General features: G+C 66.3%; 48 protein-coding genes and 1 tRNA gene (2 of these 49 running past the window's edge). 31 read left to right on the top strand and 18 right to left on the bottom strand.

Annotated features, from left to right (window positions below; genetic code table 11):
- The 6 genes in view from ACIBK2_RS01770 to ACIBK2_RS01745 are tightly spaced (at most 39 nt apart) and all read left to right on the top strand, a layout consistent with a single transcriptional unit that may run on beyond the window.
- A protein-coding gene (locus ACIBK2_RS01770; RefSeq protein WP_396962518.1) for a beta-ketoacyl synthase N-terminal-like domain-containing protein crosses the window boundary here: on the top strand, nucleotides 1–2,418 show its 3' end. The gene continues 7,173 nt to the left of window position 1, outside the view; 2,418 of the gene's 9,591 nt are visible here — the last part of the coding sequence; its start codon lies off the left edge, out of view; its stop codon occupies nucleotides 2,416–2,418.
- Nucleotides 2,415–7,403, top strand: a complete 4,989-nt coding sequence (locus ACIBK2_RS01765; RefSeq protein WP_396962516.1) for a thioester reductase domain-containing protein — start codon at nucleotides 2,415–2,417, stop codon at nucleotides 7,401–7,403. The genes ACIBK2_RS01770 and ACIBK2_RS01765 overlap by 4 nt, the downstream gene beginning before the upstream one ends.
- Before the next feature lie 30 nt (nucleotides 7,404–7,433).
- On the top strand, nucleotides 7,434–8,645 hold the full coding sequence (locus tag ACIBK2_RS01760) for a cytochrome P450 (protein WP_396962514.1): 1,212 nt from the start codon (nucleotides 7,434–7,436) through the stop codon (nucleotides 8,643–8,645).
- A complete protein-coding gene (locus tag ACIBK2_RS01755; protein ID WP_396962512.1) occupies nucleotides 8,642–9,406 on the top strand; it encodes a thioesterase II family protein in 765 nt (254 codons plus the stop codon). Before ACIBK2_RS01760 ends, ACIBK2_RS01755 begins: the two co-directional genes overlap by 4 nt.
- 9 nt (nucleotides 9,407–9,415) lie before the next feature.
- Nucleotides 9,416–10,924, top strand: coding sequence for an FAD-dependent oxidoreductase (locus ACIBK2_RS01750; protein WP_396962510.1), 1,509 nt, complete (start codon nucleotides 9,416–9,418; stop codon nucleotides 10,922–10,924).
- Nucleotides 10,925–10,963: 39 nt separating this feature from the next.
- Nucleotides 10,964–12,676 carry an MFS transporter gene (locus tag ACIBK2_RS01745; protein ID WP_396962508.1) on the top strand — a complete coding sequence of 571 codons (1,713 nt, stop codon included), beginning with the start codon at nucleotides 10,964–10,966 and terminating at the stop codon, nucleotides 12,674–12,676.
- A 216-nt stretch (nucleotides 12,677–12,892) separates the two neighbouring features.
- Here ACIBK2_RS01745 and ACIBK2_RS01740 read toward each other — a convergent pair whose 3' ends face one another.
- From ACIBK2_RS01740 to ACIBK2_RS01730, 3 genes are all read right to left on the bottom strand, one after another.
- Nucleotides 12,893–14,173 carry a tyrosine-type recombinase/integrase gene (locus ACIBK2_RS01740; RefSeq protein WP_396962506.1) on the bottom strand — a complete coding sequence of 427 codons (1,281 nt, stop codon included), beginning with the start codon at nucleotides 14,171–14,173 and terminating at the stop codon, nucleotides 12,893–12,895.
- 52 nt (nucleotides 14,174–14,225) lie between these two features.
- The gene (locus tag ACIBK2_RS01735; protein WP_396962504.1) at nucleotides 14,226–14,453 is read right to left on the bottom strand and encodes a helix-turn-helix transcriptional regulator; all 228 of its coding nucleotides are present in this window, start codon (nucleotides 14,451–14,453) and stop codon (nucleotides 14,226–14,228) included.
- Between the two features lie 474 nt (nucleotides 14,454–14,927).
- Nucleotides 14,928–15,004 (bottom strand) — tRNA-Pro (locus ACIBK2_RS01730).
- Between the two features lie 260 nt (nucleotides 15,005–15,264).
- On the opposite strand from ACIBK2_RS01730, the gene ACIBK2_RS01725 reads away from it, so the two are divergent.
- Nucleotides 15,265–15,987 (top strand): ANTAR domain-containing protein, encoded by a 723-nt coding sequence (locus ACIBK2_RS01725; protein ID WP_396962502.1) that lies wholly within the window; start codon nucleotides 15,265–15,267, stop codon nucleotides 15,985–15,987.
- A 2-nt stretch (nucleotides 15,988–15,989) separates the two neighbouring features.
- Here ACIBK2_RS01725 and ACIBK2_RS01720 read toward each other — a convergent pair whose 3' ends face one another.
- The 5 genes from ACIBK2_RS01720 to ACIBK2_RS01700 form a co-directional block, all read right to left on the bottom strand.
- Nucleotides 15,990–16,712: a PAS and ANTAR domain-containing protein gene (locus ACIBK2_RS01720; protein ID WP_396962499.1), complete on the bottom strand. Its 723-nt coding sequence runs from the start codon at nucleotides 16,710–16,712 to the stop codon at nucleotides 15,990–15,992.
- 166 nt (nucleotides 16,713–16,878) lie between these two features.
- Complete coding sequence (locus ACIBK2_RS01715; RefSeq protein ID WP_396962497.1) at nucleotides 16,879–17,160, bottom strand: hypothetical protein; 282 nt, start codon at nucleotides 17,158–17,160, stop codon at nucleotides 16,879–16,881.
- A gap of 13 nt (nucleotides 17,161–17,173) precedes the next feature.
- Nucleotides 17,174–17,824, bottom strand: coding sequence for a class I SAM-dependent methyltransferase (locus ACIBK2_RS01710; RefSeq protein WP_396962495.1), 651 nt, complete (start codon nucleotides 17,822–17,824; stop codon nucleotides 17,174–17,176).
- A gap of 50 nt (nucleotides 17,825–17,874) precedes the next feature.
- Nucleotides 17,875–19,314: an MFS transporter gene (locus ACIBK2_RS01705; protein ID WP_396962493.1), complete on the bottom strand. Its 1,440-nt coding sequence runs from the start codon at nucleotides 19,312–19,314 to the stop codon at nucleotides 17,875–17,877.
- 54 nt (nucleotides 19,315–19,368) lie between these two features.
- A complete protein-coding gene (locus ACIBK2_RS01700; RefSeq protein ID WP_396962491.1) occupies nucleotides 19,369–19,983 on the bottom strand; it encodes a VOC family protein in 615 nt (204 codons plus the stop codon).
- Nucleotides 19,984–20,092: 109 nt separating this feature from the next.
- Between ACIBK2_RS01700 and ACIBK2_RS01695 the strand changes: the two genes are divergently transcribed.
- Complete coding sequence (locus tag ACIBK2_RS01695; protein WP_396962489.1) at nucleotides 20,093–20,755, top strand: hypothetical protein; 663 nt, start codon at nucleotides 20,093–20,095, stop codon at nucleotides 20,753–20,755.
- Here the strand turns inward: ACIBK2_RS01695 and ACIBK2_RS01690 are convergent.
- Nucleotides 20,740–21,639, bottom strand: coding sequence for a LysR family transcriptional regulator (locus ACIBK2_RS01690; protein WP_396962487.1), 900 nt, complete (start codon nucleotides 21,637–21,639; stop codon nucleotides 20,740–20,742). The two genes, ACIBK2_RS01695 and ACIBK2_RS01690, sit on opposite strands and share 16 nt — an antisense overlap.
- Before the next feature lie 71 nt (nucleotides 21,640–21,710).
- Between ACIBK2_RS01690 and dapA the strand changes: the two genes are divergently transcribed.
- Nucleotides 21,711–22,616: a 4-hydroxy-tetrahydrodipicolinate synthase gene (gene dapA, locus ACIBK2_RS01685; protein ID WP_396962485.1), complete on the top strand. Its 906-nt coding sequence runs from the start codon at nucleotides 21,711–21,713 to the stop codon at nucleotides 22,614–22,616.
- Between the two features lie 27 nt (nucleotides 22,617–22,643).
- A complete protein-coding gene (locus ACIBK2_RS01680) occupies nucleotides 22,644–24,179 on the top strand; it encodes a DHA2 family efflux MFS transporter permease subunit (protein ID WP_396962483.1) in 1,536 nt (511 codons plus the stop codon).
- A gap of 51 nt (nucleotides 24,180–24,230) precedes the next feature.
- Here the strand turns inward: ACIBK2_RS01680 and ACIBK2_RS01675 are convergent, their stop codons facing one another.
- The 3 genes from ACIBK2_RS01675 to ACIBK2_RS01665 all read right to left on the bottom strand — a co-directional run bounded on the left by ACIBK2_RS01675 (nucleotide 24,231) and on the right by ACIBK2_RS01665 (nucleotide 29,390).
- Nucleotides 24,231–27,707 (bottom strand): DNA-directed RNA polymerase subunit beta, encoded by a 3,477-nt coding sequence (locus tag ACIBK2_RS01675; RefSeq protein ID WP_396962481.1) that lies wholly within the window; start codon nucleotides 27,705–27,707, stop codon nucleotides 24,231–24,233.
- Between the two features lie 320 nt (nucleotides 27,708–28,027).
- The gene (locus tag ACIBK2_RS01670) at nucleotides 28,028–28,813 is read right to left on the bottom strand and encodes an alpha/beta fold hydrolase (RefSeq protein WP_396962479.1); all 786 of its coding nucleotides are present in this window, start codon (nucleotides 28,811–28,813) and stop codon (nucleotides 28,028–28,030) included.
- Between the two features lie 10 nt (nucleotides 28,814–28,823).
- Complete coding sequence (locus tag ACIBK2_RS01665) at nucleotides 28,824–29,390, bottom strand: TetR/AcrR family transcriptional regulator (protein WP_396962477.1); 567 nt, start codon at nucleotides 29,388–29,390, stop codon at nucleotides 28,824–28,826.
- 88 nt (nucleotides 29,391–29,478) lie between these two features.
- On the opposite strand from ACIBK2_RS01665, the gene ACIBK2_RS01660 reads away from it, so the two are divergent.
- Nucleotides 29,479–30,195 (top strand): SDR family NAD(P)-dependent oxidoreductase, encoded by a 717-nt coding sequence (locus tag ACIBK2_RS01660; RefSeq protein WP_396962475.1) that lies wholly within the window; start codon nucleotides 29,479–29,481, stop codon nucleotides 30,193–30,195.
- Here ACIBK2_RS01660 and ACIBK2_RS01655 read toward each other — a convergent pair whose 3' ends face one another.
- The gene (locus tag ACIBK2_RS01655; protein WP_396962473.1) at nucleotides 30,196–30,678 is read right to left on the bottom strand and encodes a cation:proton antiporter regulatory subunit; all 483 of its coding nucleotides are present in this window, start codon (nucleotides 30,676–30,678) and stop codon (nucleotides 30,196–30,198) included.
- Between the two features lie 115 nt (nucleotides 30,679–30,793).
- Here ACIBK2_RS01655 and ACIBK2_RS01650 point away from each other — a divergent pair, with 115 nt between their 5' ends.
- Nucleotides 30,794–32,011: a hypothetical protein gene (locus ACIBK2_RS01650; RefSeq protein ID WP_396962471.1), complete on the top strand. Its 1,218-nt coding sequence runs from the start codon at nucleotides 30,794–30,796 to the stop codon at nucleotides 32,009–32,011.
- Between the two features lie 3 nt (nucleotides 32,012–32,014).
- Here the strand turns inward: ACIBK2_RS01650 and ACIBK2_RS01645 are convergent, their stop codons facing one another.
- Nucleotides 32,015–33,523, bottom strand: a complete 1,509-nt coding sequence (locus ACIBK2_RS01645) for a putative glycoside hydrolase (RefSeq protein ID WP_396962469.1) — start codon at nucleotides 33,521–33,523, stop codon at nucleotides 32,015–32,017.
- 204 nt (nucleotides 33,524–33,727) lie between these two features.
- Here ACIBK2_RS01645 and ACIBK2_RS01640 point away from each other — a divergent pair, with 204 nt between their 5' ends.
- Nucleotides 33,728–34,729: a polysaccharide deacetylase family protein gene (locus ACIBK2_RS01640; protein WP_396962467.1), complete on the top strand. Its 1,002-nt coding sequence runs from the start codon at nucleotides 33,728–33,730 to the stop codon at nucleotides 34,727–34,729.
- 104 nt (nucleotides 34,730–34,833) lie between these two features.
- Here ACIBK2_RS01640 and ACIBK2_RS01635 read toward each other — a convergent pair whose 3' ends face one another.
- The 3 genes from ACIBK2_RS01635 to ACIBK2_RS01625 all read right to left on the bottom strand — a co-directional run bounded on the left by ACIBK2_RS01635 (nucleotide 34,834) and on the right by ACIBK2_RS01625 (nucleotide 38,670).
- Nucleotides 34,834–36,912: a family 2A encapsulin nanocompartment cargo protein cysteine desulfurase gene (locus ACIBK2_RS01635; RefSeq protein ID WP_396962465.1), complete on the bottom strand. Its 2,079-nt coding sequence runs from the start codon at nucleotides 36,910–36,912 to the stop codon at nucleotides 34,834–34,836.
- Complete coding sequence (locus tag ACIBK2_RS01630; protein WP_357383968.1) at nucleotides 36,884–37,816, bottom strand: family 2A encapsulin nanocompartment shell protein; 933 nt, start codon at nucleotides 37,814–37,816, stop codon at nucleotides 36,884–36,886. Before ACIBK2_RS01630 ends, ACIBK2_RS01635 begins: the two co-directional genes overlap by 29 nt.
- A 134-nt stretch (nucleotides 37,817–37,950) precedes the next feature.
- Entirely contained in the window at nucleotides 37,951–38,670 is a 720-nt protein-coding gene (locus ACIBK2_RS01625) for an SDR family NAD(P)-dependent oxidoreductase (RefSeq protein ID WP_396962462.1), read from the bottom strand.
- A gap of 75 nt (nucleotides 38,671–38,745) precedes the next feature.
- Here ACIBK2_RS01625 and ACIBK2_RS01620 point away from each other — a divergent pair, with 75 nt between their 5' ends.
- A complete protein-coding gene (locus tag ACIBK2_RS01620) occupies nucleotides 38,746–39,285 on the top strand; it encodes a MarR family winged helix-turn-helix transcriptional regulator (protein WP_396962459.1) in 540 nt (179 codons plus the stop codon).
- 38 nt (nucleotides 39,286–39,323) lie between these two features.
- Here the strand turns inward: ACIBK2_RS01620 and ACIBK2_RS01615 are convergent, their stop codons facing one another.
- The gene (locus ACIBK2_RS01615) at nucleotides 39,324–40,829 is read right to left on the bottom strand and encodes a PucR family transcriptional regulator (RefSeq protein WP_396962457.1); all 1,506 of its coding nucleotides are present in this window, start codon (nucleotides 40,827–40,829) and stop codon (nucleotides 39,324–39,326) included.
- A 162-nt stretch (nucleotides 40,830–40,991) separates the two neighbouring features.
- Between ACIBK2_RS01615 and uraD the strand changes: the two genes are divergently transcribed.
- The 17 genes from uraD to alc form a co-directional block, all read left to right on the top strand.
- Nucleotides 40,992–41,504, top strand: a complete 513-nt coding sequence (gene uraD, locus ACIBK2_RS01610; RefSeq protein ID WP_396962455.1) for a 2-oxo-4-hydroxy-4-carboxy-5-ureidoimidazoline decarboxylase — start codon at nucleotides 40,992–40,994, stop codon at nucleotides 41,502–41,504.
- Entirely contained in the window at nucleotides 41,501–41,800 is a 300-nt protein-coding gene (gene uraH / locus ACIBK2_RS01605; RefSeq protein ID WP_396962453.1) for a hydroxyisourate hydrolase, read from the top strand. The genes uraD and uraH overlap by 4 nt, the downstream gene beginning before the upstream one ends.
- 3 nt (nucleotides 41,801–41,803) lie before the next feature.
- Nucleotides 41,804–42,679 carry a factor-independent urate hydroxylase gene (gene pucL / locus ACIBK2_RS01600; RefSeq protein ID WP_396962451.1) on the top strand — a complete coding sequence of 292 codons (876 nt, stop codon included), beginning with the start codon at nucleotides 41,804–41,806 and terminating at the stop codon, nucleotides 42,677–42,679.
- A 2-nt stretch (nucleotides 42,680–42,681) separates the two neighbouring features.
- Nucleotides 42,682–43,551: an FAD binding domain-containing protein gene (locus ACIBK2_RS01595; protein ID WP_396962449.1), complete on the top strand. Its 870-nt coding sequence runs from the start codon at nucleotides 42,682–42,684 to the stop codon at nucleotides 43,549–43,551.
- Nucleotides 43,551–44,024: a (2Fe-2S)-binding protein gene (locus tag ACIBK2_RS01590; RefSeq protein WP_396962447.1), complete on the top strand. Its 474-nt coding sequence runs from the start codon at nucleotides 43,551–43,553 to the stop codon at nucleotides 44,022–44,024. Before ACIBK2_RS01595 ends, ACIBK2_RS01590 begins: the two co-directional genes overlap by 1 nt.
- On the top strand, nucleotides 44,021–45,364 hold the full coding sequence (locus tag ACIBK2_RS01585) for an 8-oxoguanine deaminase (RefSeq protein ID WP_396962445.1): 1,344 nt from the start codon (nucleotides 44,021–44,023) through the stop codon (nucleotides 45,362–45,364). Before ACIBK2_RS01590 ends, ACIBK2_RS01585 begins: the two co-directional genes overlap by 4 nt.
- Before the next feature lie 46 nt (nucleotides 45,365–45,410).
- A complete protein-coding gene (locus ACIBK2_RS01580; RefSeq protein WP_396962443.1) occupies nucleotides 45,411–47,744 on the top strand; it encodes a xanthine dehydrogenase family protein molybdopterin-binding subunit in 2,334 nt (777 codons plus the stop codon).
- Between the two features lie 126 nt (nucleotides 47,745–47,870).
- Complete coding sequence (locus ACIBK2_RS01575; RefSeq protein ID WP_396962441.1) at nucleotides 47,871–49,313, top strand: NCS2 family permease; 1,443 nt, start codon at nucleotides 47,871–47,873, stop codon at nucleotides 49,311–49,313.
- Between the two features lie 13 nt (nucleotides 49,314–49,326).
- Nucleotides 49,327–50,394 carry an XdhC family protein gene (locus ACIBK2_RS01570; RefSeq protein ID WP_396962439.1) on the top strand — a complete coding sequence of 356 codons (1,068 nt, stop codon included), beginning with the start codon at nucleotides 49,327–49,329 and terminating at the stop codon, nucleotides 50,392–50,394.
- A 144-nt stretch (nucleotides 50,395–50,538) separates the two neighbouring features.
- On the top strand, nucleotides 50,539–50,919 hold the full coding sequence (locus ACIBK2_RS01565; RefSeq protein ID WP_357383995.1) for a gamma-glutamylcyclotransferase: 381 nt from the start codon (nucleotides 50,539–50,541) through the stop codon (nucleotides 50,917–50,919).
- Entirely contained in the window at nucleotides 50,916–51,716 is an 801-nt protein-coding gene (locus ACIBK2_RS01560) for a hydroxypyruvate isomerase family protein (RefSeq protein WP_396962437.1), read from the top strand. Before ACIBK2_RS01565 ends, ACIBK2_RS01560 begins: the two co-directional genes overlap by 4 nt.
- Nucleotides 51,717–51,789: 73 nt before the next feature.
- Nucleotides 51,790–52,665 (top strand): NAD(P)-dependent oxidoreductase, encoded by an 876-nt coding sequence (locus ACIBK2_RS01555; protein ID WP_396962435.1) that lies wholly within the window; start codon nucleotides 51,790–51,792, stop codon nucleotides 52,663–52,665.
- Nucleotides 52,666–52,676: 11 nt separating this feature from the next.
- On the top strand, nucleotides 52,677–52,814 hold the full coding sequence (locus ACIBK2_RS01550) for a hypothetical protein (RefSeq protein WP_396962433.1): 138 nt from the start codon (nucleotides 52,677–52,679) through the stop codon (nucleotides 52,812–52,814).
- A gap of 2 nt (nucleotides 52,815–52,816) precedes the next feature.
- Nucleotides 52,817–54,622, top strand: a complete 1,806-nt coding sequence (gene gcl, locus ACIBK2_RS01545) for a glyoxylate carboligase (RefSeq protein WP_396962431.1) — start codon at nucleotides 52,817–52,819, stop codon at nucleotides 54,620–54,622.
- Nucleotides 54,619–55,800, top strand: a complete 1,182-nt coding sequence (locus ACIBK2_RS01540; RefSeq protein ID WP_396962429.1) for a glycerate kinase — start codon at nucleotides 54,619–54,621, stop codon at nucleotides 55,798–55,800. Before gcl ends, ACIBK2_RS01540 begins: the two co-directional genes overlap by 4 nt.
- Nucleotides 55,793–57,118: an allantoinase AllB gene (allB, locus tag ACIBK2_RS01535; protein WP_396962427.1), complete on the top strand. Its 1,326-nt coding sequence runs from the start codon at nucleotides 55,793–55,795 to the stop codon at nucleotides 57,116–57,118. Before ACIBK2_RS01540 ends, allB begins: the two co-directional genes overlap by 8 nt.
- On the top strand, nucleotides 57,111–57,671 hold the 5' portion of the coding sequence (gene alc, locus ACIBK2_RS01530; RefSeq protein ID WP_396962425.1) for an allantoicase. 468 nt of this gene lie beyond the right edge of the window; 561 of the gene's 1,029 nt are visible here — the first part of the coding sequence; its start codon is at nucleotides 57,111–57,113; its stop codon lies off the right edge, out of view. The genes allB and alc overlap by 8 nt, the downstream gene beginning before the upstream one ends.

The following is a 57,671-nucleotide window of genomic DNA, read 5'->3' as shown; positions in this document are numbered from 1 at the left end:
GCGATCGCAAAGTCGCGTGGCATGCTCGCCACGCGCATCCAGCAGGACTACGCGTTCCACAGCTACCAGATGATTCCGTTGCGTGAGCGGTTGATCGGCGAGATCAGCTCGATCGGCGTCGAAGCCCCTCGAATCGCGTACTACTCGACCGTCACCGGTCAGCGGGTCCCGGCCACCTTCCGCCACACCGCCGACTACTGGGCCGACAACCTGTCGAGCGCGGTGTTGTTCCAGGATGCGTTGGTGGCGGCGGGGGAGGCAGCCGAATCGGTAACCGTGGTGGAAATCAGTCCGAACGCGGTCCTGCGCAGCAGCATCGCGCAGTCTTTGTCGGGGGACGTCGAGACAGTGGCCTCGATGAAGCGGGGCGTTCCGGCAAGCCACAGCATGCTCACGGCGGCGGGCGCCCTGCACGTGCGTGGTCATCGCCTTGACCACGACCGGCTGCAACCGAGGACAGCACGCCGTGCGGAACTGCCGACCTATCGGTGGCAACGACAGCGGCACTGGCTCGATTTCGGGACAGGTTCATCTGTAGTGAAGGCGGCTGCCCCGGACATGCTGGGGCGCAATGTCTACGACGTGTACTGGCTCGACGTCGACCTTGTCGCCGACCAGCCTGATACGGCGGGAAGTTGGCTCGTGGTCGGCCAACCTTGCGCAGCCCAGGACACGTTGGTCGAGTTGCTCCACGACCGCGGCGCGTCTGTTATCGAGGCGGCGTTGTACGATCCCGAGCTGCCGATGGACGGCGACCAGATCCGTGAACACATGGCGGCGTTGGTGGCTGACTGTGGCCCGGTGCATGGCGTGATCCAGCTGGTGGCTGCCGTTGACGTCGCGACTGCGGGGTTCGACACCGTGGTCACCGTATCCTGTGCGGCGGCACTCGCGACCGCTACGGCGCTGGCAGCACGTGGTTCCGAGGCGAAGCTGTGGCTGCTGACCAGCGGCGCCGTCGAAGCGGGGTCGGCGCCCATCACCCTCGAACAGGCACCGGTGTGGGGTCTGGGCCGGGTGATCGGGCTCGAACACCCGGAGATCTGGGGCGGTCTGATCGACTTGGATCCGACTGCCGCCGTAGCGGATTCGCTACCCGCTGCCCTCGACGATGTGATCGGCGGTGATGGCGAAGACCAGATCGCTTTGCGGGCAGGCCGGCGGCTCGTCGCCCGGCTGCGACGGTCGGATCTGCCTTGTCCGACGACACCACCGATGACACTCGCCGACGACCGGACCTACGTGATCACCGGCGGCCGAGGAACGCTGGGTCTTCGCATCGCCGAATGGTTGACTCGTCGGGGTGCGCGGGAGCTGGTCCTGCTCGGACGGTCGCCGCTCCCGGAGTCGGCACAGCCCGACACTCACACCGGTCGAGTTCTTGCAACAATCGAGCGGCTACGTGCCAAGGGCGTCACCGTGCACACCCCGAGTGTCGATGTCGCCGATCAGACACAGATGGATCACCTGTTCGCCGCAGACCGACCGTGGGCGCGGATCGCGGGTGTGGTGCATGCCGCAGGCGCGTTCACCCCGTCCCCGATCAACCAGCTCGACTGGCCGACATTCCAGGAAACCTTGACCGCTAAGGTCAGTGGCACCCGCGTCATCGAAAACGCTTGCGTAGACGCAGATCTGGACTTCCTGGTGCTATATTCCTCGGGTTCGTCGGTGTGGGGATCGGCGTTGGCTGGGCACTACGCCGCCGCCAACTACTACCTGGACATGACCGCACATCGCCGCTCCCGCGCCGGTGCGGCGACCTATGCGGTCAACTGGGGTTGGTTCGCCGACAGCCGCATGGGGGCGCACCATGACGTCTACTTCGAATCGATGGGCTTGTCGGCATTGCCCGACGTGGTCGCCTTCGAAGCCCTCGATCGGCTGATCGGCTCCGGCATCGCACAACTGACCGTCGCATCGGTGGACTGGGCACAGTTCAAGCCAGTCCTCGAGGCCAAGCGAACCAGACCGCTGCTCGCCGAGTTCGAGGCCCTCGCCACCGAGACGAAGGCCACCACCGAGTTCCGCGCGAGTCTGAGCGGCGCGGCATCACCGGCCGCGCGGTCGCGACTGATGGCAACCGCCCTGCAGCGCGAGGTCGCCCAGGTGCTGGGTCGTGATCTGAGCAGCCACCTCGACCCGGATCTCGGCTTCTTCTCCGCCGGAATGGATTCCATCGCCAGTGTGGCGCTCAAACGGCGACTCGACCTCTTGCTCGGCGTATCGGTCCCAGCGACCGCCGCGTTCGAACACCCGACCGTCAACACCCTGAGCATCTATCTGCTACACGACCTGCTCGATTTCCGCGACGCCACCGCCGGTGATGTGGTGGAGCACGCCGACAACGCCGAACTCGAACCGTTGTCCGCCGACGAACTGCTCGAACTGCTGGATCAGGAGCTGGAAAAACCATGACAACTGAGTCTCTGAGCCAGGTCTCGGCCTCCACCACCCGCGGGACTCAGGACCGCGACGACATCGTCCGCCGCGCGCTCATCGAATTGCGCACTACCAAACGGGAGCTCGCGCAGGCCCGCTCCCGCCTGTCGGAACCGGTCGCGGTGGTCGGTATCGGTTGCCGTTTCCCCGGTAGTGTCTCGGGGGCCGACGAATTCTGGGAGTTGTTGGTGTCGGGTGCCTCCGGTATCGGGGTAGTGCCCGCGGATCGATGGTCGGTCGATGAGGTTTTCGATGCCGATCCCGGCGTCGCAGGACGCACCTATTCACGTCACGGCGGGTTCTTGGCAGGCGTGGAGGAATTCGACGCGGCGTTGTTCGGGGTGTCACCGCGCGAGGCGGCGGCGATGGACCCGCAGCATCGGTTGATGCTCGAGGTTGCGTGGGAGGCGTTGGAGCATGCGAGCATTGCTCCGGATTCGCTGCGCGGATCATCGACCGGGGTGTTCGTGGGTATGGCGTCGGGTGACTATGCGCAGCTCGGTTTGTCGGCAGGCGGGTTGGCCGGAGTCGACGCCTATGCCGCGACGGGTAACTCCTCGAATTTCGGGGCGAACCGGTTGTCGTACACGCTGGGACTGCAAGGCCCCAGCGTGGTTGTGGACACGGCATGTTCGTCATCGTTGGTGGCGTTGCATCTGGGTTGCGCCAGCGTCCGCTCGGGGGAATCGGATGTGGTGCTCGTCGGCGGTGTGAACGTGATGTCCTCCCCGGTGACGACAGTCGCGTTGTCGAAGGGGCGCATGTTGTCGGCGTCGGGGCAGTGCCACACCTTCGACGCCGCCGCCGACGGGTATGTGCGTGGTGAGGGCTGCGGCGTCGTGGTCCTCAAGCGGCTGTCCGCCGCGCTGTCGGATGGCGATCGGGTGTTAGCGGTGGTACGGGGCACCGCGGTAAACCAGGATGGCAAGTCCTCAGGTGTGACGGTGCCGAATGGCCGCGCACAGCAAGATGTCGTTCGTACCGCGCTGGGTGCGGCAGGGGTGTCCGAGTCCGAGGTCGGTTATGTGGAGGCACACGGAACCGGGACACCGTTGGGCGATCCCATCGAAGTGCGGGCGTTGGCCGCGGTGTTCGGGCCCGATCGTGACGCTGAGGATCCGTTGGTGATCGGCTCGGTCAAAACCAATATCGGTCATCTGGAAGCGGCCGCGGGAATCGCCGCGCTGATCAAGACGGTGCTGGTGCTGGAACGCGGTGTCATTCCGCCACACCGGAATCTGGTCGCGCTGAATCCGCACGTCGACTGGTCGGCGATCCCGGTGCGAGTGGCCACCGCGTCCACCCCTTGGTCTGGGGTGGACCGGGTGGCCGGAGTGTCGTCGTTCGGATTCGGTGGCACGAACGCGCACGCGGTGCTCGGTGTCGCACCGGATCGAACTGATTCCGGCGCGACCCGGGCCGGGGCGCGAGTCTGCGTTGCTGTCAAGGTTTCCGGCAACAGTGTTGGGGCCGTTCGTAAATCGGCTGCACTACTGGCTGACTTCGTGACCCGGCGCCCGGAGATCGATCTGGTGCAGGTAGCACGTGCGGCCAACGTCGGTAGGGCGGATTTGGCGGAACGCGCCGCGGTGGTCGCGGGGACGCGGGCTGAATTGCTCCAAGGTTTGCGGACTCTCGCCGAAGCCGGGGTCGATGCCACCGTACTCGCACCCGAGCACGTCTCCGGCCGACCGCGTACGGCGTTCGTCGTCGGCGGCGACGTCGCACACCCTGGCGGAATCCTCGCCGGCGTCTATGGGTTCGATCCCGCCGTCACGACGGCGGTGGACGGCATCGTCGAAGCGACCGAGTTTCCGTTGTCGGTACTACTGGAGGACAGCGCCGAGCATCGCGCATTGCTGGCCGACCCTGCGATCGGTCGACTCGCGGACTATGTGGTTTCTGTCGCCCTCGGCCTATGGTGGCGTGCGCGCGCGGTAGAACCGGAAGTGATCGTCGGCCATGGCTTCGGCAGGTACGCGGCCGCGGCCCTGGCCGGAGTCTTCTCGGTTGTCGACGGTGCCAACCTCGTCACCGCGAACGCCGGCGCGGCCGCCACGGAGATCACGGAGCTGTGTGCCGGGATGTCCTTCGTCCTGCCGCGCATCGACCTGCTCCTCTCAGACAACCGAGAACTCGACGCGGCGCTGCTCACGACACCTGCTTTGTGGGCCGAGTGGGGCCGTGCGCCCATCGAATTCAAACCTGCCGCGGTCGAGATCACGGCGCGTGGCATCGACACGGTGATCGATCTAGGCGTCGGCGCCCTGATGGGGGCTTTCGACGACGTCGAGCACGTGGGCCCTCGGATATTCACCCTCGACCAGGACGATCCGCAACGGGCGATGGCCCGCGCAGTCGCATCGCTGTGGCGGGCAGGCGCGGCGATCGACTGGAAGGCGGTCACTCCACGACCAGCCGAGCCGATCACTCTGCCGCACTATCCGTTCCAGCGAGAGCGGTACTGGATCGACGCTACGGCTGCGTCCACCCCGCTGGTTTCGCGGCCGTTGGAACCTCGATTCGTCCCGCTGGCAACGGGTGGCCTGGTCGCGGAAACAACCGTTTCCGTCGCTGGCCTTCCGTTCCTCGGCGAACACATGGTGTACGACGAGCACGTCGTGCCCGGTGTGGTGTTCATCGAACTGGTGCTGCGCGCAAGCACCGAACTACTGGGTACCGAGGTTCAGATCGACTCGATACAGATCAAGCGCCCTCTGGTGCTGCACCCTGATGCGACAGCGACGGTGCAGGTCTCGGTTACCGGCGCCGACAATGCCTACATCGCCACCGTGCACAGTCGAGGAGTCGACGGTGGCTGGCACCTGCATCTGTCGGCGCAGGTCCGGTCCAGTGTGGATCAGCAGATCGAACCGCTGCGGCTTGCCCGCCCCGCCCAGAGCGACGACCTGCCGCACTACGGCGCGCACGACTTCTATAGCGACTTCTGGCACCCACAGTTCCGGCTCGGTGCCAGCTTCCAGCTCATCGACGACGCTCGCGGCGGATCCGGTTGGGCCGCAGCGTCATTTATGATGCCGGCGAGTGACACTCGGGGCGTCCGCGCGGGAGTCCGTCCCGAACTATTGCTGCTGGATGCGGCAGTACAGTTGGTTGCCCTGGCAGCGCACGACCCGGCCTCGGAGGCAGGGCCGGAGCGGCCATTGCGACTGGGCACTGGGTATCGACGCATGGCCATGAGAACCTCGGTTCCCGAGGGCCCGATCCGGGCGACGGCAACCGCTGTGGTCGAGCCGAACGGACAGCTCCTCGGTGACGTCACCCTGGTCGACAGCGACGGAAAGCACCTAGGATTCCTGGAAGGCGTATCGTTCGCCCAGGTCAACCAGGCAATGCTGACCCGCATGGCGGCAGCGGTTCACAGTGGCGAAGGCTCCGCCGGGCGAGCCGTTCCATGGGTCGCGGTGGACGCCACGGCCATCGCGGCGTTACCGCGCACCGAACGGGTCGATCGGGTGACAGAGTTTCTGCGAGCGGCGTTGGCCCGCATCACCAAGGACGATGCGGCGAACTTCACCGCAACGGAATCGCTGGTCGAGCGTCTCGATTCGCTGATGCTCATCGAACTGAAAGACATTATCGAGCAAGGCTTCCCGCTAGAACTCGACACCGAGACGTTGTTCGATGCGTCCTCGTTGCGGGGATTGGCCAGCTGGATCGCAGACCAGTTGCCGAGCATATCGACCCCTGAACGGTTGAAAGCGTCGGCGACTGTCGAACAACCCGCAGCCACTGTCCGGCGACCGCGGCGCGGGCGGTCGCGCCTGATGACAGTCGAACAGATGTCGGCGAAAGCCGTCCTCGACGCCGACATCACCGCTACCGGCACACCCGACCCCGACGCGCCTGCTGCGACGCTGCTCACGGGGGCCACGGGCTTCGTCGGCGCCTATCTCCTGGATGAGCTACTGCGCACCACCGAAGGTGATGTGGTGTGCCTGGTCCGCGCTGAAAACGAAACACACGCCGACGAGCGGATCGCTGCCAACTTGGCCAAGTACGGCCTCGACAGCGCCGCCTATCGTGACCGCATTGTCCCCCTGGTCGGTGACCTAGCCGAACCTCGGTTCGGGTTGTCGCAACCGGCATTCGAAGCGGTTCATGGGCTCGTCGGTCGAATCGTGCACTGCGGCGGCATGGTGAAGTGGACCTATCCCTACGAAGGCCTGGCCCCGGCGAACGTCGCGGGCACAGTCGAGGTGCTGCGGCTGGCCACCGTCGCGGCACCTCGGCCGGTGCACTTCATCTCGACCGTCGGAGTGTTCTCCTCACGCACCTACACCGCCGACACTGTCGAGGAGACAGCGGAACTCGACACCAGTGGACCGCTCGCGGTCGGCTACGCACAGTCGAAGTGGGTGGCGGAGAAGCTGATTCGGCTCGCGCAAGAACGCGGGGTGCCGACGACCATCCACCGGATCAATACCGGCGGCGACAGCATCACCGGAGCGTTCAACCGGCAGGACCACCTCAGCATGATGATCAAGGGTTGCGTCGAAGCGAGCATCGCGCCGACCGAGACGCCGATGCCCCTGCAGCCTGCCCCGATCGACTACGTCGCTCGCGGAGTCGTCGCGCTCAGCCGCGCCGATTCCGCGATCGGTGGCACCTTCCATCTGGTGCACCCGCAACAGCTGACCTGGGGCGAATTGTTCGACCACATCGCCGCCTACGGATACCGGTTCGAAAGGCTGCCGTTCGAAGCATGGCGCGACCAGGTGGTCAATCGTCGCGCGGGCACGATGGCGTTGGTAGGCCTGACACCGTTCCTGCACGAGGCGGTCGACGACGTGCGGCTTCCATTCTCGGAGTCGGACCATACGAGGGCGGCGCTGCGCGAACTCGCTATCGAATGTCCACCGTTGGACCGCGCTCTGATCCACCGCTACCTCGAAGCCTTCGTCACTTCAGGGTTCCTGCCCGCACCGTCCGAACCCTGAGTATCCCCATCCTCGAGAAGGAGAATTACTATGTCGACTGCGTTGATTGATCTGGCCAGTCCTGAATACCGGCTGAGCCCCTGGGACATCTATCGGCGACTGCGTGACGAGCACCCGGCGTACTACATGCCTGGGGGCAGTTGGGACGGCGAAGACCTTTACGTGCTCAGCCGGTACGAGGACGTCGGCTTCGCACTCAAGGACAAGACCCAGTTCTCCTCGCAGATCCAGCAGGACAACTACATGAACCTGCCCATGCTGGTGAACCGAGACGCCCCCGAACACACTCGCCTGCGTCACTCGACCAACCGCGCCTTCAACGCCCGGTTGGTACGGCAGCTCAGCGGCTGGGTCCGCACTTTGGTCGACGAACTGCTCACCGAGCTATACCGACACGACTCGGTCGAGTTCGTCGACGCCTACTCCACGGCGCTACCGCTGCGTGTCGTAGGCGGCATGCTTGGAGTCCCGCTCGACCGCAAGGCAGATCTGCGGCGCTGGTCGCAGGCGGTGATGAATTCCTTCGCGGTGTCGGCAGGCCTCGACCCCGACAAGGTGCCCGGCTTCTTCGAAGACATCGTCGAGTTCAGCAACTACATGGAAGAACTCGCCCACGATCGCCGCGGCAAACCGAACCGCGGCGACATCCTCGGCGAACTGGTCGAGGAGCACGAAAGCGGTGCGTTGACGCGCGACGAAATGGTCACGATGGCCTGGTCGTTCATCGCCGCAGGCCACGAGACCACTATGAACCTGCTTGGTGGTGGCATCGAGCTGCTTCTGCGTGACCCCGGCCTCGCCGCCGAATTGCGCGCCGATCCGAGCAAGACCGCCGCGTTCATCGAGGAGTACTTGCGATTGAACAGCCCGACCCAGTGGCTGCTGCGTCGGACCGCGACAGAGGTCACCCTGCATGACACAACCATTCCCGCCGGTGCGCTGATCCACGTGGTGCTTGGGGCCGCCAATCGTGACCCACGACAGTTCGCCAACCCCGACGAGCTCGACTTGACCCGACCAAATGTCAACCGACACTTCGCCTTCGGTGCGGGCACGCACTTCTGCCCGGGCGCTGCTCTGTCACGCCTGTTGGCCGAAACGACGTTCACGGCGTTCTTGCCGGTGCTCGACCGCTTCAGCCTCGATGTCGAGCGGCCCGCGCAGTTGCGCAAGCAGCAGGGCTCCTATGGGTTCTCCCAGATGTGGATGAAGGTGCATCCGCAGGCAGAACAGGCTCTGTGAGTACCGACCTGGCGGTTCGGTGGTTGCGGGAGTTCGGGCGAAGCGCGCCAGGCCAGCCGGTGCTCGTGTGCCTTCCGCACGCCGGTGGAACGGCGGCCTTCTTTCGACCGCTGTCGGTGACGCTCGCCCAGACGCACAGGGTGCTTGCTGTGCAGTATCCCGGGCGACAAGATCGTTTCCGCGAACCGCTGATCGGGGACCTCGAGTCGTTGGCGAGCGCACTCGCCAACGTGCTGCGAACCAGCGTGGTAGGCCCGTTCGAACTGCTCGGTCATAGTATGGGCGCGCTGATCGGCTTCGAAGTCGCGCGCTTGCTCGATACCGAGGTATCCACGCGGGTGCGACACCTGACGGTTACCAACGCGCGCCCGCCTGCGACGTTCTCGCTGCGTCCCTATCTGCACGAACTCGGCGACGCACGGTTTGTCGACCGGGTCATCGCGTTGGGTGGGACGGAGTCGAGCATCTTAGACAATCCCGAGTCCCGGGCGATGTACCTACCGGCGCTGCGCAGCGACTATCGCGCGGTCGAACGCTACCGGGCGGCCGAATCAGCAACTGTCGGTTGCGGAATCACCGCGATAGCCGGGCTGCGAGACCCCCTCGTGTCGGCGGCTACCGCCGAAGGCTGGCGAGCCCACACCCGCGGGCGATTCAGGGTGCGCGTAGTGGACACCGATCACTTCGGAGTCCACCGCAACCCCACTCGGCTCGCCACCGAACTGCTGGCCGGAGCGAGCCTTCGGCAGAAAGACGCTTGAGTGAGACCTATGAAGTTGACCCGCCGCGAAGTCCTGCTGACGGCGACCGGTGCGTTTGCGGCGGCCGCGCTGCCAATCGTGCGGGCACCGATGAGCCGGGCCCGATCAGGGGCCGATGTAGTGATCGTCGGCAGTGGGTACGCGGGTGCGGTCACCGCACTTCGACTAGCGCAGCACGGAATTGCCTGCACCGTCCTAGAACGGGGACGGCGATGGCCGATCAGCGCGGCAGGCGTCACCTTCGCGACCGCAGCGAATCCCGATGCCCGCGCGCTCTGGCTGCCGGGAGTGGCGACGGGGGTACTCGAAGTCGTCGCCGGATCGGGTATCAACTGCTTCGCGGGTGCGGGCGTCGGCGGGGGTTCGTTAGTGAATTACACGGTGATGATGACTCCGGAGGAGGGCCTGTTCTCGGCCAGTTTCGGGGATCGGCTCGACTACGACGAGATGGTCAGCCACTGGTATCCACGCGCGCGTGACCTCATCGGCTGCAGCCCGATTCCCGATGATGTCCTTGCTGCCGACCAATACTCGGCCGCCCGCGCCTTCGACGAGGTGTCTCGTCGCGCGGGCCTCGAAGTGCGGCGAGTGCCGATGGCCACGGACTGGGATGTGGTGCGCGAGGAGATCCGCGGCCGAATCGGTCCGTCGGCCACTGTCGGGGACTGCATCCTCGGGGTGAACAGCGGCGCCAAGCTCAGTGTCGATCGCACAATCCTTGCTGCGGCCGAGGCGACGGGACTGGTCACCGTCCTTCCCCTCCACTCGGTGACGGACGTCCGCGCTGACGGCGATCGTTACACGCTCACGTGCGCGGTTCTCGATGCCTCCGGCGAGACGCGCACTACGACCGAATTCCAGTCCAGCACTGTGGTCTTCGCCGCGGGTTCAGTCGGCACCTCGAAGCTGTTGGTCCGTGCAAGGGCCCGAGGCGATCTGCCCCATCTGACCACCGATGTTGGGCGGTACTGGGGCTCCTCGGGTGACCACGTAACCCTCCGGCTCGGCAGGACCGCAGACGGACAGGGCGGACCGGCGCACATCGTCGCGCTCGACTGGCACAGCGGCCCAACACCGACCACCCTGCTGAATTTCCCCCTCGGCGTGCCCGTCCTTGGTGGCCTAAGCCAAAACGCCTTGGCGGTCAGCATCACCCCACCATCGGGCTCGCTGGTGTACGACTCGGCCATCGATCGGGTCGAGTTGCGCTGGCCGACTGAAGCCCCCGAGATCGCCCGGGTAACAAAGGATATCGGCACCATCCTGGCCAAGATCGACGCGGTGAGTTCGGGCTCGGCCCCTGCGCTCGCCCTACCTGCAGTGACCTCACACCCGTTGGGTGGTGCGGTGCTCGGCACGGTGACTGACAGCTACGGGCGTATCGACGCGCACCCCGGCCTGTACGTCGTCGACAGCTCACTCATTCCCGGTTCGACCGGAGCGGTCCCGCCGGCATTGACGGTGACCGCTCTGGCCGACCGATGCGCGAGCGCGCTAGTCGCGGACCTGACTCGTTGACCCCCTCGACTCGCACACCGATACGCAGATGGAGATACCGTGACAGTGTCCGTGGACGTCACTCCCGAAACTGACCGCCGTGCCGCAGGCTGGACGTTGGCGGCGGTGGCGATCGCGACCTTCATGCTCATGCTGGACCTCACCGTCGTGAACGTGGCGCTCTCAGACATTCGGGCCACGTTCGATTCCAGTTTCACCGAGCTGCAATGGATACTCGACGCCTACGCACTCGGTTTGGCAACGGTGCTGCTCGCTGCCGGGTCGCTGGCCGACCGTATCGGTCGGCGCCGCGTATTCCAGTACGGCATGGTCGTTTTCACCCTCGCTTCCCTGGCGTGTGGGCTGGCCACCAGCGACACCGTATTGATCGGCGCGCGGTTCGTACAGGGGCTCGGCGGTGCGGTTTTGTTCGCAGTCGGCCCCGCCCTACTCGGGCACGAGTTCCGGGGCAAGGACCGAGGCCGCGCGTTCGGCGTCTTCGGCGCAGTCGTCGGGTTGGCAATCGCGTTCGGCCCGTTGATCGGCGGTGTGCTCACCGAGACGTGGAATTGGCGCTGGATATTCCTCGTCAATGTGCCCTTCGCGGTGGTCGCGTTGCTGATCGGCCAGCAGCGGATGCGTGAATCCTCCGATAGGGACGCGCCGAGAGTTGATTGGTTCGGCATGGTGACGTTCTCCTCGGCGCTGTTCTTCCTCGTTTTCGCGCTGATGCGAGGTGAGACGAGCGGCTGGACCAGTGTGCCGGTCGTCGGCAGTTTCCTCGCGACGGTGGGATTGCTAGTCGTGTTCGCCATCATCGAGCGGCGGCGTGGCACCGAGGCGATGGTCGATCTGTCGCTGTTGCGAAACCGGACGTTCAACGGCCTGTCGATCGTAGCAACGCTATCGGCCATGTCGGTGATGCCTGCCCTGTTCCTGCTGATCTCTTATGTCCGCAATGTGCTGTCCTACACAGCCTTCGACAGCGGAATAAGGTTCTTGCCACTGACATTAACGCTGTTCGCCGCCGCAGTGGTCGCCGGAATTCTCACCGCCCGCGCCAATCCAGGGCTGCTGGTCGGTGCGTCGCAGCTGTTCATCGCCGCCGGTTTGGTTGCGGTGCTGTTGGTCGACACGGAATCGGATTGGACCGCGCTGATCCCCTCGATGCTGCTGATCGGCTTCGGCATGGGTTTGTTCAACCCGCCACGCGCCGCGATTGCGATCGCGGTGGTCACCCCGGACAAGGCGGGGATGGCATCGGGCATCAACGAGACAATGCAGCAGGCGGGCATGGCCATCGGAGTCGCCGCGCTGGGCTCGCTGTTCCATAGCCGGGTCGAGACGGCGTTCCATGAGACCGAGGTAGCCGGCCTCATGGGTGCTCGCGCTGGCGAGGCCGCGGAGGCAACCGCCGTCGGTGCGGGCCAGCAGGTCATCGACGCGGTGCCCGCCCCCATGGCCGCAGCAGTGGCCGACGCCGTCCGCAGCTCGTTCATTGCCGGTCTGCATGAAGTCCTGGTCGGCGCGGCGGTCGTCGCCGGGTTGGCCGGCATCGTGGCGCTGCTATCGATTCGTCGACGGGATCTGGACGCGAACGCGCTCGCCGCGCCCGGGGTGCCAGCCGAGGTGAAAGACAGCCACCCCCGACACAACACGGCCCAGGTTCGAGCGAATAAGGGGGGCGGCGGGCGGCCGCACTGGGCGTTCAGGACGTCATCGCGTTCACCTGGCGACCCCCGCGACCGTGGCTGCCGCGGCCTCGGGAAGTGACATCGTTCGCGGCGACATTGCGGAGATAATATTGATACCCATTGCCTGCCACGACTTTATGGAGCGTCGTGGTCATACCTCCGGCAAGCATTATTGCGGCCACAAAGTCCGGGGGGTTGGACTTTTCCGCAGGTCGATTTGTGTGTTTAGCGCGTATGTCCCCCTTCCGACATGACCACTGCGCCCACGATCATTCGATCGATGGGCAGGCGAGTGCTAGTTCGCCGAACGGCGGCGGAAGGGCAGGACGTTATCCGGGAGAGCTGACGGAAAATCTTGCGGGACAGCGGAAGCGACGTTCATCGGGTCGGTGCCGTCATCGGTGAGGTAGTCGCACAGCAGTTGTCCGTCCTCGGTCAGGTTGGTGTGGTCGGGTCGGATGTAGCGTTCGGTGACTCGAGAGTCGGCGTGGCCGGCGATCTGTTGCAGGCGGTGCAGGGGTACTCCGGCGTCGGCGTACCAGGTGAGTCCGGTATGGCGCAGGGTGTGACGCACGAGGTGTTCGTATCCGAGATCGGCGACGACTTGGTCCCAGTGGGTGGCGTCTCGGAGCGTGGCGGTGGTGATTCGTCCGCCGCGGGGGCCGGTGAACAGGCGCGCGTCGGGGTTGTTGGCGTGTGGGGCGATGAGTTCGGTGACCAGTGGTCGGATTTGGTCGATGATGGGGACGTAGCGGGCGCGGTTGCCCTTGGTGCCTTTGTCGCTGAGGCCGCCGGGGCCGGGTGTTGTTTGTCGTCGGACCGTCCAGACCCATGTTTCGGTATTGATGTCGCGGACGCGGCACCCGGAGACTTCGCCGATGCGTGCGGCGGTGCAGGCGCTGAACATGACGACATGGCCCCAGCCGCGGTAGGTCCCGTGGGAGGCGGCGACGAGTGCGTCGCACAGTTCGACGAGCGCCTGCCAGTGGGGAAGGGCAAGTGCGCGTGGGTCTTCGAGTTCGTCTTCGATCTGTTTGTAGAGGGCTTGCCAGCCGCGGACGCGGGCGGGATTGAGGTCGACCAAGCCGTCGCGTCTGGCTTGCTCCATGAGTCGGACCAGGACCGCGATGGTGTTCTTGACGGTGGACTTCGAGCAGCGGTCTTCTTCGATCCAGTGCACGAGGGCACGGTCGACGATCCCGTTGGTGATTGTCGGCACGAGCAGATGACCGAGGGTCGGCAATACACGCTTTCGCCACCCGCACAGGTACGGGTCGGTCGTTTTCGGTTCGAGTCCTTTGAGGGCAAGTTCCAAGTTGGCTGTGCCGTAGTCGGCCAGTGAGATGTTTGCTTTCCGGGGGTCGAGGCCGCGTTCGGAAAGCCTCCGCATCCGGTCGATCCAGTCCTGGGCGAGCTCTCTTGTTTCGAAGCTCTCGGACTTGGACCGACGTTCCTTCGTTGCCGGGTCGTGCCAACGCAGCCGTGCCCGGAAAGGCTTGCCGCCCCTTTTGGTTTGGAGGGTTTCGATATCGGGGGTCAGTTTGATTCCGATGGGGGTTTCGATGGCGCCATTCATCGCGTGACACCCCCTTCGGTGCCGCCCGGGGCGTTGCGCGGTCGGGGACTCCTCACTCCACCGGCTTGATGTGGCGCGCCTCGAGGTAAGCCTCCAGCTCGCTCTCTGGATACTTGGCCACACGTTCGGAGATCCGAACGAATCCTGGTCCCTCGACCGGTGTTCCGCGTTGCCATCGTCGCAACGTCGACGCGTCCACACCCAGAATCCGAGAAACCTGCCCCGTCGTATACATCCGCTGCTTCAGCAGTGACAGAGGTTCGTGATCCGACTCGGCCATGGCATACCCCCTCGTATGATCGGGCGGGGCGCTGAGAGCCGAAGACATCGATAGTCTTGGGCGAATGTCCGCGCCGATCGACGTTGGACACCAGTTCTCCCGCAGACATCCAGCCGCGGACAAGTCGGCCGAAGGAGATGGGATCGACCACTCTCAGTGAGATCACGAGGTGGTCGGCTGGCGCTGCATCCGGCTCCGCTGGTGCGGTTACCGGGAAACACCCACAGACAGGGCGCTCTAGCAGGGTATGCCGACGGCGAGAACCCGCGCAACCTTCCGGCACCCATCCGGTGTTGCTCGCCGGTGAAGGTGCTACTCGAGCGCGGCCACCACTTGGTCCAAGACCTGGTGACTGCCCGTTAGACCCGTTGACTACGTCTCTACCTGCAAGGACCGTTGGACCCGGGGCTTGCGCCCTGGTCCAAGATTGGTCCATGAAACCAACGAGGTCAGAGGTGGAAACCACCTCTGACCTGGTCGGGCTGACAGGATTTGAACCTGCGACCACCTGACCCCCAGTCAGGTGCGCTACCAAGCTGCGCCACAGCCCGTTCTGCGCCCGTTGCTGGGCGCTCGAAGAGATTACCTCAGGTTGGGCCGGGGGAGCGAATCGCCTGGTTAGCGGCGTGGCGGTGGGGTGGTGGGTGGGGTGAAAGGTGGTCGGGCGCAGGGGGTGTGATGGCGTCCGAGGGGGTGGGTGTGACGGGGGTCCGAGGGGGCGGGGGGATTGGCGGCGAGCAGTGGGGGCATCCCGAGGAGACGGAAAGTGTCGGGGCCTTCGGGCCCGGCGGAGTGGAAGGAGACGGCGGGTATGAGTCGGGAGCGGCGACTGGTCGAGGCGTTTGTGCAGCTGGCGGACTCGTTGGTGGAGGACTACGACCCGGTGGATGTGGTGCAGGAGCTGCTGGATCGTGCCGTCGACCTGCTACCTGTCGATACTGCCGCGGTGTTGCTGGCGGGGCAGGATGGTGAGTTGAAGGTGTTGGCTTCGACGAGTGAGGCGACGCGGTGGCTGGAGTTGCTGCAGATTCAGGCGCAGGACGGGCCGTGTGTGCAGTCGTATCGCAGTAGTGAGCGGGTGATTGTCGAGGACCTCGAGGAGGCGCGTGATCGGTGGCCTGCGTTCGCCAAACAGGCTCTGCTGGACGGTTTTCGGTCGGTGTATGCGTTGCCGCTGCGGTTGCGGATGGACCGGGTTGGCGCGCTGAATTTGTTCAGTGCCGGCGAGGAGCATTTGACCGAGGACGATTTGCTGGTCGGGCAGGCGCTGGCTGATATCGCGAGTATCGCGATTTTGCAGGCTCGGTTGCTGGCCGACCACAAGACAGTCAACGGGCAGTTGCAGCTGGCGTTGCAGAGCCGGATTGTGATCGAGCAGGCCAAGGGCATGTTGGCTGCGAACGGTGATCTCGATCCGGAGGCCGCGTTCGATGCGCTGCGTGGTTATGCCCGTCGCACGCGGGGGCGGCTGCCGGAGCTTGCTCGGGCTGTGGTCGACCGCGCGATCGACCCGAGCAAGATCCTCGAGCGTTGAGCTCACATGCGTTCGTGCACGGTCAGTAGCAGGTGGTCGAATCGGGTGCGCAGTTCGACCATCGGCCCGTCCAGCGTCGTGACCTCGGACACGAGCTGGGCGGCCAGTGCCCGCAATTTGGTCCCGGTCTCCTGGGAGCGCCAGATGAGCACCCGAAATGCCTGGTCGGCGGTGATCCCGTAGATGAGCATCAGCGCACCTTTGGCCTGCTCGATCTCGGCCCGCGCGGAGTACAGCTCGGGCAGCGCGCCGTCGAGGGTCTGCCTGCGGTCTTCTTCGAGCGCGTTGGTGATGTCGACGTAGTACCCCGAGGTGCCGACGATGGTGCCGTTGTCGTCGACCATGTCGTCGCCGACGACGAGGACGTGGTGCACGCACCCCTTGGTGTCGATGATCCGGTGGCGGCTGCAGAACGGCTCGCCCGTCTCGACGGTGCGGGCGATGATGTTCGCCACCTGCTCGCGGTCCTCGGGATGTTTGTGCGACAGCAGTAATTCGGTGGATGGCCGGACGGTCCCTGGCTCGTAGCCGTGGATGACCGCGACCTCGTCGGACCATTCCCAGCGCTGATCGGCCAGCCAGAAGCGAAAGGTGCCCGCGCTCTGCGCCCGTCCCGCGCCAAGCACTTCCTCGACCGGTCGAACCGTCGCCGACCCAGCAGCCCCGACGAGCACCGGGCTCGACGTTTCGTCGCCCCCACGTGCGACATCAACAGACTGATCCAACGACCTGCCCCTCTCAACCTAAGACCGATGTCAGTATCAAATTCGGTCGGCTGACGGGGTCTGGGGCAGCACGGTCCGGTCGACAAGAGTACCTGGGCGCACCGACTGTTCGTCAGCGAGGCGGGTCGCGGTCGAGAAAGGGGCGTGACCTGGCGAAACGTCGGGCTCAGACGTACCAGTGGGCCGTGCGCGCGACGTCGTATACCCGGTCGAAGATCCGGCCGTGCCGCACTCGCGCGGTGTCGAGCAGCTGCTCGCCGACACCGATCCGGCGCAGGCCGGGCCATGCGACGGTGTCCCGAAAGCGATAGTGCTGCCGCTGGATTCGACCGATGAAGCCCTCGATTCCGGTGTGCATCCGGATCCGGGCGGCCCAGGCGGCGGGGATGGGCGCGGGCAGTCGGTCGATCCGCGCCGTCAGGTGCTGGGTCGAGCTGGGTTGTGGCACAGTGATTCTCCGATCAGGCGCGCCGGGCGACGGTGAGCACGTCGGGCACGAACGGCTCCGGGAGCGGCCTGCGCACCGCGCGCTGTTCGGTGACCCGGAATCCGGCCGCCTCGACCAGCAGCCGCATCTCGTTGGGCGGTGGGAAGTAGGCGACGCTCTGAATCGGTGTGGGTTGCAACAACTGCGCGAACCGGTGCCGCGGATTGATCAGCACGATCGCGAGTAGTCCACCGGGGGAGAGGATTCGGTGGAACTCCGCGAGCGCCGCCGGATGGTCGAAGAAGTGGAAGGCGTGGGTCGAGACGACAGCATCCACCGCGCCGTCGGGCAGCCCTAGGTCCTCGGCCCGCCGGTTGATCCAATTCACCTGGCCGGAGCGCGCTTTCGCCTGCCGCAGCATGCCGGCGGAGGCGTCGCAGCCGTACACCACGTCGGGTTTCAGGTCCTGCTGGATGCGTGACGCGAGAATCCCTGTGCCGCAACCGACATCGGCCACCCGGCGAATATCGTCGCGCCGCAGCTTGGCGATGATCTCGTCCTGCGGCGGCCGGTAGGCGACCCGCTGTACCAGGGGAATGTTGTACACCCGGGCGAGCCGATTCCACCCCTGAGTGACGAGGCTGTTGAAGGCGCGGGTCGGTGCGTGCGGCATGGCGGCTGACATCGGTGTCCCTTCGGCGTAACTGGCCTCAAGACTAAATTGTCTGAGACAATTTAGGAAGCCTTGGCGGCGCTCAACGGTTTCGCGATGTCCTCGAGCGAACGCCCTTCCGCCTTTACGCCGTACGCCAGCTCGACGAGCCCGGCGGCGAACATCGCGGCGGCCCCGATCGCGAAGGCGAGCGCGGTCTTGCCCAGATCACCGTCGGCGGCCAGCTTCGAGAACACCAGCGGCCCGGCCACGCCACCCGCGACGGTCCCGATGGCGTAGAAGAACGCGATGGCCATCGCGCGCGTCTCCATCGGAAAGATCTCGCTCACCGTCAGATAGGCCGCGCTGGCGCCGCACGAGGCGACGAACAGCACCGCGGTCCAGCACGCGGTCAGCGTCACCGCCGACAACGCCCCGGCCGCGAAAAGCCATGCCGTGCCGAACAAGAGCACCGCCGAGCCGATGTAGCAGCCCGCGATCATCGGCTTGCGCCCCACCGTGTCGAACAGCTTGCCGAGCAGCAGCGGCCCGAGGAAGTTGCCGAAGCAGATCACGGCGAAGTAGTAACCGACGCGATCGTCGGCCACGTGGAACGACTTCGACAGGATGAGCGCGTAATTGAAGGTGATGGCGTTGTACAAAAACGCCTGCCCGATGAACAGCGAGAGCCCGAGCACGCCGCGCGTCGGATACTGCTTCACCAGCACCTCGGTGATCTCCCGGAAGCTGATGGTGCGCCGCTGGTGAATCTCGATCCGCTGATCCGACACGTCTTCCAGCTCGCGACCGGTGTCGGCGCGGACCTGCTTTTCGATATCGGCGACCGTCCGCTCGGCCCCGTCCTCGCGCTCGTGGATGAACATCCACCGCGGACTCTCCGGCACGTGTCGGCGCACCACCAGAATGACCAGCCCGAATATGGCACCGAGCGCAAAGGTTAAGCGCCAGCCGATATTCGCCGGAAACAGGTTGGTGTTCAACGCCACGATGGACAGCAGCGAACCGCCGACCGCGCCGAGCCAGAACGTCCCGTTGATCACAATGTCGATGCGCCCCCGATACTTTCGCGGGATGAGCTCATCGATCGCGGAGTTGATCGCCGCGTACTCGCCGCCGATGCCGAATCCGGTGAGGAAGCGGAACGCGATGAACCACCACATCGAAAACGACAGTGCCGTCATCGCGGTCGCGAACAGATACACGGCAAGGGTGATCAGGAACAGCTTCTTGCGGCCGAATCTGTCGGTGAGCCAACCGAAGAACAGCGCGCCGCAGCCGGCCCCGGCGACGTACATCGCCGCCGCGAGCCCGGAAACCTGTGCCGCAGTGATGGTTATGCCGCTACCCGGCTCAGAAAGCCGGCTGGCCACGCTGCCGACGACGGTGACCTCGAGGCCGTCCAGGATCCAGACGGAGCCGAGCCCGATCACCACCATCCAATGCCAGCGCGACCACGGCAATCGATCCAACCGCGCCGGAATATCGGTCGATATCGTCTTCACAGGCCACCCACCTTCGGTCAGTGCCGACCGGTTACCCGAGGTGAAGGCAAATATTCAGAGCAGTGTGAGGCTGCCGCTCGGTCCGTCGAGGGTGGCGATCAAGCCAGGTCGCAGGCCCGGCCGCACGGTGAGATCGGCCGACAGCGCGCGCAACCGAGCCGAGGTCTCCACGGGATCCGGATGCACGGCCTCGAACGCGCGCAGCGTCACCTGCGGCAGGCTCTCGGAAGGATGCGTGGTCGCACCCCAGTCGATAAGGAACGGAACCACACCAGTGTGGTTGGGCGACAACGTCAGCCGCCAGCGCAGCACCTGCCCGTCCGGCGTCTCGCGGGACATTTCGGAGGCGTCGCCGGGGTCGTAGCCGGCCGCACGAGCCTCGGCAACGGCCTCGTCGATGCCCGCCACCCGCGCCGCCCAGGTCACCAGCCGCGACTCGGTCAACGCATCGACCCCGAACGGTCGGGGGAGCGTGGGCGCAGGCTGGTCGTCGTCCGGACCGATGATCTCGAGATAGCCACCGTCGCCGAGACCGAGCAGGAAATTGCGTGTCCCTCGGCCGCCATGCCGCCCACCGGGGACGGGCGCCACGCCGAGCAACCGCGTCACCGTAGCCACCGCATCCGGCAGATCCGGCGTCGCGAGCACCAGATGATCCAACCTACTCACTCCGCAAACCCTAGCCACGCGTAGCCGATTTCTCGCTCCGCGATCGGTACCGAGCGAGTGTGAGCTACGCTGCGCCGAAGTGAAACCTGTTACAGAAAGTGGTCGCGCGATGAAGGTGATGTTCGCACTCTGGGACATCGGCGATCTCCTCGCCGACGAGCTGACCGCTCGCCTGGCGACCGCCGGAACCGTTGCCGTGCAGGCGAATATCTCCGACGTCACGGTGGCGAACGCGATGTTGCGGCTGACCGCCTTCGATGAACCGGTGGCGGCAGTAGTGAGCGTGTGGGTAGCCCGCCGCCGCGAAGCCGCTGCCGTCGCAGGCATTCTCGCCTCGGTGGCGCAGGGCGTCGCCGGTTGGCGCGTCGAGGAGACGCGGCCGATCGACCCGCCCTTCGTTCCGCTCCGCGAGCGGGCGCCCGGCCTGGCCAACCTCGCATTCCTACGCCGACCCCACACCTTGGCGCAGGCCGACTGGCTGCATCGCTGGCGTGATCAGCACACCGAGGTCGCCATCGCCACCCAGGCGACCTTCGGTTACGTCCAGAATCTCGTGCTCGAACCCGTCACCGACGCGGCGCCCGATATCGCGGCCATCGTCGAAGAACTGTTCCCGATCGAGGCTCTGACTGACCCGCATGCCTTCTACGGCAGCGCGGGCGACAACGCCGAACTGACCCGCCGCATCGATCGATTGATGAAGAGCGTCAACACCTTCGGCGCGGACCGCGACATCGACGTGGTCCCGACCAGCCGCTACCTGCTGCGCTGAGCCAACCTCTCGGCATCGATCGCCGCGACTGAGGCGCGCAGTGCCGAGCGGGCGGCGAGCACGGCGGGATGGTCCCCGGTGCCGCGCCGATACGCCAGCAACGTCCGGCGCCGCGTCGCCAGCGGCGTCAGCGTGACCTCCGCCGGACACGTCAACGCGCCGAGCTCCGGCACCAGCGACACCCCTTGCCCGGCCGCGACGAGGGCGAGCACGGTGCCGAAGTCGTCGGCGTGATGCCGAATCCGCGGCGTGAATCCCGCTGCCTGACAGGCGCGCACGGTCATCGTGTGACACAACGTATCGGGAGTGCCCGCGATCCAGGATGTTTCGCGCCGAGACGCCAGCGGCTCGTCGGAAAGCGCTGCCAGATAGATGGTCTCCTCGAGCAGCGGCTCGGTGTCCAGCGCCGGATCCGGCTCGACGGGCACATAGTCGTACTCCTGAACCAGCGCGACATCCAAGGTTTCCGCCCGCAACGCGGCGGGCGCGGTCGCCGGGTCCAGTTCGGTCACCATCAGCTCGAGCCCCGGATGATCACGGCTCAACGCGACGAGCGCGGGGGACAGGATCGTCCGAACCGCCGTCGGGAACGCCCCGATCCGCAGGGTTCCGGTCAGTTCGGCGCGAGTGGTCGCCAGCTCGGCGGCCGCCTGTTCGAGCACCGCGAGGATCGTCTCCGCGTGCTCGACGAGCGTGCGCGCGGCCGGCGTCAGCGTGACCCGTCGCCCGGTCCGCTCCAGCAACGGCACGCCCGCCTCGCGTTCGAGCGCGCTGAGCTGCTGCGAGACGGCCGAGGGCGTGTAGGCGAGCGCGTCGGCGACCGCCGCGATGGTCTCGCGATGCGCCAGCTCGCGCAGCAGCCGCAACTTGCGAATATCGAGCATCAGTCGATCTTATGCTCGACTGTAGAAACGTGAACTGGACCTGAAGGTTCAAGCTGGTCAAGCTCTTACCTATGACGCTCGCAGGCTTATTCGTCCCCCTTGTCACGCCGTTCACCGCCGACGGCGCGCTAGCCGCCGACGCGTTGGCGGGATTGGCCCACTCGGTCCTGGCCGACGGCGCGACCGGGCTCGTCGCGCTCGGCACGACCGCGGAAGCCGCCACCCTGAGCCCGGCCGAACGCGAGCGCGTCGTCGACATCTGCGCCAGCGTGTGCCGAGAACACCACGCCCCCTTGATCGTCGGCGCGGGCTCCAACTCCACCGGCGATTCGATCGAAGCGGTCTCGGCCCTCAGCTCGGACATCGCCGCCGCTCTCACCGTGGTCCCGTACTACACGCGCCCCTCCGAGGCCGGCGTCCTCGCCCACTTCCGCGCCCTCGCCGCCACCAGCCCCGTGCCGCTCGTCATCTACAACATTCCGTACCGCACCGGCCGCACCCTGAGCGCCGACACCCTCCGTCAGCTGGCCGAGCACCCGAACATCATCGGCGTCAAACACGCCGTCGGCAGCATCGACGACGACACCATCGAGCTGATGCGCACGTGCCCAGCCGATTTCGCGGTTCTCGCGGGCGACGATATCTACCTCTCGCCGCTGCTCGCGCTCGGCGCGACAGGCGGCATTCTCGCCTCGGCAAACCTCGCCGCCGCGTCCTTCACCGCGCTCGTCAGGGCCTGGCGCGAAGGTCGGCTCGACGAGGCCCGAGCCCTGGGTCACCGCCTCGCCGCCCTGTCCAGCGCCCTGTTCGCCGAGCCGAACCCCGTCGTCATCAAGGCGGCGCTGGCGGCCCAGGGACGCATCCCCAGCCCGGCCGTCCGACTGCCGCTGCTACCCGCCAGCGAGGCCGCGACAGCCGCCGCCCTGACCGCTTTGGGAAATTCTTCTGTCGAATTGCCAGAGAAATTGCTGGTGTAGGAGGCGAAGAGATGGAACGCTGAAGCGGTGACTCAACCTCCGGATAATCAGGCAGCGGCGCCTGACCCGACCGCCGACAAACTAGACCCGGCGGTCTTGAAAGTAGCGGGCGTGGTCGTGCTCGGCGCGATCATGTCGATCCTGGACATCACCGTCGTCAATATCGCGCTGCCCACCTTCCAAGCCGAATTCGAAACGAGCTACGCCATCGCGGCGTGGACGATCACCGGCTACACCCTCGCTCTTGCCACCGTCATTCCGCTCACCGGGTGGGCAGCGGACCGGTTCGGCACCAAACGCCTGTACATGGCGGCGTTGACCTTCTTCGTACTCGGGTCCGTGCTGTGCGCCACCGCATGGAACATCGAGTCGCTCATCGCATTCCGCGTGATCCAGGGCATCGGCGGCGGCATGCTGATGCCGCTCGGCATGACGATCATGACGCACGCGGCAGGCCCGCAGCGGGTCGGCCGGGTGATGGCGGTGCTCGGCGTGCCGATGCTGCTCGGACCAATCTGCGGCCCGATCCTCGGCGGCTGGCTGATCGAATTCCACTGGCAGTGGATCTTCCTGATCAACGTGCCGATCGGCGTCATCGCGCTGATCCTGGCCTACGTCGTGTTCCCCGCGGACAAGCCGGAGCCGTCGGAGTCGTTCGACTTCCTCGGCATGCTGCTCGCCTCGCCCGGACTCGCGTTGTTCCTGTTCGGCGTCTCGTCGATTCCCGGCGAGGGCACGGTGGTAGCGACAAAGGTGTTGCTGCCCGCGATCATCGGCGCTGTGCTGATGGTGCTGTTCGTGTTCCACGCGCTGCGCACCGAGCACCCGCTGATCGATCTGCACCTGTTCCGCAACCGCTCGCTGACCTTCGCGGTGCTCACCATGGTGCTGTTCGCGATCGCGTTCTTCGGCGGCGCGCTGCTGCTGCCGACGTATCTGCAGCAGGTCCGCGGTGAATCGGCGCTACAGGCCGGATTGCTACTCATCCCACAGGGTTTGGGCGCGATGGTCACCATGCCGGTCGCGGGCAAGCTGGTCGACAAGATCGGGCCGGGGAAGATCGTGCTGGTCGGCATCACGCTGATCGCGGTCAGCACGGTGTTCTTCACCCAGCTCACCGTGGACACCTCGTACCCGCTGATGCTCGGCGCGCTGTTCGTGATGGGTCTCGGTATGGGCTGCACGATGATGCCGATCATGACCGCGGCCATCCAGACGCTGAGTCATCAGCAGGTCGCCCGTGGTTCGACGCTGATGAACATCGTCAACCAGACCGCCGGTTCGATCGGCACCGCGACCATCTCGGTGGTGCTGACCAACTTCCTGAACAACAGGGAATTCGCCAAGCCGGCGATCGCGGCCAACGCCAATCCGGAGTTCGCGAGCAAGCTGCCACCCGGCGTGCTGGAGGCCGGATTGAGCCAGGCCGCATCGGCATTCAGCCACACCTACGTCGTGGCGCTGGTGCTGACCATCCTCACCTTGGTTCCCGCGTTCTTCCTGCCGCGCACCAAGCCGAAGAATCCGGAGCTCACCGACGCGGTTGCCGCAGTGCACGTTTAGTGATCACGCGCCGAGATCACCTGTCCAGCAGGTGATCTCGGCGCATGGGTATCAGCTGGGCAGATCTTCGACGGTCGCCGCTTCGTTCCGGGACAGGTTGATGCCCAGGTTCGCGGCGGCGCGCTCCAGATCCTCATCCTCGCCGTCGCGCATCTCGATCGCGAGGCCGTCGGACGAGAGCACCTCGACGTTGAGGCACAGCGACTGGAGTTCCTTGAGGAGCACCTTGAACGACTCCGGAATGCCCGGCTCCGGAATGTTCTCGCCCTTGACGATCGCCTCGTACACCTTGACCCGGCCCACGATGTCGTCGGACTTGATCGTCAGCAGTTCCTGCAGCGTGTAGGCGGCGCCGTAGGCCTGCATGGCCCAGCACTCCATTTCACCGAAGCGCTGACCACCGAACTGTGCCTTACCACCGAGCGGCTGCTGGGTGATCATCGAGTACGGACCGGTCGAACGGGCGTGGATCTTGTCGTCGACCAAGTGGTGCAGCTTCAGGATGTACATATAGCCCACCGCGATCGGGTACGGGAACGGTTCACCGGAGCGGCCGTCGAACAGCGTGGCCTTGCCGTCCGCGCCCACCATCACATCGCCGTCGCGATTGGGCAGTGTCGAGCCGAGCAGCCCGGTGAGTTCCTCGTCGCGCGCACCGTCGAATACCGGGGTGGAGATATTGCTGTTCGCAGGCGCGGCCAGCATCTCCGTCGGCAGTGTCGCGGCCCAATCGGGTGTGCCCTTGACCTCCCAGCCGGTCTTGCCGATCCACCCGAGGTGGGTCTCCAAGATCTGGCCGATGTTCATCCGGCGCGGCACACCGTGGGTGTTCAGGATGATGTCGACCGGGGTGCCGTCCGGCATGAACGGCATGTCCTCGGTCGGCAGGATCTTGCCGATAACACCCTTGTTGCCGTGGCGACCGGCGAGCTTGTCGCCGTCCTGGATCTTGCGCTTCTGCGCCACGTACACGCGCACCAGCTCGTTCACGCCGGGCGGCAGATCATCGTCGTCCTCGCGTGAAAACACCCGGATACCAATGACTTTCCCGGACTGACCGTGCGGCACTTTGAGCGAGGTGTCGCGCACTTCGCGCGCCTTCTCACCGAAGATCGCGCGCAGCAACCGTTCCTCCGGGGTCAGCTCGGTCTCGCCCTTCGGTGTCACCTTGCCTACGAGAATGTCGCCGTCGCGAACCTCGGCACCGATCCGGATGATGCCGCGCTCATCGAGATCGGCCAGCACGTCGTCGGAGATGTTCGGAATATCGCGGGTGATCTCCTCCGCGCCCAATTTCGTATCCCGAGCGTCGACTTCGTGCTCTTGGATGTGGATCGAGGTGAGCACGTCCTCCTCGACCAGCCGCTGCGACAGGATGATCGCGTCCTCGTAGTTGTGGCCTTCCCACGGCATGATCGCGACGAGCAGGTTCTTGCCCAGCGCCATCTCGCCGTTCTCGGTGCACGGGCCATCGGCAAGTACCTGTCCCGCTTCGACTCTCGCGCCCTCGTCGACGATCGGCCGCTGGTTGAAGCAGTTGCCTTGGTTCGACCGGGCGAACTTGCGTAGGCGGTAACTCTTGCGCGTCCCGTCGTCGGCCATCACGGTGAGGTAGTCGGCCGAAACCTCTTCCACCACACCGGCTTTCTCATTGACGACGACATCGCCCGCGTCGATCGCGGCCCGTAGCTCCATGCCGGTGCCCACCACGGGGGCCTCGGAACGGATCAGCGGCACCGCCTGACGCTGCATGTTGGCACCCATCAGGGCGCGGTTGGCGTCGTCGTGCTCGAGGAACGGGATCATCGCCGTCGCCACCGAAACCATCTGCCGCGGTGACACATCCATGTAGTCGACCTCGACCGGCGCGACGAATTCCACCTCGTCGCCGAAGCGCCGCGCGAGCACCCTGTTCTCCACCAGCCGTCCTTCAGCGTCGACCGGCGAGTTGGCCTGGGCGCGGATATACCGTTCCTCTTCATCGGCGGTCAGATAAGCCACCTGGTCGGTCACCTGTCCGTCGACCACCTTGCGATACGGCGTCTCGATGAAACCGAACGGATTGACCCGCGCGAACACCGAAAGATAGCCGATGAGACCGATACTCGGGCCTTCCGGTGTTTCGATCGGGCACATCCGCCCGTAGTGGCTGAAGTGGATGTCACGGACCTCGATGCTGGCCCGTTCCCGGGACAGGCCGCCGGGCCCGAGCGCGGAGAGCCTGCGCTTGTGGGTCAGCCCGGCCAGCGGGTTGTCCTGCATCATGAACTGCGACAGCTGCGAGGTCCCGAAGAACTCCTTGATCGACGCGCTGACGGGACGAATGTTGATCAGCGTCTGCGGCGTGATCGCCTCGATGTCCTGCGTCGTCATCCGCTCCCGGACCACGCGCTCCATGCGGGACAAGCCGATTCGGATCTGGTTCTGGATCAGCTCGCCGACCGTGCGCACCCGGCGATTGCCGAAGTGGTCGATGTCGTCGACCCCGATCGGCACCTCGACGCCGCCCTCGGCGGTCATCGTCTTGTCGCCCGCGCGCAGATGCGCCAGGTATTCGATGATCGCGACGAGGTCCTGCTCGGTCAACGTGGCCGAGTCGATGTTCAGGCCCAGCTTCTTGTTCATCTTGTAGCGACCGACGCGCGCCAAGTCGTAGCGCTTGTCCTTGAAGAACAGATTCTCCAGCAGGGTCTGCGCGGATTCCTTGGTCGGCGGCTCGCCCGGACGCAGCTTGCGATAGATGTCGAGCAGCGCCTCGTCGGTGCCCGCCGTGTGATCTTTCTCGAGTGTCGACATCATGATCTCGGAGAAGCCGAAACGCTCGACGATCTGCTCAGTGGTCCAGCCGAAAGCCTTGAGCAGCACGGTAACCGGCTGGCGACGCTTGCGGTCGATGCGGACACCAACGGTGTCGCGCTTATCGATGTCGAACTCCAGCCACGCACCACGCGACGGAATGACCCGCGCACTGTGCAGGTCCTTCTCGGTGGTCTTGTCGACGGACTGGTCGAAGTAGACACCCGGCGAACGAACCAATTGGGCGACGACGACGCGCTCGGTGCCGTTGACGATGAAGGAGCCCTTGTCGGTCATCATCGGGAAATCTCCCATGAAGACCGTCTGGCTCTTGATCTCACCGGTGTTGTTGTTGATGAACTCCGCGGTGACGAACAATGGCGCCGCGTAGGTCATGTCCTTGTCTTTGCACTCGTCGATAGAGGCCTTGACCTCTTCGAATCGAGGATCGGACAGCGTCAGCGACATGGTGCCCGCGAAGTCTTCGATGGGGGAGAGTTCGGCGAGCACCTCTTCGAGGCCGCCCGCCGTGTTGTTCTCGCCGCGTGCGGCGGCGCGCGCCCGCCATTGCGGCGCGCCGATCAACCATTCGAAGGAGTCGGTTTGCACGTCGAGCAGGCCCGGCACGTCCAGGGGCTCACGAATTCTGGCGAACGACACCCGCTGCGGGGCGCCGGGGATAGCGGCGACTACCTGGGCTGTAGTGGTGACTTTTTGGGACGAGACTGACACGGTGCGTCCTTCCGCGACCTCACACTGCTGATGAATTGCGTGTGGTCACCTACCCGAGCGAAACTCGCACACCGCAAGAAGCGAACACCCCATTATCGAGGGTGATTCACAAAATTGGGTTCGTGTGGTCGGACGGGAGGCAGCCAGCGCAACGTCCCAAGTTACTCGCAGATTCGGCGCAGCACAATAGGCATTCGATAATTGGGGTCATGTAACAACCACGTCGAATGTTTCCTCTGTAGGAATAATAACCCTGGGAACCTGCCTGAGTCAAGACTTTCAGTGGAATTCGATCAATTCGGCAGGTGCGGGAATGGCGGTTATGTGCGCGCCTCGTCGAGGAAGTCCAGCACGAGCGGGCCCGCGACGAACCGGAATTCGTCGAAGTAGGCGTGCCGGGCGCCGGGGATCAGCCGCATCCGCGCGTGCGGGATGCGTTCGGCGAGCAGCGGTGCGTTGGCGGCCGGATTGAACCGGTCCTCGGTGCCGTGCACGATCAGGGTGGGAGTTGTGATGTCCGGCAGGACATCCCAGGCGTCGTGTCTGTTGCTGGCCATGAGATGGCGGCGCTTGGCGTAGGCGGGCATGGTGGGATCGCCGAGGGTGTTGTACGGGCCGGCGTTGTGCGCCAACCACTCCGGGGTGTACATCAGCTCGAGCAGGGCCTGGCGCGCCGCGTCTGGATCGGGATCGATGAGCGACTTCCGAATATCGGGACCACGTTCGATGCTGTGCTTGCCACCGGGGGAGGTGCAGCCGAGGACCAGGGTGTGCACCCGCTCCGGATGGCGGGCGGCCAGCCATTGTGCGACGCGACCACCCATCGATGTGCCGTACACCGCTGCCTGCTCGATACCTAGGTCGTCGAGCACCGCGACCACGTCGTCGGCGAATCCGACTGTGCTGTAAGGCTCGTCGGGCTTGTCGCTGTCCCCGGTGCCGCGCCAGTCGAGCGTGATGGTGCGATACCGGGTCTCGAAGTCCGACCGGATTCCGTCCCACCAGTGATGATTGTTGGCCTGTCCGGCCAGTAGCAGTAGTGGCGCGCCCGCGCCCGCGGTCTGATAGGCGAGGCGAATGCCGTTGGCGGCCTTGGCGTATGGCACGGTGCTGTTCCTATTGGGTCGGTTGATGGGCGGGGCGCAGGCCGTCGAGGACGAGTTCCAGGCAGCGGCGCCACGCGGGCGATCCGGCCGCCTCGCCGAGCAGCGACAGTGCCCAGACCAGATGCACCACATCTTCGTCGCTCGCGTCGGCGCGCACCGAACCCTCCTGTCGAGCGCGATCCAGCAGCGTCGATAGATGCGACATTCCGCGATGGCACGCCTCGGTCAGCTGGGCGGCAGCGGGATGATCACCGGTGAGCGCCTCCAGCAAGCCGCGGTCGGTGGTCATCTGGCCGAGCAATTCCTCGACGAAGCCGCTGAATGCCACCCAGGCGTCCGGCTCGGCCGCGGCCCGTGCGGCGAATTCGTCGATGGCGGCGAGACGCGGCGGCAGCAAGGCGTCGATGAGCGCGTCGCGGTGCGGGAAGTGGTTGTACAGCGTGCCGATGCTGACCCCGGCCCGCCGCGCGATCTCTTCCAGGGACCCGTCGAGGCCCTGCTCGGTGAAGACATCGGCCGCCTCGCGCAACAGCTTTTCGCGATTGCGGGCCGCATCGCGGCGCAACGGTTTGGTCATGGGCACCATCATACAAAAGTCGAGGGGCTCCTCGATTTCATGCTACTTTTGAAATTGAGGGACCCCTCAATCTTTGGAAAGGAGCTTTATGTCCAGCACCCCAACCGTCGTGATCGTCGGCGTCGGACCAGGCCTCAGCATGTCCATGGCCAGGCGTTTCGGCAGCGAAGGATTCCGCGTCGCACTGATCTCGCGCAGCGAAGCGCGGCACGAGGGCTATCTGAAAGACCTTGCCGTACAAGGCATTGATGCCAGCGCCTACGCCGCCGATATCACCGACCGCGCCCGCCTGAGGTCGGTGCTCGCCGAGATCGCAAGCGACGGCGACATCGAGCTCGCCTACTACGGTCCCGGACCGACCGAACAACCGATTCCGCTCACCGAAACAGACGCCACCACAGCGCAATCCGCGTTCGCCTGGGTCTGGCCCGCCGTCGACATGGTGCACGAAGTCCTCCCGGCCATGCGCACCAGAGGCACCGGCGCCCTCCTCTTCGCGGGCGGACTCTCCAGCGTCCGGCCGATGCCCATGCTCGGCCACCTGGCCCTGCCCTCCGCCGCCCTCCGGAACTACGCCGTCACCCTCAACGCCGACCTCGCCGACAGTGGCGTCTACGCGGCCACCCTCACCATCGGCGGCCTCATCGAACGCGGCGACATCCACACCATGGTCACCGCCGACCCGGCCCGTTTCGGCTCGATGGAAGGCCGCACGCTGAACCCGGACGACCTCGCCGCCACCGCCTGGGATATGTACCGCACCCGCGACCGGGCGGAAGAGGTATTCGACCTGTTCAGCGGCTGATCAGCCGTTGGTCAGGATGCTGGCGGCGGCGTCGAGGCCCTCGGTGGTTCCGACGATGACCAGCAGGTCGCCCGCGGCGAAGGTGAAGTCCGGGCCCGGTGACGGGACCACCGAGCCGCCGCGCATGATCGCGACGATGGAAACCCTTGTCCAGGTGCGCATCTCGGTCTCGCCGAGCGGGCGGTCGGCATAAGGGGAGCCGCCGAGGATGGCGAACTGCCTGGTGTTCACGCCGTCGAAGTCGCGGTGTTCCTCGCGCAGCTGGGCGACCAGCTGTGGGGCGCCCAGCAGGTTGGCCAATGCGGCCGCCTCCGCCGCCGATAACGGAATCTGGTCGGTGGCCTCGGGGTTATCGGACTTGCTGACGATCAGGTAGATCGTGCCGTCCTTGTGATCGATGACGCCGATCCGGCGGCGAACGCCTTTGACCGGAAAGTCCTTGCGCACACCGATACCCGGCAGGCGCGTCACTTCAACGTTCACTCCACCAGCGTAACCGCGCCGACCGTGCGGGGTGTGACGCTGCTCATCTAATCAAACCGATCGATCGTTCGTATTGTAGCTTGAGGGTAACTGGCTCACTCCGAGGAGACCTACCATGACGGCAACACACGCGATTCGACCGTTGGCACCGACCGAGGCGATCTATGTCGGTCTGGGATTGTTCGTCGGTTACTCCGTCCAGGTGCGCGGTCACCTCGGCATCGCGGCGCTGTCGCAGGCGTTTGCCGCGCTGCGTCGTGCGTACCCGATCCTGAGCTCACGTCTGGTCGCCGATGATCAGGCTGCGGTGATTGTCGGCTCGTCGGTGCCGCCGGTGATCAGGGTGTTCGACGGCGAGGTCGCGTCCGTCCGCTACGACACGGACCTGGACGCGGCCCGGGCGGTATGCGAACTGCACGTGGTGCGTGAAGGTGATCGCGCGAATGTGACGCTGTTGATCCACCACAGCGTGGCCGACGGTCATCATTCGCTCGCGATACTGGCGGAATTCTGGTCGCTGTACACCGATTTCGTCGAGGGAACGGCCGTCCCGGCGGTGGCGCGGCACGCGTATCCGATGTCGTTGGAGGCGTTGTACGCCGAACGCGGCATCGGTCCCGCCGATGCCGGAACCGCTGTGCCCAGTGAAGTACCACCCGCGCCGGTCGGCGATCGCCAGGTCATCGCGCTGTCGTATCTGCGTTGCCAGCTCGATGAAGGGCAGACCGCTGCCTTGGTCGACTTCGGTCACCGGCAAGGCACGACGATCAACAGCTTGGTATCCGCGGCCATCCTGCTCGCCATCGCCGACGTGCAGAATGTGCCGCTCACCGAGATGCCTTACGCCTATTTGGTGGAACTGCGATCGCGCATGTCACCGCCGGTGGCTTTCACCGCGGGGACGAACATCTTGGGCTATGAGCGGTACCTCGCCGAGGGCGATGCCGTCGAGCTCGCGGATATCGCGCGGGCGATCGGTGCGCGGCTGGCCGCGGATCTGGCCGACCAACGGATCCATCACGCCGCGGTGCAGGCGGCCGGCAGCAAGTTCGCTGTGCTGCAAGAACTTCAACAGGCTCCGGCCGCAGCGTTGTCGACGAATTGGGGCAGAGTACCCACCCTTCGCCATCCGCCCGCGCTCGAACTGGACGACTTCTGGCCGCTGTTCCATCTCGACGCGCCCATACCGGCCGACGCACCCGCGGCGACACCGTTTTTCGTGATCACCGGTTTCGCCGGTCGGCTGAGCATCGACCTGCTGATGCCCGAGCTGACCAGCAGCCACCGGGAAATCGTTGCCGCGCTGCGTGATCGGCTGCTGACGGTCCGGTAGGGATCAGTCCGCGGGTCCCGCGAGGCTGTAATGCACCGTGGGACTCCAGAGGAAGAACCCGTTGACCTTCGCGTCATTCGCGGCGTCGATCTGTGCCCTGACCTCGCCGGAACCGTAGCTGACACCGAGGCTGAAGTCCTGCAGCCAGGGCACGATCTTCGCCGCGGTGCCCTGCGTCTGCGTACGGAAGTCCTGCAGCGAGCGGAAGACAATGTCGTAGGGCTGCGAATTCGGGTTGGCGACACCGTATTCGCCTGCGTTCCAATGCGAGGGATACAGCATCGGCGCGATGTAGTCGACGTACTTGGCCATCATCGGAATGTCCTGCGCGATCTCGTCGGGCCGGGTGGCGGCCACCCCGAATACCGCGGCACTCTGCTCGGCGCCCGCGTCGCGCACGGGATCGCGGCTCTCATGCAGGAATTCGGCGATCGACACGGTGGGCGAGGTGGTGGAGCCGGGGAAGTGCATCTGCGACAGCGCGCCGTCCGGGCGCCGGATGTAGTCGTACATGATGCCGTCGAAGCCGAGCTTCGCCGCCTCGACCGCGAGATCGATGTTGTATCTGCGTATTTCGGCATTCGCGAAGTTGGTGAAGGCGATCGGGCCGTACCTGCTCGAGTACGGCTCGCCGGACGGTGTCTGGACGACCCAGTCCTGATGGCCTGCCTGCCAGGCCCATTCGGCCATCGTCTTGTCGCGGAAGGCGACGATCCGGCCGACCACTCGAATACCCATGTCGTGCAACTGCCGCAAGGCCGCGGGGGCGTCGTAGATCCGCATGACGGCACCCGATTCGCGAGCGAGCGGCACCTGGGAGTCGTAGCCGACCTCGCCGTCTTCGTCCTTGATGTCGAGCTGGACCGTGTTGATGCGCCCGTCACGAGCCATGCTCAGCACGTCCTCGCGGAGTCCGTCGTCGGACCAGCCGTACGCGGTGACGTGCACCGCCTTGATCGGCGGCTGTTCGATCGCCGACGTGATCGGCTGCGCGGTCTGGTTTCCCGCGGCGTCCACGGCGACCACCTGGGCGCCGGTTTGCGCGCGCGGCAGCGTGATCTCGAAGGAGCCGTCGTCGGCCGGAGTCGCCGACAGGTTGCCGACCGACACCCGCTCGGCGTCTTTTGCCTTGCCGCGCAAGGTAACCGGCTGGCGGTAAGAAGTCACGCCGGTGGGCTGCGTCAGTTCGAGGGTCGGTGCCTCGTTGTCCACGGTGAACGTCTTGGACACGCCCGGGCCGGTGCGGAGGAAGCCGAGGAAGCTCGGCGGGATCTCGGCGGTGAACTTGTGTTCGCCATCGGGCAGCGCGCCCGGCCGGTAGACGACGGTAGTGCCGTCGACCGCGCCGGCGACCGGCTGACCGTCGAGTTCGAGTCGCAGGGCGGCGGGGTCGTATTCACCCGCGTCTACCCGCAATGTCATGGCGGACATGGTCGCCGCGCCGACCAGACTGTTCGGGAGACCGGTGACGGTCAATCCGCGGGGCTCGGTGCGGACCCAGCTCAGGGTCACAGAAGCGACAAGAATTGATAAGACTGAGATAACCAGGACTGCCGCCAACCGCCGGTGTCCTGTCACGCCTAGTCGTTCTAGCAACGCACACACCAACTTTCGTTTGGAGATCGCTCCACTATCGCGGGTTCGGCCCGCGCCCGTCCTTACTTTGTCCGAGTTGCTTACGCAACGAATCGGTAGCGTTCGCGTACTGTTTGCGCGGTGGCGAACAACGCGACTATCAGTGTTCGAGTTGTGTTATCGGTGCTGGTGTTGACGGCCGCGGCCTGCGCCGCGGACCCCGACCCGGCCACCCTTCGGGCGATGGCGACCGCGCCACCGTCGAGCAGTCCCGCGCCCGATCCGGCCGCGGTGGGCGCCAACGAACTCGGCGTCGTCCCTGTCCTCATGTACCACCAGCTGGCGGCCGAGCCGGACAGCGAATACGACCAGACGCCGGCGAAATTCCGCGCCGAACTCGATCGACTGCTGCGCGAGAACTACCGTCCGGTGACGACGTCGGCCTACATCTCCGGCGCCTTCGACCTGCCCGCGGGCACCCATCCGGTGGTGCTCACCTTCGACGACTCGACGCTCAGCCAGCTCACGATCGCCGAGGACGGCAAGGTCGCGCCCGACACGGCGATCGGGATCCTCGAACAGTTCCGCGCGGAGCATCCCGAATTCGCGCCCACCGCGACCTTTTACGTCAACAACGAGCCGTTCGGCGACAATCCGCGCGCTCTGTCCTGGTTGGCCGCACACGGTTATGAGATCGGCGCGCACACCGCGACGCACGCGAATCTCGCACAGCTGGACAGCATTGGCGTGCAACGCGAGCTGGCGGACAACGTCCGCGCGATCGTGGCGGCGGCGCCGGGCCGGGTACGGACGATGGCGTTGCCGCTCGGCATCGCGCCGGACGATCGCGCCCTGGCCACCGCGGGCAGTTGGGACGGAACGAATTACGCGTTCGAGTCGGTGCTGCTGGTCGGTGCCGAGCCTGCCCCGTCGCAATACGGCGAACTCGATCCCACGGCCGTTCCTCGAATCCGTTCGGGCAGAACAGCGGTCGACTTCGACTCGACGTACTGGCTCGACCGGCTCGCGGCGAACCCGGAGCAGCGCTACACCTCGGACGGCAACCCACAGCAGATCTCCTTCCCTGCGCGCTTATCCGGAACGTTGAACCCGCGGTGGTCGAGTCAGGCCAAGTCGTACTGATTCCAGGTGGTAGCGGCTGCCGTTGGGGCGCAGCCCTTTACGTCAGCCGCAAGAGATTGCGGCTGACGTAAAGGTGTTTGGTCAGGTTCTGCCGGACGCCGCGTTCACCGCGGCGAACTAGCGGCGAGTTGTTCGAGGACGGCGACCATCCGATCGATCTCCGCGCAGGTGTTGTAGAAGGCGAACGACGGACGCACCGTCGCCTCCAACCCCAGGCGACGCAGAATCGGCTGGGCACAATGGTGGCCAGCCCGAACCGCGATGCCCTTCTCGTTCAACGCCTTTCCGACCTCGATCGGCTCGTAGCCCGCCATGACGAAGGAAAGCACACTCGCCTTATCGGCGGCGGTGCCGACCAGTCGGATACCGCGCACCGCGGCGACCCGGGGTGTCGCGTACTCGAGCAGTTCGTGCTCGTAGCGCGCGATCGTGTCCATGCCGAGGCGTTCTACGTATTCGATGGCGGCGCCGAGGCCGACCGCGTCGGCGATATTGCCGGTGCCCGCCTCGAATCGTCCGGGTGGCGGTTGGAACAGCGAACGTTCCAGTGTCACATCGCTGATCATGTTGCCGCCGCCCTGCCAGGGCGGAACGTCTTGCAGTATCTCGGATTTTCCATAGACGACGCCGATTCCGGTGGGCCCGAACAGCTTATGTCCGGAGAAGACGAAGAAATCGGCGCCGATCGAGCGCACGTCGATGGCGGTGTGCGGGACCGACTGCGCGCCGTCGACTAGGGTGACCGCCCCGGCCCGCTGCGCCTCGGCGACGATCTCGCGCACCGGCGTGATGGTACCGAGTGCGTTCGAAACATGCGTTACCGAAACGAGTTTGGTGCGGTCGGAGAGCAGCTTGGTGTACTCGCCGAGCATCAGCTCGCCGTTGTCGTCCACCGGAATGACCTTCAGCTGGGCGCCGGTCTCGGCGGCCAGCATCTGCCAGGGGACGATGTTCGCGTGGTGCTCCAGGTGCGAGATGATGATCTCGTCGCCCGCGCGAATGTTCTTGCGGCCCCACGTTTGTGCGATCAGGTTGATGCCCTCGGTGGCGCCGCGGACGAAGATGATCTCCTCGGCCGAGGACGCGCCGATGAACCGGGCCACGATGTCGCGGGCCTGCTCGTAGGCGTCGGTGGACCGCGCCGCCAATTCATGGGCGGCGCGGTGGATATTGGAGTTCTCGTGCTCATAGAAGTGAGCGAGGCGCTCGATCACCGAACGCGGCTTCTGCGTCGTCGCGGCGTTGTCGAACCACACCAGCGGATAGCCGTTGACCTGTTCCCGAAGGATCGGGAAGTCGTTGCGCACCGCGTGCACATCGAAAGGCGGATGCGCGTCGGGCACCCGGTACGACGCGGGGATCGATGCCGCAGGGCCGGCCGCATTCAGGAAGTAGAAGCTCGGCGCCGCGGCTGGTTGCTGCGGCGCGGCATCGGGAAAGCGTTGTGGTGACAGCACTCCGCGCAACGACGGCAGCGTGGTGAGGAACGGGTCATTGTGTATGCCAGCGGTACTCGCCGGCGGATGCGCCGGTTGTCCGGCCGCATCGGCCATCGGCACGTCGCGGCCCCAGCCCGGCACCGATGGTTCCGGTGTACTGCCGCCGGGCGGCGTGGTACCCGAAAAACCCTGTGCGCCAGCAGGTGCCGTGCCGCCGGAAGGCCCGGTGCCGTTGACACCCGGCACCGAAGGTTCCGGAGTACGCCCGCCGGGTGGCGTGGTACTCGAAACACCCTGCACGCCCGATGGTGTCGGAGCCGAGGCCGATGGCGTGCGGCCACCAGGAGACGCGGCGCTGGAGCCGCCAAGTGCCCCAGGCACCGACGGTTCGGGCGTCCGGCCGCCGGGCGGCGTAGTGCTCGAAACACCCTGTGCGCCCGGTGGTGTCGCGGCCGGCATATGTCCACCGGGATGCGTCGCACCGGAAAACCCCGGTGCACCAGCCGCTGTCGCCGCGGGCACCGGGGACGGCACCGGCACATTCGGCGGTGACGTCGGCATATCGGGCTGCGCCACACTCAGCCCCGCCGGTGCGGCGGGCAGACCCGCCGACCCCGACGGCAGCGCCGAGAAGAACGCACCGGCAAGGCGATTGAGCGTCGCCTCGTCCGGCAGCATCCACTCGGCGCCGCCATCGCCAGCTGGGCGTGAGATGTCAGCTCCGGTAGGTCGGTGCGTAGTCATGGAACTTGCCCACCTCGGCTCCGTCGAGCACTGCCACCGCATCGTCGGTCAGAATCGCCAGCGAGCAGTACAGCGACACCAGATATGACGCGATCGCGCTGCGATCAATACCCATGAACTTCACCGAAAGGCCCGGTCCCTGTTCACCGGCCAGTCCCGGCTGATACAGCCCGATCACGCCCTGACGGGCCTCACCGGTGCGGATCAGCACGAACTTGGTCTTCCCGCGTTCCACCGGAACCTTGTCCGACGGAATGATCGGAATCCCGCGCCAGGTCAGGAACTGCGACCCGAACATGCTCACGGTCGGCGGCGGCACACCGCGCCGGGTGCATTCCCTGCCGAACGCCGCGATGCCCTGCGGGTGGGTAAGGAAGAATCCCGGCTCTTTCCAGACCTTCGTGATCAGGTTGTCGAGGTCGTCCGGCGTCGGCGGCCCGGCGATCGTCGAGATCCGCTGCTTCTTCGTGGCATTCGCGATGAGACCGTAGTCCGGGCTGTTGATCAGCTCGCCCTCTTGGTGCTCCTTGATTGCCTCGATGGTGAGCCGCAACTGTTGAGCAATCTGATCGTGCGGGCTCGAATACAGATCCGAGACGCGGGTGTGCACATCGAGGATCGTGTGCACGGCCTTGAGTCGATACTCCCGCGGGTCTCGCTCGTAGTCGATAAATGTCTCCGGTAGCGGAGACTCGTCGAAGTTATCGCACTGAATATCGACGGTTTGTTCGTCGGTGACCCGGTTACGCCGGTAGATACCGGCTTCGACGGGCACCCAGTTCAGCAGATGAACCAACCACCGTGGGGTGATCGACTCCATCTGCGGAACGCTCTTCGTGGCATTAGCCAGTGTCCGGGCCGCATCATCGCCCAGTGCAACCGGCCGTGGAACAGCTTTAGTCATCGAACCACCTCGGGATCGGCAAATCCACCGTTACCAGCTCGCCCATGCTAGCCCCTGCCTACCGACTTGCCCGGATCGACCCTATTGCCCGCCTTGCACCGCGCGCCGCGCCCGGATTTCCGATCCCATCGCGCTCATCGGGTGGTGCGTTCACCGCCGTTGACCGCGAGCACCTGACCGGTCACCTGCCGGGCCGCGGGCGAGGCGAGGTAGTGCACCGCGGCGGCGATGTCATCGGGAACGCCGGCGCGGCGGGTGTGTGCCGCCGCGACGAGCGAGTCGCGCCGCTCGTCGGTCAGCTTGTCGCGGAAGAACTCCGTGTCGGAGATGTAGCCGGGGGCAACGACATTCGCGGTGATGCCGCGCGGCCCCAGCTCCGCGGACAGTTGGATGTTCCATGAGGCGAGTCCGGCTTTGGCCGCGCCGTAGGCTCCCGCGCCTTTGTCCGCGGCGATCGAGCCGATGTTCACGACGGACCCCGCGGCGGCCAGTCGGTCGCGCAGTGCCGTGGTCATCAATACCGCGCTGATCAGATTGGCGTCCAGGTTGGCCCGCCAGGCTTCGGCCAGACTCTTCAGGTCGGTCGGTTCAGCCATGTCGAAGTCGGTGTTGCCACCCGCGTTGTTGACCAGTACGTCGATCTCGCGGGGGAGTTGGTCGACCAGTGCCTCGATCTGCGCGGGATCGGTCGCGTCGCAAACGCGTGCTGTGACACCGAGTTCCGCCGCTGTCGCCTGCAGCGCCGCGGCCCGGCGCCCGGTGATCACCACCGAATCGCCCTCGGCCGCGAAAATGCGCGCGATCGCCCGGCCGATTCCGGTGGCTCCGCCGGTCACTACGATGTTGCGTCCCATGTCGATCTCCCTCATCGAGTACATTTAGACCTAAACATAGACTTCATTTAGATCTAAACGCAACCGAGGAGTGGCATGGACGACAACGATCCGGTCGACGCTATCGCGCTCGCGTGGCTCCGCGAACGGCCGGGCACGCCGGTCGACGGCATCGGCGTCGTGACGCGAATATGGCATCTGGCCAAGGCATTTGGTGACGACCGACGCCGGGTGCTCGTCGCCGAGGGCGCCGACGCGGCCACCCTCGACCTACTCAGCGTGTTGCGCCGCAGCGGCCCGCCGTACGAGTTGACTACCCGTGAACTCAAAGAACGCACCATGCTCACCGCGGGCGCGATCTCCCAGCGGGTCGCCCGCGCCGAAGGGGAGGGCCTGGTCACCAGAACAACGCTCGACGACGGTTCGCGTGGCGTGGTCGTCGCGCTCACGCCGGCCGGGCACGCTTTGGTCGAGCGATTGGTCGATCAAGTACTCGGCCGCGAGCTCGACCTGCTCTCCGGTCTGACTGCCGAACAGCAGGCGACCTTGACCGAGTTGCTCCGCATCCTGCATCAGGACCTGATGCCGCGCCTCGGCCTTGGCAAGATCATCCAGGTCGGCGGCATAGCGCGGTAGCAGTTGAAGCTGTTGGGCGCCAAGCGGATCGGCGCGACTCAGCGCAGGGCCAGCGCGAGGAAGAAGTCGACGCGATCTTCGAGGCGGGACAGGTCGCGGGCGGTGAGTTCTTCGATGCGCTGGATGCGATAGCGCAGGGTGTTGACGTGTACGTGCAGCAGATCGGCGCACTTGGTCCAGGAGCCGGAGACCTCGAGAAAGGTTTCCAGGGTGTGCACCAGGTCGGCGCGATTGTCCTGGTCGTAGGTGGTGAGCGGATCGAGCAGGCGCAGGCGGAACATGCGGCGGACCTCGTCGGGGACGGAGGCGAGCAGCAGCATGTGGGTGGCGAGTTCGTCGTGGCCGACGACGCTGGCGGGTTGTAGTCGGCCCGCGGCCATCCGGCGGGCGTAGCGGGCTTCTTCGACGGCACCGCGCAGGCCCTCGCCGTCGACCACGCCGCTGACGCCGACGGATAGTCGGCTACCGCGTAGTCCGGGCTCCAAAGCGGTTACCGCACGGTTGATTTCGTCGATCACAGGAGTATCCGGACCTGCCGGAATCAGCGCGATAGCTTCGCCGTCCACCACACCGGCGGCAGGCCTTCTGCCGAAAAGGATTTCGCGCAGTAGCACGCGTAACTCGCCGGGCCGCAACGTGTCATCGGCGGCGGCAGCGACCGCGATATAGGTTTCCGCGGGCCCGAGCCCGGTGAGTTCGAGCCGCGAGATGATCTCGGTCGGCTTGGCATCGGACACGATCAACTCGATGAGTTCCTGCGCGAGCCGCCCCTCGGCGCTCTGCCGATCGTCCTGTCGCGCGCGTTCCAGCGACACGACGGCGGCGAGTTCGCCGGCCAGCGCGCGCCGCTCCTCGGGCCATTCGGTGTAGTCGCCCTCGAAGACCAGGAACCAGTCCGCAGCCCGCGACGTCCGATGCTCATCCACCGCGAACAGCGAAAACCGCTTGCCCTCATGCAGAAACGCGACCGGCAGTCGACGGGCGCTGAGAAACGCGGTGGTCACCTCGACCGGCGGCGGCGTGCCCGGCCCGGCGACCGCGCGTCCGGTGGACGACACCACCCAACATCGCATGCCGAGATCGCGTTCGATGAGCTCGAGCACCGAACCGAGCCCGGCACCCGAGACGAGCTGCCGATGCCGGTCCAGGATCGCGGTCAGATCCGCGGCCCGCCCGGTCGACAGATTACGGGTGATCTGCTCGGTGACCTGGGCGAACGCGACGTTCTCCGGGACACGGAACAGCGGAATCCGATGCTTGTGGCAGGCCTCGACCACGTCGGGCGGCGCACCTCCGTATTTGGCGTCACCAGCGGCCATCCCCGCCACCCCGGCCTGGGCGAGTGCCCTGACGAACACCTCGCTGTCGGCGGGACTATGCCGCCACTGCAGGCCGGTGAGCACGAGCTCCCCGCCGGACAGGTAGCGACCAGGATCGAGCATGTCCGTGGTCACCACCCAACGCACGAACCGGTCCAGCTCTTCCTCGCCGGTGACGAGCTCGAGCCCCAGGTCCGCCATGGTCAGCAGTGATCGAAGGCGCACGGTGCGAAGGCTAACAGTCGCACCCCTGGTAGACGCCCTTGGACATTCGCACAAAGAGTTGGGTGTGAACTGTCGCACAGTTCAGATTTCTCGTTTCTAGCTGCGGTGTTCCTCGGCGGGTGTACTTGCGGAACAGATTGGTGAACCCCGACAGGAGGTCAGATGGCAGGCGACATCGGATGGCTCAACGCGTTGCCGCCGGACCGGGCCGAGCAGGAACTGCTGACCTGCTGCGCGTCCAGGCAGTGGGCACAGAAGGTGGCGGCCTCGCGGCCCTACCCCGACGCCGCGAGCGCTACCGCCGCCGCCGTTGCCGCGGTGTGTGAGCTGGGTTGGCCGGATGTCGAGGAGGCGCTGTCGGCGCATCCGCGCATCGGCGACCGGGCCAAGGCGGAGTTGTCCGAGCGGGAGGCGGCGTGGTCGCGCGGCGAACAGTCCGGCGCGGCGACCGCGGACTCCGCGGTGCGCACCGAGCTCGCCGCGGGCAACCTGGCCTACGAGGAACGCTTCGGCCATGTCTTCCTGATCCGCGCCACCGGGCGCAGCGCCGAGGAGATGCTCACCGAGCTGCGTAAGCGCCTGGCCAACTCGGAGCTCGACGAACGCATCAAGGTGCAGAGCGAACTCGCCGACATCACCCGCCTGCGCGTGCGAAAGCTGCTGGGGGAGCAGTGAGTCTGTCCACCCATGTGCTGAACGCGGTGACCGGTCGCCCCGCCGCGGGGCTGCGGGTGCGGCTGTCGCGTGCCGACGGCACCGTGCTCGCCGAGCGGCACACCGACGACGACGGCCGCATCAAGGACCTGCCCGCGCCCGAAACCGGCACGCACCGGCTGACTTTCGACACCGGCGAGATCAGCCCCTTCTACCCCTCGGTCGCCATCGACTTCACCGTCGCCGACCCGGCCGCGCACTACCACGTGCCGCTGCTGCTCAGTCCGTATTCCTACTCCACCTATCGAGGTAGCTGAACAATGTCGATCAAGCTCGGACCGAACCGATATGGCAAAGCGGAGACCCATGTCGTCAGCGTGACGAAAAACGGTGGCGTCCACGAGATCCGGGACCTCAATGTCGGCGTCGCCCTCTCCGGCGACATGGATGACGTGCACCTGACCGGCGACAACGGCGCGGTGCTGACCACCGACACGCAGAAGAACACCGTGTTCGCCTTCGCCAAGGAGCACGGCATCTCCTCGCCCGAGGCGTTCGGTGTCCTGCTGGCACGGCATTTCGTCGATTCGCAGCCGGCCATCCACCATGCGCGGGTCAGCGTCGAGGAATACGCGTGGGAGCGCATCGTGCTCGACGCGGGCACCGATCAGCACTCGTTCGTCCGCTCCGGCCAGGAGGTGCGCACCGCGCGGGTGCACTACGACGGCGAAAACGCCTGGGTCGTCGCGGGTTTGCAGGGCCTGGTGGTGCTGAACTCCACCGGTTCGGAGTTCCACGGCTACCTGAAGGACAAGTACACGACGCTGAAGGAGGCCTACGACCGCGTCCTCGCCACCGAGGTCAACGCGGAGTGGCGCTTCACCGGCGAGCCCAGCGACTGGGACAAGACCTACCGCGAGGCCAGGCGCGCGCTGCTCGAGGCGTTCGCCGAAACCTACAGTTACTCACTGCAACAGACCCTGTACGCGATGGGCGAGCGCGTGCTCAACACCTGCCCGGAGATCGCCGAGGTCCGGCTGTCGCTGCCCAACAAGCACCACTTCGTCGTCGATCTGTCCGCCTTCGGACTGGAGAACGACAACGAGGTGTTCTATGCCGCCGACCGCCCCTACGGCTTGATCGAGGGCACCGTGCTGCGCGAGGACGCGCCCGCCGCCGGGCCCGCGTGGGAGTGACGATGGATTTCCTACGACCCACCAGCTGGGCGGACGCCCTGGACATCAAGGCAGGCCGCCCGGACGCCACCCCCATTCAGGGCGGCACCGACATGATGGTCGAACTCAACTTCGACAAGGGCCGCCCGAGCGCCCTGCTCGACCTGAACCCATGCCGAGAGTTGTTCGACTACAAAGAGATCGACGGCAAGATCCGGATCGGCTCCGGCGTGCCGTACGTCCGGATCATCAACCGGCTCGGCGGGCAGCTGCCCGGCCTGGCCCAGGCCTCCCGCTCGGTCGGCTCGCCGCAGATCCGCAACCGCGGCACCGTCGGCGGCAACCTCGGTGGCGCCTCGCCCGCCGGTGACGCCCACCCGGCGCTGCTCGCGGGCAACGCCGTGGTCGAGGTCGCGTCGGCGGCCCGCGGCACCAGGATGATCCCGATCGACGACTTCTACATCTGGGTGCGCAAGAACGCCCTGGAAGCCGACGAGCTGATCAGCGCGGTCTGGCTGCCGCCTGCCGAAGGGCCGCAGTACTTTTCGAAGGTCGGCACCCGCAACGCCATGGTGATCGCGGTGTGTTCGTTCTCGATCGCGCTCTACCCGAGCACTGGGACGGTGCGCACTGGCATCGGCTCGTCCGGCCCGACGCCGCTGCGAGCCCAGCCCGCCGAGGAATTTCTGGCCACGCAGCTGCCGTGGCACGATCCGGCGCCGCTCACCGACCGGGTGCTACGCGAGTTCGGCGCGCTCGTCGCGGCCGCCGCCAAGCCGATCGATGACGTCCGTGGCACCGCGGATTACCGCAAACACGCCCTCTCGGTGCTGGCCCGCCGCACCCTGGGCTGGGCATGGACGGACCACCTAGCAGAAAGGAAGGCAGCCTGATGCGCGTGACCTTCGACGTGAACGGCTCGACGGAGACCGTCGACGACGTGTGGGAGGGCGAGAGCCTGCTCTACATGCTGCGCGAGCGGATGGGCCTTCCCGGCTCCAAGAACGCCTGCGAGCAGGGCGAATGTGGTTCCTGCACGGTCTATTTGAACGGCACGCCGGTGTGTTCCTGCCTGGTGGCGGCCGGGCAGGCCGAGGGCTGCTCGGTGCGGACCGTGGAAGGTCTGGCGCGCGGCGCGACGCTGGATCCGATGCAGCAGGCGTTCGTCGAAGCGGGCGCGGTCCAATGCGGTTTCTGCACACCGGGTCTCATCGTGCAGGCGCACGACCTGATCGAGCACAATCCCGATCCCTCGGATGTGGAGATCCGCGAGGCACTGGCCGGAAACCTCTGCCGCTGCACCGGATACGAGAAGATCCTCGACGCCGTGCGGCTCGCGGCCCAGCGGAAAGCGGCGGCGCAATGAAGACTGTCATCGAAAACGCTTACATCGCACCGGTGGTGGGTCCGGAGATCGCCTCCGGGTACCTGGTGCTCGCGAACGGCCGGATCGAATCCCTCGGCGCGGGACCGGCGCCCCTCGTGCCCGACGCGCAACGCATCGACGGCACCGGCTGCCTGGTCACCCCCGGCCTGGTCAACACCCACCATCACCTCTACCAGTGGGCGAGCCAGGGCCTGTTCCAGGACTCGACGCTATTCGAATGGCTGACCGGTCTCTACCGGCTCTGGGCGGGCATGGACGCCGACGTCGTATATGGCGCGGCCGCAGCGGGATTGGGCTGGCTGGCATTGACCGGCTGCACCACGAGCAGCGACCACCACTACGTCTTCCCGAAGGGGCGCGGCGACCTGTTCGACGCCGAGGTCCGGGCCGCGCACGAGCTCGGCATCCGGTTCCACCCGTGCCGCGGCTCGATGGACCGCGGCCAGTCCGACGGCGGTCTGCCGCCGGACGAGGTGGTCGAGGACCGGGACGAGATCCTGCTCAACACCTCGGAAACCATTGACAAGTACCATGATCCGTCGTTCGACTCGATGCTGCGGGTGGCCGTCGCACCCTGCTCGCCGTTCTCGGTGAGCGAGGGTCTGATGACCGACGCCGCGCTGCTCGCGCGCACCAAGAACGTCCGGCTGCACACCCATCTCGCCGAGACGCTCGACGAGGAAGAGCACTGCCGCGAGCAGATGGGTTGCACCCCGGTCGAATACATGGAGAAGCTCGGCTGGCTCGGCGAGGACGTCTGGTTCGCGCACGCGGTGCACCTGCACGACGCCGACATCCGTCGCTTCGCCGAAACCGGTACCGGCTCGGCCCACTGCCCCAGTTCCAACGCTCGCCTCGGCGCCGGTATCGCCCGCGTCTCGGAGCTGTTGCGCGCCGGTGCGCCGGTCGGCCTCGGCGTCGACGGCGCCGCGTCGAGCGAGCTGACCTCGATGGCTGGGGAGATGCGCCAGGCCATGCTGTTCCAGCGGGCTGTGCACGGACCGACCGCACTCACCGCCCGGCAGGCGCTGGAGATCGGAACCCTCGGCGGCGCACGCAATCTCGGCCGCCAGCAGGAGATCGGCAGCCTGGAGGTCGGCAAGCTCGGCGACATCGCGATGTGGCGGGTGGACGGATTCCGGGCCGCCGTCGAGGACCCGATCTGCGCGCTGGTCTTCGGACCGACGCCGCCGCTGGCCAGGCTGCTCGTCGGCGGCCGCACCGTGGTCGAAAACGACGAACTGCGCACGGTCTCGCACGACCAGGTGGGTCGCGCGGGTGCCGCCGCCCGCAAACGGCTGATGCGGGGACGGGCATGACATCACCGAGTGGCTGTATCGACGCCCGCCGGCGAGAGGAGAAGCGATGACCACCGCACGCACCACGCGATTCCCCGGCGAGGTCGCCGCGCCGGGCAAGGGCGGCATCGGCGAGAGCCCGCTGCGCCCCGACGGCAACCTGAAGGTCAAGGGCGAGTTCGCCTATGCCTCCGACCTGTGGATGGACGGCATGCTGTGGGGCGCCACCCTGCGCAGCCCGCATCCGCGCGCCCGCATCGTCAGCATGGACATCAGTCAGGCGCTCGCGCTGCCCGGCGTACACGCGGTGCTGACCCATGAGGACGTGCCGGGTCGCAACGTCTACGGCCTCGACCACACCTGGGACCAGCCGGTGCTCGCCATCGGCGAGGTCCGCCACCACGGCGAGCCGATCGCGCTCGTCGCCGCGGACCACCCGGAGATCGCGCGCCGCGCCATCGAGGTCATCGCGATCGAGTGGGAGGTGTTGACCCCCATCACCGATCCGCTCGCGGTGGTCGCCGATCCCGAAGCCAACAAGGTGCAGGAGCGCGGCGGCATCGCCAGGCATCAGCCTGTCCGGGTCGGCGATATCGCGGTCGGTCGCGCCATGTCCGATGTGGTGGTGCGCGGCGACTACGAGGTCGGCATCCAGGACCAGGCGTTCCTCGGCCCCGAGGCGGGCCTGGTCGCGCCGGGCGAGGACGGCGGGCTCGACTTCTACGTCGCCACCCAGTGGATGCACAACGACCTCAAGCAGATCGGTCCATGTCTCGATCTGCCCGACGACAAGATCCGGATGACGCTGGCCGGGGTCGGTGGCGCGTTCGGCGGCCGCGAGGACCTGTCGATGCAGATCCACGCGGGCATGCTCGCGCTCTACACCGGCAAGCCGATCAAGATGATGTACAACCGCGAGGAATCCTTCTTCGGTCACGTGCACCGGCATCCGGCGAAGATGCGCTACGAATACGGCGCGACCCACGCCGGGAAGATCGTCTTCGCCGAGGTGCAGATCGTGCTCGACGGCGGCGCGTACACCTCCGCGACGCTCAATGTCACCGGTAACGCGTCCTCACTCGCGGTGGGGCCGTACGAGATTCCGCACATCAAGATCGACGCGTACGGGGTGTACACCAACAACCCGCCCTGCGGTGCGATGCGCGGATTCGGCGCGGTGCAAGCGTGTTTCGCGCACGAGTCGATGATGGACAAGGTCGCCGAGGCACTCGATCTCGACCCGATCCATGTCCGGCAGGTCAACGCGGTCGCGCAGGGATCGAAGCTGGCGACCGGACAGATCGTGCACGCCCCGATGCCGATGGTCGAGATGCTCGGCCAGGCTCAGGCCATGCCGCTGCCCGCCCCGCTGGACGCCTCCGACATCCGGAACCTCCCCGGTGGTGTCTCGCAGACCACGCACGGCGAGGGCGTCGTGCGCGGCATCGGCTACGGCGTCGGCATCAAGAACATCTGCTTCTCCGAGGGCTTCGACGACTTGTCGACGGCCCGGGTACGGCTGGAAGTCATTGGCGGCGAACCGGTTGCGCTGGTGCACACCGCCGCGGCCGAAGTCGGGCAGGGCCTCGTCACGGTCGAAGCGCAGATCGCGCGCACCGAACTCGGCATCGAGCGGGTCACCATCCACCCGGCCGACAACCAGGTCGGCGACTCCGGTTCCTCTTCGGCCTCGCGGCAGACGTACATGACCGGCGGCGCCGTGAAGGCCGCGTGCGAAGCGGTGCGGATGCGCGTACTCGCGCTCGCCCAAGGACGTTTCGGCGCCACCCGCGGCCTCCAACTCGTCGGCGGCAAGGTGGTCTCCCGCGACGGCGAGGTCTACGCCGCCATCGTCGACCTGCTCGGTGACGAAATCATCGAGGAGACAAGGGAATACCACCACAAGCCGACCACCGGCATGGATCCGGTGACCGGCCAGGGCAACAGCCACACCCAGCTCGCCCTGTGCGTGCACCGGGCCGTGGTGGATGTCGACACCGAACTCGGCCTGGTCAAGGTCGTCGCTCTGGACGCCGTCCAGGACGTAGGAAAGATCATGAACCGCTTGTCGCTGGAGGGGCAGATCCACGGCGGCTCCACCCAGGGTCTCGGCCTCGCGGTCATGGAGGAAATTCAAGTCCGTGACGGAAAGGTGCTCAACCCGTCGTTCACCGACTACCTGATCCCCACGATTCTCGATACGCCGCCACAGCGGCTGGAGATTCTCGAAAACGCCGACCCGCACGCCCCATACGGGCTGCGCGGCGCCGGAGAGCCACCCACGCTCTCCTCGACACCCGCGATCGTCTCGGCCATTCGGGACGCATGCCGATCCGCGGGCGGAACCGTGCACATCAACCGAGTGCCGGTGCGTCCGGAAGACATCATCCGGAGCAGTTGATCAACAGGGGCAGACCGTATCTCGTGTCCAAACGGCCGCGGTAGGGACCCCACAACAGAACCGAACCACGCGATCCGGCCGGTACGGCCGGTTCGTAGGTCGGCTATGCCCAAGGGAGGGCACGCCATGACCCAAGTCCAGACCCACTCCTCCGTCCCGGAGCCGGTCACCGGAAGGTCCCCGCTCGACCGATATTTCCGGTTGAGTGCGCGCAAGACCACCATCTCCCGCGAAATACGCGGCGGTATCACCACTTTCGTAGCGATGGCCTACGTTATCCTGCTCGTCCCGTTGATCATCGGCGGGGTACAGGACATCGACGGCAACAGCCTGAGCATCGCCCAGCTCACCACCGCGACCGCGTTCTCGGCCGGGCTAAGCACCATCCTGATGGGCCTCGTCGGCAACGTGCCGCTCGCCCTGGCCGCCGGCCTCGGCGTCGTTCCGGTGGTCGCCTTCCAGGCGGCCCCGCACATGACCTGGCCGCAGACCATGGGCCTGGTGGTGCTGATGGGCGTGATCATCGTGATCCTGGCCGCGACCGGCCTGCGCACGATGATCATCAACGCCATTCCGCTCTCGCTCAAGAACGCCATCGGCGTCGGGATCGGCATGTTCATCGCGATGATCGGCCTGGTGTCCGCGGGCGTGGTCGGCCATGGCTCGCAGACCGGGCCACCGGTCACGCTCGGCGTCGCCGGTCACCTTTCCGGTTGGCCGGTAGTGATTTTCGCCGTCGGACTGCTGCTCATGCTGGCGCTGTTCATCCGAAAGGTGCCCGGCGCCATCCTGATCAGCATTGCCATCGCCACGGTGCTCGCCATCGCGGTCAACTCGCTGGCGAAGATCGATCCGAAGACGTGGGGTCCGGTCGTGCCGGAGACGCCGAAGGGTTTCTTCGCCGCGCCGGACTTCGGGTTGCTGTTCAACATCGACCTGATCGGCGGATTCGCCAGGGCGGGCGGGCTTGTCGCGGGCGTCGTGCTGTTCACCCTGGTGCTCACCGGGTTCTTCGATGCCATGGGCACCGTGTTCGGAGTCTGCGACGAGGCGGGACTGCTCGACGAGCGCGGCACCATGCCCGGCCTCGGCAAGGTGCTGACCATAGACGGTGTCGCCCAGGTGATCGGCGGGATCAGCGGCGGCGCGGGCAATACCGTGTATGTCGAGTCCGCGACGGGCGTCGGTGAGGGCGCGCGTACCGGGCTGGCCAGCGTGATGACCGGTGGATTGTTCTGCCTCGCAGTGCTGTTCACCCCGCTCGCGGCCGTGGTGCCGATCCAGGCCGCCGCACCGGCCCTCGTGCTGGTCGGCGCGCTGATGATGACTCAGGCCCGCAAGATCGACTGGGCCGACCTGGAAGTCGCGGTGCCCGCCTTCCTGACCATCGTGCTGATGCCGTTCACCTACTCGATCACCAACGGCGTCGGCGCCGGTGTCATCGCGTTCGTGGTGATCAAGGCGGCACGCGGCAAGTTCAGCGAAATCCATTGGCTGATCTGGGTTGTCGGCGTCGTGTTCGCCGGTTACTTCGGCATCACGGCCATCGAACTACTGCTCGGCGGATAGAACGGCGAAAAGAATGCGTGACCTCGCGGCAGAACTCTTGCAATGGCACACGGCGGGCAAGTCCTACGCCGTCGCCACCGTCATCGGCGTCAGCGGCAGCGCGCCGCGGCCACCGGGCGCCGCACTGGCGGTGGACGCCGAAGGCGTTGTCATCGGCAGCATTTCCGGTGGCTGCGTCGAGGGTGCGGTGTACGAGCTCTGCCGCGAGGCGCTGCGCACCGGGCAGCCGGTGCGCGAAACCTTCGGCTACAGCGACGACGACGCGTTCGCCGTCGGACTGACCTGCGGGGGCAAGATCGAGGTGTTCATCCAGCCGATCACCCCCGCCGCGTACGACACGATCGAGGCGCTGCTCCGATCGGCCGAGCCGGTGGCGCTGGTGCGCGACCTGAACACCGGGGCGGCAATGGCTTTGGGGCCGTGGTGGACGCTGGGGGCGACGTTCGATCCGGTCGTGGTGGCTGAAGCCCGGGCGATGCTCGAGGTGGCCGCTACCGGTGTCCGCGTCATCGGCTGCGGTGACCGCGAGGTCACCATCTTTGTGGAATCGTACGTACCGCCGCCACGCATGATCGTGTTCGGCGCAATAGATTTCGCGGCCGCCGTGACCCGGATCGGCCGGTTTCTCGGCTATCACGTCACCGTCTGCGACGCCCGCCCTGTCTTCGCCACTCAGGCCCGCTTCCCCGACGCGCACGAGGTCGTCGTCGAATGGCCCGACCGCTACCTGGCCCGCACCACCGTCGACTCCCGGACCGTGCTGTGCGTGCTGACACATGACGCGAAGTTCGATATCCCGTTGCTGGAGAAGGCTTTACGCCTGCCGGTGGCTTACGTCGGCGCGATGGGATCCCGCCGTACCCACGACCAGCGAATGGTCAGCCTGCGCGCCGCCGGTCTCTCGGAATCCGAACTGGCCCTGCTGCATTCGCCCATCGGGCTCGATCTCGGCGGGCGCACCGCCGAGGAGACCGCGGTCGCCATCGCCGCCGAGATCGTCGCGGTGCGCCGCGGCGGCTCGACGCAATCGCTCACGACCAGCGACGGCCCTATCCATCGGGACTTGGTTCCGATCTGGTGAATGCATTCGGCTGGAGCATCCTACGCTGGAGCATCCTACAAAAGGTGCTTCGGAATGCTCGATCAGCTTTGGGTTGATCTCATCTATCCCGATACCGCGTAATCCCCGCATACTTGGTGAAATTCGACACAAAAGGACCCGATTATGCCGTTGATTTTCCTGAACGGTTCCGCCATGCGCGGCGGGCCGCTCAACCATTTGTTGAACGGCGCGCCGTTCGCCGGAGAAGCGAAAACCGCTCCGCGCTACCGATTCTTTTCGGTGGGCGACCGCTTTCCCGGCCTCGACCCGTCGCCGGACGGCGGCTACTCGATCACCGGCGAACTGTTCGACGTGCCACTCGATGTGCTCCGCGAACACCTGCTACCCGCGGAGCCGCCCGAGCTGGAGCTCGGCGCGATCGAGCTGGACGACGGCAGGTCGGTCCTATCGATGGTGCTGCGCCGACCGCCCACGTCGTACCCGGAGCTGATCGACATCACCCGCATCGGCAGCTGGAAGAAATATCGCGAAGGAGCTGAGTGAAGCATTACGCAGGGGAGTCCGGTCTCCCGAAATTCGACGTCAATTGCTCTATTCTTTTCACCGACCTGCCATTGCTGCAGCGTCCGGCCGCCGCCAAGGCCGCCGGTTTCGACGCGGTCGAATTCTGGTGGCCCTTCGGGGAAAACGCCACACCGGCGGATAACGAGATCGACGCGTTTGTTCGTGCGATCGATGATGCCGGTGTGCAGTTGGTCGGCCTGAATTTCCTCGATCTGATTCCGGTGGGACGCGGCCTGGTCTCCGTCCCCGGCGAGATCGCTAGGTTCCGCGACAACATCGAGGTGGCCGTCGGGATCGCCGAACGCACCGGCTGCCGCGCGCTGAATGCCCTCTACGGCAATCGCATTGCGGGCGAGGACCCGGCGAAGCAGGACGAGCTCGCGCTGGAGAACCTGCGGCTGGCCGCCCGTGCCGCCGCTCGGATCGACGCCACGGTGCTCGTCGAAGCGCTGAACGCACATGAGTCGCCGCACTATCCGATCGTCAGCGCCGAGCAGGCCGTGCGCGTGATCGAGCAGACCGGCGAGCCGAACGTGCGCTTCCTCTGCGACCTCTACCACCTGGCCCGGATGGACGAGAACCTGATCCAGGTGATCAAGACCTACGCCCAGCACATCGGCCACGTACAGATCGCCGACGATCCCGGTCGCGGCCGGCCGGGTACCGGCGAACTCGACTTCGCCACCCTCTTCGAAACCCTCAGCGCCGCAGGCTACGACGGCTGGATCGGCCTCGAATACAAAGACCCTGAGCTTGATTGGAAGTGGATGCAATGAGTGAGCGCAGCGAACGAATCATCGGCACAGCGCCCTTGGGAATGACGGAGCCGAGCGCCAGCGAGGTGCAGTCATGAGCAAGATCGGTTTTATCGGCCTCGGGATCATGGGCAGCCCGATGGCGGGACACCTGGTCAAGGCCGGACATGAAGTAACCGGATATGACATCGGCCCCAAGGGCTTGGAAAAGCTCAAGGAGGCAGGCGGTTCCGCTGCCGCGAGCGTCGCGGAGGCGGTCCGGGACAAGGACATCGTTATTACGATGCTGCCCCAGGACGAGCAGATCGAACAGGTCTTCCCCGACATCCTGCAGAACACCGTCCCCGGCACGCTTTACATCGACTTCTCCACGATCACCCCGAAGACGGCCAAGTGGACCGCCGAGCAGGGCAAGAAGAACGATCTCCGGGTGCTCGACGCCCCGGTCAGCGGCGGCGAGAACGGGGCGATCAACGCGGCCCTCTCGATCATGGTCGGCGGTTCCGAGGCCGACTTCGCCGCGGCGACACCGATTTTCCAGACGGTCGGCAAGACCTTCGCGCTGGTCGGCGGCAGCGGCGCGGGCCAGTGCGTCAAGGCGGCCAACCAGCTCGTCGTCGGCGGTACCTACGCCCTGATCGCCGAGGCGATCCTGCTGATGGAGAACCTGGGCGCGGACGCGGCCAAGGGCCTCGACGTGCTGGCCGGCGGGCTCGCGGGCAGCAAGATCCTCGAACTCAAGCGCGAGACCATGCTGGCCCGCAACTTCGTGCCCGGCTTCCGGATCGACCTGCACCACAAGGACATGGGCATCATCCTGCAGGCCGCCCGCGAGGCCGAGGTGTCCATCCCGATGGGCGCGCTCACCGCGCAGCTGATCGCGGCGGGCCGGGCCATGGGCTACGGCTCGCTGGACCACTCCGGTCTGCTGCTGGTCGCCGAGGCGCTGTCCGGCCGGGTCGAGGCATGAGGATGCCCGCGGTGGCGCAGGCGCTCGAGCGCCACGAGGAATGCGGCATTCGGCTGCCCGACGGCTGGGTGCGCAGCGACAAACCTGCCGACAGTGCGGTGCTGCATGCGATGCAATCGTGCGGCACGCGCCAGAACAAGGAGCGTTGAGCATGGCACGGATGCGTACCGTTGACGCGGCGGTGTTGATTCTCGAAAAAGAGGGCGCGACACAGGCGTTCGGTTTGCCGGGTGCGGCGATCAACCCGTTCTACAGCGCGATGCGCGCGCATGGCGGGATCAAGCATGTGCTGGCCCGCCACGTCGAGGCGGCCTCGCATATGGCTGAGGGTTACACCCGGGCCACCGCAGGCAATATTGGTGTCTGCATCGGTACGTCGGGTCCGGCGGGCACGGACATGATCACCGGGTTGTATTCGGCGAGTGCGGATTCGATCCCGATCCTGTGCATCACCGGTCAGGCGCCGGTGGCCAAGTTGCACAAGGAGGATTTTCAGGCCGTTGATATCTCCTCGATCGCTGGGCCGGTGGCGAAGTGGGCGGTGACTGTGCTGGAGCCCGCGCAGGTGCCGGGCACATTCCAGAAGGCGTTCCGGTTGATGCGCGAGGGTAGGCCGGGTCCGGTGTTGATCGATCTGCCGATCGATGTGCAGCTGGCCGAAATCGAGTTCGATATCGACACTTACGAGCCGCTGCAGGTGCATCGCCCGGCCGCGACCAGGGCGCAGGCCGAGAAGGCCATCGCGATGCTGAACGCGGCCGAGCGTCCGCTGCTGGTCGCCGGTGGCGGCATCGTGAATGCCGACGCGGCCGAGCTGCTCGTCGAATTCGCCGAACTGACCGGTGTTCCGGTGGTGCCGACGCTGATGGGCTGGGGCACGATCCCCGACGATCACCCGCTGCACGCGGGCATGGTCGGCCTGCAAACCTCGCACCGCTACGGCAACGCGACGATGCTCGAGGCCGATTTCGTCCTCGGTATCGGTAACCGGTGGGCCAACCGCCACACCGGCGGTGTCGAGACCTACACCAAGGACCGCACTTTCGTGCACGTCGATATTGAGCCGACCCAGATCGGCCGTGTCTTCGCCCCTGATTTCGGTATCACCTCCGATGCCGGTGCCGCGTTGAAGGTGTTCGTCGAGGTCGCCCGTGAGCTCGCGGCGAGGGGTGAGCTGCGCGATCGATCGGATTGGGCGGGGCAGGTGCGTGCCCGAAAGCAGCTCGGCCAGCGCAAGACTCACTTCGACAACGTGCCGATCAAACCTCAGCGGGTCTACGAGGAGATGAACAAGGCGTTCGGACCCGACATCCGCTACGTCAGCACCATCGGCCTCTCCCAGATCCAGGCGTCGCAACTGCTGCACGTCTACAAGCCGCGCCACTGGATCAATGCGGGCCAGGCCGGACCGCTCGGCTGGACCCTGCCCGCCGCACTGGGCGTGGCAACCGCTGTCCCCGACGCTACCGTCGTCGCCCTGTCCGGCGACTACGATTTCCAGTTCCTCATCGAGGAATTGGCCGTCGGCGCACAGTTCAACATCCCCTACATCCACGTCCTCGTGAACAACTCCTACCTGGGCCTGATCCGTCAGGCACAGCGGGCGTTCAGCATGGACTACTACGTCCAGCTCGACTTCGACAACATCAACAGCCCCGAGGTCGGCGGCTACGGTGTGGACCACGTCAAGGTCGCGGAAGGGCTGGGCTGCAAGGCGATCCGCGTCTTCGAACCCGAACACATCGGCCAGGCCCTGGAAGACGCCAAGAAGCTGATGGCCGAGCACCGGGTGCCGGTGGTCGTCGAGTGCATCCTCGAGCGCGTCACCAACGTGTCCATGGGTTTGGAGATCGACAACATCGTCGAATTCGAGGAGCTGGCGCTGTCCGCCGCGGACGCGCCCACCGCCACCGTCGCCATCGAGCCGGAACCGGAACCGGTCGGAGGCGGCAGGTGAGCGGGCCGGACGCTCCGCTCTCGAGAGATGTGCGCGGCGGGTGGCGTGATGGCCATTGCGTCGTCGCCCCCGACAAGTTCAAGGGGTCGCTGACCGCGCCTCAGGTCGCCGCGCACATCGCCACCGGACTCCGCCGGGTCCGCCCGGATATCCCCGTCGTCACCATGCCGGTGGCCGACGGGGGCGACGGCACGGTCGACGCCGTCGTGGAGTCGGGCTTCGTCCGCTTCCAGACGAGCGCCGCCGGTCCGCTGGGGTTACCGGTGGCCGCCTCGTTCGCGATGAGGGGCGAGGCGGCGGTGATCGAGTTGGCGGAAGCGTCCGGCCTGCGTCGGCTGCCGGTACGGCCGACTTTCCAAACCGCCATGACGGCAACCAGTTACGGTACCGGCGAGTTGATCCGGGCGGCCGCGAAACGCGGTGCCCGCAGCGTGGTGCTCGGTCTTGGCGGCAGCGCGTGCACGGACGGGGGAGTGGGCATGATGTCCGCGCTCGGCGTCCGGTTCCTCGACGAGCAGGGTCTCGAGCTGCCGCGCGGCGGGGCCGCGCTGACCCGGTTGGCCCGCATCGATGCCAGCGACATGCTGCAGGTGCCGGTGATCGTGGCCTCCGACGTGGACAACCCGTTGCTCGGACCACGCGGCGCCGCACAGGTTTACGGCCCGCAGAAGGGCGCGCGGCCCGGCGACATCGACGAATTGGAATGGGGCCTGGCACGTTTGGCCTCGATCGTCGAACGCGATCTCGGTGCCGACGTCGCGGACCGGCCCGGCGCCGGTGCGGCGGGCGGGGTCGGCTACGCCGCGCTCGCCTTTCTCGGCGCGACCGTGCGGCCGGGCATCGAGATCATCCTGGAACTGATGTCCTTCGCCGAGCAGGTCGAGGGGGCGCGGCTGGTGATCACCGGCGAGGGCTCGCTCGACGCGCAGACCCTGCACGGCAAGGCGCCGGTCGGGGTCGCGCAGGCCGCGGCGGGTGCGGCTGTGCCGGTGGTCGCGGTGGCCGGGCAACGCTCGCTCACCGACGAGCAGTTGCGCCGCGCGCACATCGAGCAGGCATACGCGCTGACCGACCTCGAGCCCGACCCCGAGGTCTGCATGGCGCAGGCAGGACCCCTGTTGGAACGGCTCGCCGGTGAGATCGCCGGCGCCTGGCTGGGAGCGAGTGCTCATGCATGATCTGGTAATCCGGTCCCGGCGGGTCGCCCTGCCGGAGGGGATCCGCGCGGCCTCGATTGCGGTGCAGGACGGGAAGATCGCCGCGTTGGCGGAGTACGACGCGGTGCTGCCCGCGGCGGCGACCACCGACCTGGCCGATCTCGTCGTGCTGCCCGGCCTGGTGGATTCGCACGTGCACGTCAACGAGCCGGGGCGAACCGAGTGGGAGGGTTTCGCCACGGCCACCAAGGCCGCTGCCGCGGGTGGGGTGACGACGATCGTCGACATGCCGCTCAACTCGCTGCCGCCGACGGTCACCGTGCCGCACCTGGCGACGAAACAGGCTGTGGCGGAAGGGCAGTGCCACGTCGACGTCGCCTTCTGGGGCGGCGCGATTCCCGGCAACCTGTCATCGCTGCGGCCGCTGCACGAGGCGGGCGTGGTCGGCTTCAAATGCTTCCTGTCCCCGTCCGGCGTTGATGAATTCCCGCCGTTGGGTCTCGGTGAGGTGGAGCAGGTGATGCGCGAGCTCGTCGCCTTCGACGGGCTGCTCGTCGTGCACGCCGAAGATCCGGTGCGCCTGCGCGATCCGGTCGACGGGTCGTATCGCGCGTTCCTGGATTCGCGCCCAGGGGAGTCGGAAAGGGCTGCGGTGCAGGAGGTTATCGCGCTCGCCGAACTGACCGGCGTGCGCGCGCACATCCTGCACGTCTCGGCGGCCGCCTGCCTCGAACCGCTCGCCGCGGCGCAGGCGCGTGGCGTCCGGATCACCGCGGAGACCTGCCCGCACTATCTGACCCTCTCGGCCGCCGAGGCGTCGTCCACCGCGTTCAAGTGCTGCCCGCCGATCCGTGACGCGGGCAACCAGGACGCGCTGTGGCAGGGCCTGGCCGACGGTGTGCTGTCGTGCGTGGTCTCCGACCATTCGCCATGCACGCCGGACCTGAAAGAGGGCGACTTCGCGACCGCCTGGGGCGGCATCTCGTCCCTGCAGATCGGCTTGCCCGCTGTATGGACCGCGGCCGCCGAACGCGGTTTCCGGCTGACCGATGTCGTCCGCTGGATGGCCGCCGCGCCCGCCGAGCTGGCCGGTCTGTCGCACAAGGGCCGGATCGCGGTCGGCTGCGACGCCGACCTGGTCGCCTTCGACCCGTGGGCGTCGATCACCGTCGATCCCGGCGCGTTGGCGCACAAGAACCCGATCACGCCGTACGGCGGGCGTGAACTCCGTGGCCTGGTCCACGCCACCTGGCTCCGCGGCCGCGTCGTCGGCAACGGCCGCCCGCCCGCGGGCAGCCTTATCTCCTTGCACCACAACCGGATAGGGAACAATGTCTGACTTCACCAGCCTGCCCGACCTGGCGCTGCGCACCAACCGTGCCGGTGTGATCGCCGCCAGCGACGAATCGTTCGAGGAACGCGAAAACCTCATCAACCCTTGGCAACCCCGCTTCGCCGAGCACACCTTCGGCCCCAAGGGCCAGGAGTACGACGGCTGGGAGACCCGCCGCCACCGCGGCCCCGGCCACGACTGGGCCATCATCCGGCTTGGCATGCCCGGCGTGATCCGCGGCGTCGTCATCGACACCGCCTGGTTCAAGGGCAATTACCCGCCCTTCACCTCGATCGAAGCGTGCCGCGCGCCCGGCTATCCGTCACCGGCCCAACTGGATTCGGCCGAATGGGTGGAGATCGTGCCGCGCAGCGCACTGGGCGGCGATGCGGAACACGAGCTGCCGGTCTCCGACGACCGCATCTTCACCCACGTCCGCCTGAACATCTACCCCGACGGCGGCGTCGCCCGCCTGCGCGTGCACGGTGAGGTGGTACCGGACCCGACGCTGCTCACCGGTCTCACCGTCGATCTTGCCGCCCTCGAAAACGGCGCCCGA

Origin of the sequence: Nocardia sp. NPDC050175, from assembly GCF_044459885.1 — a bacterium.
Lineage (GTDB): Bacteria > Actinomycetota > Actinomycetes > Mycobacteriales > Mycobacteriaceae > Nocardia.
The sequence above is the reverse complement of the archived record's forward strand: the minus strand, read 5'-3'. Positions and strand labels throughout refer to the sequence as shown.

Excerpts from the sequence above, each read along its gene's own strand:
- ACIBK2_RS01585 (WP_396962445.1), top strand. The coding sequence starts at position 44,021 with ATGAAGACTGTCATCGAAAACGCTTACATCGCACCGGTGGTGGGTCCG.
- uraD (WP_396962455.1), top strand. The coding sequence starts at position 40,992 with ATGGCAGGCGACATCGGATGGCTCAACGCGTTGCCGCCGGACCGGGCC.
- allB (WP_396962427.1), top strand. The coding sequence starts at position 55,793 with ATGCATGATCTGGTAATCCGGTCCCGGCGGGTCGCCCTGCCGGAGGGG.
- ACIBK2_RS01630 (WP_357383968.1), bottom strand. The coding sequence starts at position 37,816 with ATGACTAAAGCTGTTCCACGGCCGGTTGCACTGGGCGATGATGCGGCC.
- ACIBK2_RS01750 (WP_396962510.1), top strand. The coding sequence starts at position 9,416 with ATGAAGTTGACCCGCCGCGAAGTCCTGCTGACGGCGACCGGTGCGTTT.
- ACIBK2_RS01690 (WP_396962487.1), bottom strand. The coding sequence starts at position 21,639 with ATGCTCGATATTCGCAAGTTGCGGCTGCTGCGCGAGCTGGCGCATCGC.
- ACIBK2_RS01665 (WP_396962477.1), bottom strand. The coding sequence starts at position 29,390 with ATGACCAAACCGTTGCGCCGCGATGCGGCCCGCAATCGCGAAAAGCTG.
- ACIBK2_RS01580 (WP_396962443.1), top strand. The coding sequence starts at position 45,411 with ATGACCACCGCACGCACCACGCGATTCCCCGGCGAGGTCGCCGCGCCG.
- ACIBK2_RS01650 (WP_396962471.1), top strand. The coding sequence starts at position 30,794 with ATGACGGCAACACACGCGATTCGACCGTTGGCACCGACCGAGGCGATC.
- ACIBK2_RS01765 (WP_396962516.1), top strand. The coding sequence starts at position 2,415 with ATGACAACTGAGTCTCTGAGCCAGGTCTCGGCCTCCACCACCCGCGGG.
- ACIBK2_RS01590 (WP_396962447.1), top strand. The coding sequence starts at position 43,551 with ATGCGCGTGACCTTCGACGTGAACGGCTCGACGGAGACCGTCGACGAC.
- ACIBK2_RS01565 (WP_357383995.1), top strand. The coding sequence starts at position 50,539 with ATGCCGTTGATTTTCCTGAACGGTTCCGCCATGCGCGGCGGGCCGCTC.
- ACIBK2_RS01660 (WP_396962475.1), top strand. The coding sequence starts at position 29,479 with ATGTCCAGCACCCCAACCGTCGTGATCGTCGGCGTCGGACCAGGCCTC.
- ACIBK2_RS01710 (WP_396962495.1), bottom strand. The coding sequence starts at position 17,824 with ATGTCAGCCGCCATGCCGCACGCACCGACCCGCGCCTTCAACAGCCTC.
- dapA (WP_396962485.1), top strand. The coding sequence starts at position 21,711 with ATGACGCTCGCAGGCTTATTCGTCCCCCTTGTCACGCCGTTCACCGCC.
- ACIBK2_RS01595 (WP_396962449.1), top strand. The coding sequence starts at position 42,682 with ATGGATTTCCTACGACCCACCAGCTGGGCGGACGCCCTGGACATCAAG.
- ACIBK2_RS01575 (WP_396962441.1), top strand. The coding sequence starts at position 47,871 with ATGACCCAAGTCCAGACCCACTCCTCCGTCCCGGAGCCGGTCACCGGA.
- ACIBK2_RS01740 (WP_396962506.1), bottom strand. The coding sequence starts at position 14,173 with ATGAATGGCGCCATCGAAACCCCCATCGGAATCAAACTGACCCCCGAT.
- ACIBK2_RS01635 (WP_396962465.1), bottom strand. The coding sequence starts at position 36,912 with ATGACTACGCACCGACCTACCGGAGCTGACATCTCACGCCCAGCTGGC.
- gcl (WP_396962431.1), top strand. The coding sequence starts at position 52,817 with ATGGCACGGATGCGTACCGTTGACGCGGCGGTGTTGATTCTCGAAAAA.
- ACIBK2_RS01695 (WP_396962489.1), top strand. The coding sequence starts at position 20,093 with ATGAAGGTGATGTTCGCACTCTGGGACATCGGCGATCTCCTCGCCGAC.
- ACIBK2_RS01760 (WP_396962514.1), top strand. The coding sequence starts at position 7,434 with ATGTCGACTGCGTTGATTGATCTGGCCAGTCCTGAATACCGGCTGAGC.
- ACIBK2_RS01555 (WP_396962435.1), top strand. The coding sequence starts at position 51,790 with ATGAGCAAGATCGGTTTTATCGGCCTCGGGATCATGGGCAGCCCGATG.
- ACIBK2_RS01620 (WP_396962459.1), top strand. The coding sequence starts at position 38,746 with ATGGACGACAACGATCCGGTCGACGCTATCGCGCTCGCGTGGCTCCGC.
- pucL (WP_396962451.1), top strand. The coding sequence starts at position 41,804 with ATGTCGATCAAGCTCGGACCGAACCGATATGGCAAAGCGGAGACCCAT.
- ACIBK2_RS01735 (WP_396962504.1), bottom strand. The coding sequence starts at position 14,453 with ATGGCCGAGTCGGATCACGAACCTCTGTCACTGCTGAAGCAGCGGATG.
- ACIBK2_RS01570 (WP_396962439.1), top strand. The coding sequence starts at position 49,327 with ATGCGTGACCTCGCGGCAGAACTCTTGCAATGGCACACGGCGGGCAAG.
- ACIBK2_RS01725 (WP_396962502.1), top strand. The coding sequence starts at position 15,265 with ATGAGTCGGGAGCGGCGACTGGTCGAGGCGTTTGTGCAGCTGGCGGAC.
- ACIBK2_RS01625 (WP_396962462.1), bottom strand. The coding sequence starts at position 38,670 with ATGGGACGCAACATCGTAGTGACCGGCGGAGCCACCGGAATCGGCCGG.